Source organism: Pseudoalteromonas xiamenensis, from assembly GCF_017638925.1.
Classification (GTDB): domain Bacteria; phylum Pseudomonadota; class Gammaproteobacteria; order Enterobacterales; family Alteromonadaceae; genus Pseudoalteromonas; species Pseudoalteromonas xiamenensis.
This window is the reverse complement of record NZ_CP072133.1, coordinates 461,370-519,040: the sequence shown is the minus strand read 5'-3', so window position 1 is coordinate 519,040 and position 57,671 is coordinate 461,370. Positions and strand designations below refer to the sequence as shown.

Here is a 57,671-nt window from a genome sequence, read left to right as displayed (position 1 = left end):
AACTTCATCACCTGCGATGATACAGCCGTTTTGCGCACCCTTATCGCGAAGAATACGAGTTAGCTTACGTGTATCAATGTCAGCGATACCCAATATGTTGCGTTCTTTTAAGTAGTCACTTAACGATTGCTCGTTACGGAAATTACTCGCTAGCAATGGCAAATCGCGGATCACTAGGCCTTTCGCCCAGATTTGACCTGCTTCTTCGTCTTCGCTGTTAGTACCCGTATTACCGATGTGCGGGTAAGTTAGAGTAACAATTTGTTCCGCGTAAGACGGGTCTGTCAATATCTCTTGATAACCTGTCATCGACGTATTGAATACTACCTCACCGACAGAAATACCGTCAGCACCAATGGCAGTACCGCGAAACACTGTGCCGTCTTCAAGGACTAACAGAGCGGATTTAGTCAAGTTAACCTCCTAGATGTAAAAAAACGGGAGCTGCGTATACGCATTACTTCCCGTTTATTAAGCGCTTGGTAACACGCAGTTTTATAAATTTTTGGCAAATTCCATATAGTCTACAGTAAATTGGTAGATTCGTCTAACGATCTATCAAAAAAATTCAAAAATAAGGATCTAAACTAAAAAAGTTAACGAAACTGTTAAAAACTTAAGCTAACTCCTTTAAACCTAGGACATCTTGCATATCATAAAGTCCAGCTGGCTTGTTCCTTAACCATTGCGCAGCCCTTACAGCACCAGCCGCGAACGTTAATCTAGATGAGGCTTTATGAGTAATTTCGAGCCTTTCGCCCATAGTTGCGAAATAAGCCGTATGTTCACCAACAATATCGCCAGCTCTAAGCACAGAATAACCAATTTCTTGTTGTGATTTTGCTTCATGAATCGCGGTTCTATCAAAACGCGCAACGGCATCGTGATCCCATCCTTTTGCCTGTGCGATGGCTTCACCAATCATTAATGCAGTACCAGAGGGTGCATCAATTTTATTGCGGTGATGTGCTTCAAATACCTCAATGTCCATTTCTTCGGCGAGTTTCGTCGCGGCAACTTGCACTAAGTTAAGCAGCAAATTTACCCCCACGCTATAATTGCGCGAAAAAACGATTGGGATGTGCTTAGCCGCTTCGGTAAGTGCTTGTTTGTCATCATCATTGAGACCTGTTGTGCCAATGACCATGGGCAAATTCAACTTGACTGCTTGTTGAAGGTGCGTGCGCATCCCTTCGGGTAACGTGAAGTCAATCAGGACATCAGCTGAACAGTCCTGCAGTGCAGACTCGCAGGCGAAGGACAAGTCAACAGGAGCAGATTTGTTAATGTGATGGATTGGCGTCGATGCAAGTGGTGATGCGATGCGCACGAAAGCAGCAGAGAGCTTACAATCTTTTGCTTGCGCACAGGCATCAATTAATGCCTGACCCATTCGGCCATTTGCGCCGAATATACCTATACGATCCATTTGATCTTCCTCGAGTTTAGCTATTTTAGGTGATAGGGTAGAGTTTATCGGATCTGTGTGTAATAGTCAGGTTGATAACTCTAATAAACTTGTTGTTCAGAATTCGCGTGCGCTTGGCGCGGCAGTCTGATTGGTTTTAATAAGAACAATAATATCAAATCACCATGGACTTTAGCCATCCATACATATAAACTTCCGCCTTCGCCGATTTTACTTTATTGCGGGCGTGAAGTTTTAGGTGTCTCTTACGTAGAATATTTTGTGAGAGGCCAAAATGCAGCTAATAAGTTCTTGCTTGGCTGTGGTGATTTAAGTGAGGAGTGCTATGCAGCCAACCTACAATAAAAAACAGGCGATTTTATCGCTTATCCCTCTTTTAACGTTTGTGAGTCTATTCTTAGGTGTTGGCCTATATATGCACCTACAAGGTGTTGCTTACGCGTTTTATCAATTGCCAGCGCCAGTGGCGATATTACCAGCGATTGTATTAGCGTTTTGGTTTAACAAAACCAGCATCAATGAGAGCGTAGAAACATTTATTAAAGGCGCAGGCCATAGCAACATCATTACGATGTGCTTAATTTATTTGCTCGCGGGTGCATTCTCAGCGGTCGCAGGTGCGACAGGCGGTGTGGATGCCGTAGTTAATGCAGGCCTATCGTTAATTCCCCCTTCATTGTTGTTGCCTGGTTTATTTTTAATTGCGGCAGTGGTTTCTACCGCGATGGGGACTTCTATGGGCACAATCGGAGCGATAGGCCCAATAGCGTACGCGATTACATTGAAGACAGGTATTGACCCTGCACTCATGGCAGGCACGGTGGTGTCTGGTGCGATGTTTGGCGACAATTTGTCAATTATCTCTGATACAACAATTGCAGCTACGCGTACGCAAGGTTGCGAAATGAAAGACAAATTCAGAGAAAATCTGAAAATTGCGTTACCTGCAGCTGCGTTAACCGTGTTGCTACTACTCTTTTTGACGCCGGAACCTGAAATCGTTGAAACGAAACCGTTTGATTGGTTACTCGTTCTGCCATATGCGTTCATTTTAGTGCTTGCGGTGATGGGATTTAACGTGTTCGTTGTACTATTCAGTGGCATCATTTTCGCCGCGCTTGTTGGTTTTACGGGCAGTTACGAAGTCAGCGGTTTTGTAAAGGATGTTTATAAAGGCTTCAGTGACATGCAAGAGATTTTTTTACTGTCGATGTTTATTGGTGGATTGTCTGAATTTATTCGTCGAAATGGTGGACTCGATTTTTTAGCGAAGTTAGTACAAAAAATTACTGCAGTTGTTGCTAAATGGCATCGAAAGGTGGCAGATCAACTTGGAATTGCGTTTTTGGTACTAACGAGCAACCTATGTATCGCTAATAACACAGTATCTATTATTGTTGCGGGGCCGGTTGCGAAGAAGTTAGCAGACGATGGGGACATTTCTGCAAAACGTTCTGCGAGTTTACTTGATATCTTTGCATGTGTAATGCAAGGTTCTTTACCGTATGGCGCACAAGCTCTGTTACTTGGGGCAACGTTTAAGATTAGCCCGTGGGAAGTTTCCGCTTCCTCTTTCTACTGCTTTATCCTCGCGTTCACCGCGATAGCTGTGATTTGTTTGCAAAGAAACAAAGCATAAAGAATTTAGAGCGCTGAAAAGCGCTCTAACTAATTCTATCTGTTATACTTTGCATGATTTAATCAACAAAGTATAAGCGCTCATGAAAACTCATTCCGTAATCTCTCTCTCGCTTCTCGTTGCGAGCCAAGCGGGTTTTGCAGCCGATTGGAGTACCACTCAGCTTCACTTGAATCATGGTGAATTTAAAAATCCGTTTAGCCAGCAAAAAGCAAACGCAACCATTTATTCATTACAGCATGCTTCAGGCTATAAGTACGGCGATAACTTTTTCTTTATTGACTTTACCAAAGATGATAGAGACGACGGGTATCAGGATGGTGATTACTACGGTGAATGGTACAGTTCATTTAGCTTAGGTAAAATTACTGGCAAGGAGTTTAGTTTTGGCGCTATTCGCGATGTGAGTTTGGTCGCCGGCGTGAACGTTGCAGGGGACGCGAAAGTAATGAAGTACCTTCCAGGTATTAAACTCCATTGGGATGTACCAGGATTTAATTTCCTGACGACAAGTTTTACAAGTTACATCGATGACAGCTCGGGTGTTGCAAAACAGGGCGCACCGATGGAAACGGATAGCTGGATGTTTGATATGGCTTGGGGTTACCCATTTACTATCGGGGAGCAACGTTTCCACTTTACGGGCCATATGGAGTTTATTGATGGTAGACGCAATGAACTCGGTGGTGAAGTTAAAAGCTGGATTTTGGCACAGCCAATTCTGGTTTGGGATTTAGGCTATGCACTCGGGAATCAACCGAACAACCTAATGCTTGGTGTCGAATGGCAATATTGGCGTCATAAACTCGGCACCAATACATCGGAATCTGTTCCGCAACTTCACCTTGAATGGACGTTCTAACATTCTTGCTAAGTTTGATATCAAACTTAATCCAAAAAAAAAGCTCACGTTACGTGAGCTTTTTGTTTTCATCAACTTAATTGGATTGGGGGAGCGTTTCGTCTACCGGTAATGCTTCTTTATCTTTACCGCGCAGTTTTCTCATTAAGCGTTTGCAATCTTCAAGTGCAACGTATTGGCAAGGGATCAATACCAGTGTGATCACCGTTGCAAACAATACACCGAAGGCTAAAGACACGGCCATTGGGATAACGATTTGCGCCTGTAAGCTCGTCTCCCAGATGATTGGCATAAGGCCAATAAAGGTTGTCAACGAAGTAAGCAAAATCGCTCTAAAGCGTTTACAACCAGCATCTACAGCAGCGTCTTTGATAGCAATGCCTCGTTCACGGGCTTGGTTTACAAAGTCGACCATCACGAGCGAGTCATTGACGACCACACCTGCGACGGCGATGATTCCGAAGAAGGAGAGGCTACTCATGGTCATCCCCATCAGCACGTGACCATAAACAGCACCAACAACACCAAATGGAATAACAGACATGATAAGCAGTGGTTGCGTGTATGAGCGCAGTGGGATTGCAAGTAACGCGAAAATTATAAGTAGAGACAACACTAAATCGCGAATTTGTTCTGCAACGCTGTCCATTTCTTCTTGAATACGACCCGCGACAGAACTTTGTACACTTGGGTAGTTTTTAAGGAGTGAAGGAAGATACTCGTCACGTATGTTTTTCGCAATTTCGAATGGCTCAGCTTGGTTGGTATCCACAGAGGCCCAAACATTAATGGTACGTTTTGAGTTTTCACGACGAATACTATTTACGCCATCAACTAGGTTAACTTCCGCTACTTCAGAAAGCAGTACTTCAGCACCTGTTGGTGTAACAATACGCACATCTTTAATATCACTGATGTTGTCACGGTACTCACGTGGGTAACGGATCATTACCTTGATTTCTTCACCGTCACGTAAAATGCGCTGAGCTTCAAGGCCGTAGTAACTGAAATTAACTTGAGACGCAACATCGGCAAGCGTTAAGCCTAAGCTGTAAGCCAATGGTTTAAGGTTAAGCTGTACTTCGTCTGTAGAACTTTGCATTGAGTCGTTTACATCACCGACGCCTTGCACTGTGCGTAACTTTTCTTTTAATTTACCAGCAACTTCAACAAGTTCATCGCGATTTTTACCTTCTAAACGGAAGCTAATATCGCCGTCATCACGGCCACCATTCATGATGCTGTCTTGAATATTCAAGGTCTTCATGCCAGGCAGTGGTGGCATTGCTTCACGCCACATGTCGCTGAGTGCGAATGTATCGATAGGACGCTCGTCTGGTTTCACCAAAATCGCCATGAGATTTGCGCGAGTACGACCGCGTAGGCTCACAGAAATGTTTTCAACCATTTTTTTGCCATATTGCGCTTCTATTTTTTTATCTACTTCTAGCACCATCTGCTCGATTTTTTGAATGGATTCAAGCGTGGCGTTTTCAGAAGATGATAAGTTCATTTCTAACGTGATACGAGGAAAGTCATGTGGGATTTTAGGGTTCGCGACAAACTTAATAAAACCACCAGCAAACAAGCCTCCGCTCACGATAAGCACAGACAAAAAGCCTAAGATAACGGTGTAACGATAGTGAACGCATTTCACAACGAACGGACGATATATCTCTTCTACAAAGTAACGCAGGCCGCCATCAAACTTCTCTCGCATGCGATGCAGTGGATTTTTAGGGTTGCTTGGTTTGTTGCTCATTGCAGCTAAGTGAGCTGGTAATATGAATTTAGATTCAATCAATGAGAACAACAGACACAGAATAATGACACCGCCAATCGCTTTTGAGAAAGCCGCACCTGGGCCTGTAGCAAAAGTTTGTGGCAAGAATGCAGCAACTGTCGTTAATACGCCAAAGGTTGCAGGAACTGCTACGCGTTTAACCCCACGCACCACATTGTTGAGTGAATGACCATGTTCCTCGATTTCGGAGTGCACGGATTCACCGACCACTATGGCGTCATCTACGACGATACCGAGTACTAGGATGAAGGCGAACAGTGAAGCGAGGTTTACAGTGACATCTAGGCCATTCATTGGCATCAGTAAAAATGCGCCTAAGAATGACACAGGCAAACCCATCATTACCCAAAACGCGAGACGAATGCGTAAGAACAGCGCTAGCATCGCCATAACGAGTAAACCACCCCAAATCATGTTCTCGATCATCATATTTAAACGACCGTTTAGATAGTAAGTAAGGTCAACGATGGGGACGAGTGTTACCGTTGCTGGTAGTTCTGACTCTTTCTTCTCAAGATATTGTTTAAGTACCGCGGCGACCTTTGTAATATCTTGATCTTTAGACGCATTTACTTCATAGACAAGCGAGTTTTTACCATTAAACTTGCTGTATTGTAGTCCTTCCTCAAAATCGTCATGAATGATAGCGACATCACCAAGACGAATTTGTGCACCATCAGGCAAGTTTAAAAGTGGCAAATTTCTAAATTCGTCGCCTCGGTACGCCTGATTTTCAACACGCATTGAAATGTAGCCATTCTCAGAACGGATTTGACCGGCAGACATATTTGCAGAAAAACCTCGTACGGCATTTGAAATATCGCGGAACGTTAAACCATATTCACGTAGTTTATCTGGGCTAACTTCGATACCAATCTCGTATTTTAGGCCGCTGAAAAATTGCACTAAGTTAATACCCGGCAGAGACAGCATTTCGTCATGAATTTTGTTACCAAGGTCCTTCAGGTCGTGACGACTAAGGTCTCCACTTAAAGACAAAATCATGACCTCTTGTGAATACTTGTCACGACGCACGATAGGACGCTCCATGCCTGCAGGGAAGCTAGAAATCGAGTCGATTTGCATTTTTACTTCATCAAGCACTTCTTGTGGGTCGTATTTTTCCTCGACTTCAATCCAAGATTCAGAAACACCTCGGTTGGAGAAGGTAATTAGCCGTTTAATCCCTTCTAATCCTTCGAGAGACTCTTCAACTTTAATCGTGATACCTTCTTCAACTTCTTGCGGAGCGGCTCCTGGGTACACGGCTTGAATACTCAACCAGTTATTTTCATATTGAGGGAACATTTGCTTGCGAATGGTCATTGCGGATAACAAACCACCCACAATAATGAAGATCATCAGCAGGTTTGCGGCCACAGGATTTCTGGCAAACCACGCAATAAGGCCTTTTTCTTGAACTTCAGCCATGGATTATTCCTCTTTCAATGCTAATTGCGTGTTTGGTTCAATTAGGCTGTCGGTACGCAGCTGCATGCCTTCGCTTGGATACTCAAGCGCGGAAGTGATGAGTTTCGCGCCGTTGTCGATACCTGCGTCAATAATCGCCATACCGTTGTACTCTCGAATAACGTGCACGGGTTTAAAGCTCAGTGTTAGGTCTTCATTTAAAATACTTACTTGACCATTACGAACTAAGTGTTGTGGAACAGCAACGGCATTTTCTACTTCTTTGCCTTTGATTTGAGCTGTTAAGTACGTACCAAAACGAAGAGGTTGGGCAACATTCGCATAAGGTTGCTCGACTTGCGCCACGAGGTAACTCATGCGGCTACGTTCGTCGATGACGCCTTCACTTCTAACAATTGTGCCAGTCCATGATTGTGTTTGATCCGCGACTTTTGCACTTAATTTGACCTCTGCATCCACCCCTAGGTTTTCTAAATGACGTAGATCTTTATCTGCAACAGGTAAACGGATTTCGGCAATGGACGTAGAGTTTAAGTTACCAAGAGAATTACCAATGTTGAGTACCGAACCTAAACTGATGTCTCGTGACTCAACAATGGCATCGTATGGCGCTTTGATATACGTTCGCTCAAGGTTACGCTTCGCACGTTTAACACTCGCTTGAGATGCTTTGTATCTCGCTAACTTTTCTGCGAGCTGCGGTTTGCGTAAATATAATTCGGATGGAATTGTTTCACTTGCATCATTTTTAATTCGAGTCCATTCCGCTTGAGCAACTTGTGCTTGTGCGCGTTCTATTTCTAGCGCCGAACTTGCTTGAGCAAGGCTTGCCTCAGCTTCAATCAGTGCCGCTTCATAATCGTTGGGGTCAATACGCGCGAGGACTTGACCTTCTTTTACGAAACCACCTTTCACGAATTGGTCCGACAAATCGACGATTTGACCAGACACCTGTGCGACAAGCTGAGTATGGTATTTCGGTTTTACAACTCCATATGAACCAACATCCAAAGTCATCGGCACATAGTTAAGTGTAGAGGCTTCAACAAGAGGGTGGATCACCTGTTCAACTTTTTCTGGTGGTGGAGCTTTCATTGCAGCGAAACCAGCAGCCATAGCAACACCTGCGACGGTTACTACAATGGGTAGTAGGATTTGTTTACGACTTGCCACGGTATTCTTCCTTCAAAAATTAAAATACGATTCGCAAAACGGATTTTGCAGTCTATGAATGAAGGATACGCCAAATGTTATTTCGAGGTGTTTACAGTAGAGGTTAGTTTGTAACAAAGCATTGCTAGATGCGTAATTTATTTACACCATGTCTAAATTTCGGGGAAAAAAGCGCGAGATAGGGCATTTATCTCGCGCGAACGAATTATAATTTCGCCTTTGGAGGGAAGTTTGCAAGAATTTCCGCTACGGTTTGATTTACGGTTTCAGTACGTGCTTCAGGTGTCTGCTTTTTCTTGAGACGACCCTCTTTTACACCTCTCCATACAAGCTGCTGTGTGCCATTGTTTACAATATCAATAACAACAGTACCGACTTCATACTCGTGAGTGGTTGTTTGTGATTGAACACCCCAACCCCAATAATTCCAATGCGCTGCGTAAGTCGTGTTGATAGTGTCTTGTGTGACTTTCTTATCTACATTGACGTGATAGTTCACTAAAACGTCTGCGTTTGTAGGGTCGGTGAGTGAAAATCCCTGTTTCGACATTTCACTGGAAATAGCATCACGTAAACGCTTGTCCATTAGACCATTGACTTGATACGCGGCGCTTGAGTCTGGCAATTTTGCCGTTGGTGCAAATGCGTAGGTTTTGAATAAAGCAAATTGCGCCGTCTTATCGTAATCCCAATCTGTAGTCTGGGCACAACCCGCTACCATTGCGACTAACAAAAATGCGAAAACGTGTCTCATAGTCATACTCCTTTTCAAGGGCACGCACAACCATGCCCATTTCTTATATTGGTATTACGACCCTTAATTTACAGTGAATGTTCCACTTCTATCCAGTCTTTTTCGTCAACCCAGTTTTGACTTCCACCATTGATTGCACGAATAGGCACGATGTAGTTACAGCTTATCTGTGGTTTAACAGATGCAAATATTGGTACAAAGCCAAAGCTTAATGCTGTTTCAATAATGGCCTTTTGGTTTTGCGGATCGATGTCCGCAGCTTCATCGATGTAAATAGGAATACGGTATCGGGCTTGCTCTTGATCCGATAGCAAGTGTCGGATAAACAGCATGCCACACAACAGTTTAATTGTAATACGAGTACCATTTGAGCCTGCAGAATCGATTTTCTCAAAGAATTCGGTTTCGCCCGCTCGATTTGTCACTTCAAAACGAATATCAAATAAGTCCGTCAGTGTTAAACCTGCTTTTTCACTTGCAAACTTAATGAGTAGGTCTTTTGCATCATTAATCTCACGCTCGCTATGTGGCTGGCTGGAGAGTAGGTCAAAGCTTTCACCTTGTTCGTACAAATCTGAAGTACTGATAATCGTATCAATTGCATCGATCAACAGTTTTCTTGGGATCACATTAATTTTAAAGGCTTTTAAGTTAGATATACGGTGTAAACTAATACCTTTGTTGAATGCGTTCATTTCGCGGCGTAGACGTTCTAAGTCGTCTCGAAGACCTTTGATGGTCGACGCGACTTCAGTTAAAGCTACTCGAGCATGTTTGCCAACAGCATCACGTTCATTGTCAATGTTGTGGTATGCCGCAATAAGTCGTTGGTACTTAATTTGCGGGTCTGGCTCATTATCGAATTTGGTGATCCCCGCATTATAAATATGCAAATAGGTGTTTTTGACATTAATGTCTAAACTCCTAAATTCGTGACACCAACGATTAAATTGGTGAAGTACGTCGGCCAGATTGTCGAAATCCAAGTTAATTTCTACAGGGTAACTTGTCGATTTGCCGCTGTATAAATCCAACGTGTGATCGATACGTTCTGTTTTTACCTGACGTAATCGTTCTGCTTGACGCAAGACTAAATCGATTTTGCTTTGGATTATTGCTCGTCTATCCGAAATTGATCCGGCGTTACGTTGCACGTCTTGCAAATAGCTGTCTACTTGCTCGCGCTCAGCTTCCAGTTGTGCTTGAAGAACGCTTTGTGCTTCATAAGACTGAAGCATAGTTTCATATTGGTCGAAGCGCTTCATCGCACTTTCTAGCCCCATGAGTCTCTTCGTACAAAGTATCTCGTTCACGCTGCTTCTCGGCGACGTTAGCGGCAACATCACGTTGTTTTTCAAGTTCAAGTAACGAATTTTGTAATGCATCCAAACGCGCTTTCAGTTGCTCTTTGTTTTCACCGCTTTGCATTTGTACAGGTGCAAGCTTTTTAATTTTGATCTTTGCGCCTGGTAGATGCAGTTCCTGTCCGATAATCGATTTGGAGAGCAGCGATAGAAACTCGCCAAATGCGTCTTCGTCAAAAATGTCGACCTCACCTTGAGAGGTCGTCGCAAAGGACAACAAATCTGGGTTGAACAAGCGAGATAGCTCTTCGACTTCTTTTAGCGACAAGTCTTCACGCATGCGCGTAAATAGGTTGTACTCGAGGTTTTTCAATTGCAGCTTAAGACTCTTGATCTGCTTTTGTGTTTCAGAAATTCGAAAGTCTAATGTATGAAGGCTTTGCCCTTGAGCGCTGTTGATGGAGAACGACAGGCTCTCATATTCTTTCTTTAAAAGAGCAAGATTAGTTTTCAATGTCGCGTGATGCGTTAACTCGAATTCACTCTTTAACGCATTGAAATCCAAAAACCATTGTTCAATTTGCGTTTGCTTTCGTGCGATTTCTCGAGACTGTTGTAAATAAAGCTGTTGTTTGGATTCAAAATCATGGCGCTCTTCTTCAATCTCGGCCAATTTCGATTTAAGTTCGTTACAGTGTTGTTCTACGTACTCGTCAAATTCGACTAAGGCTTTGTCGAGTTTTGGGGCATATGCCGCAAGTTTACCTTTGAGGTCAGCTTCCGTGTCAATCATCGTTTCAAGAGAAGCGATGGCTTCACTCATCGTTTCAAGCGCATTTAATTCTCGACGAGCTTGATTTACTTTATCAAATGCGCGGCGCCAAACGTCGTAGAAATCGACTTTAGAGTTGGACATATGACGTTCAAATACACGCAACATAAAGCGTTTAACGTCTTGAGCACCTAGCTTGTGTAGATTTAGGATACGTCTGAAAATCTCTTTGTAGACTCCTGCGTCTTGAACGTTATTTAGCGGGATCATCTTGAGATTCAATTCACCATCAAATTGTGTCGCAGCGCCAGTGAGTAGGGCATTGAGGCTCTTGCGCTTTTAGCTCTACTGGCTTAAAACCTTTACTTTCTAGGTGGTTAAACAGTTTGGTGTATTTAACTATGGTTTTATCTTCTGTGTAGTCCGCCAAATCAAGTTTGCCGTTATAGCAGAAAAATTGGTGCGCATAGCCTGCAACTTTCCCAAGACCTGCAACGCCGATAACAACGTCGCCATGTGGTAATTGCGCTTCAAGAAGTATGTAGGATTGATCGGTTGAAAAATAGAACTTACGAGTTTCTTCTAAATCATGACCATCCCATTCAGTTAGTCGAAGGTCATTAATGAGCGGAAACTGCAAAGCATTAATCACGGAACTTTTGCCGGTATTATTGGGAGCACAAATTGAGCTGCTTTTGTCGAGAGGGATCACGCATTTCGCATAACCTGCAGTGTTAAGCAGAGCGAGTTTATTGAGTCCATACATCATGCTCATAGTGATTCTTCTTCCTCTACATCTTCATATTGATTGTCATTTACTTCCATCAGCGCATCGATGTAACGGTAAACTGGCGCCAAATGTTGATATCCGTTTTCTACTTCTCGTGCTAAACCAAAACGCACCATTCGTCCGTATACGTCTTTTCTCAATTCTGAGCCAGAAAATAACTCGAGCTGGTCAAACAAATGCTTATTGAGTTGTACGATGGTTTGCATCAATTCCAAATCGATGGTTTCGTCAAACAATGCTCTTAGGGGATCTTTACCTTGGTTTGCAAAATGCTCGATTAACACAAATAAGGTGAGCGCGAAGCTGCGAGATGTTTTACCCATGTTAGGCGTGCTTTCGTCAGCTGCAAAGTAAAAGAATCCACGGCTATCACGTTTAATTTCTTGGCCTAAGCCAAAAAAGAGTGCTTCATAGGAATCAAATTGTTGATCCAATTGCTGCCAAAGAGTCGTGTCTTGCTCACTAATGTGGTAGCCACCCGCCAATTTCTTGTAGATGGCTTGTAATTCAGTAAGCTCAGATAGGTTGATTGTTGTCATAACTATTAATCTTCTTTTGCGTTCGCACTGAATGGATAGAGTGCAAATTGATGTTCGCCAATCGCGATTGTATGTTTTTGGTCTTCTTGAGATAGCGCAAACTCAGAATCACTGATAATTTTTTGATAGAGGAATAACATTTCGTCAGCTTCCAAATCAGGGTAGCAGCGACTCAAAAAACCAAGAAGTTGTGTTTTCTTGCCGCTAAAACTACGTAACGCTTTTCTCACATCCGAGTAATCTGGGATATTTGGACTCACATATGCAGGCACGTCCAATTCATCCGGCAGTTGATAGGCTTCATCCTCGAACTCCGAAAGCCCAGCCATATAAGAAACAATGTGACGTTGTTGACCAAGCGAAAAACGCTGAACATCACTTACAAAATTGGGTTGTGTCGCGGTCAATACAAAGTCCACACCGCGCTTTCGAACCAGTGAAAGAACTTTAGAGGCTTGACGAGTGATTAAGGTATTTCGGCGTAACTCTTCGCGAAGCGGAAGTAACATGTCAGCACTTTGACGTAAACTTTCACGCCCGATTAAATGCATATCGAGGATACGTGTGCGCAGTTGTTCAAGCATTCGTTTATCTTCGGGGCCTCGTCCAACTTGATCAAGCGTGATGATTTGCTCACTGATTTGATGTTCTATGAGACTAAAACAACGTTGAAATTCACCGTGAATATCGACCATTTCGAGCATTGGTTCGATGTACTCATCAAACGCTTCAAGCACAGCTTGGTAACGCTTTTTTAAAGATACATTGGATTGGTCTGCTTTTGCTTGTTCAACAATGTTCATGATTGCATTTTCATTGTGTTGATACAGCTTGACTATTTTCCGAACGCGTTCGTCCATAATGCGACTAAAGCGACGAAGTTCGCCATGGTCGCCAACTTGACCTGCATCGGCGAGTCGGAATCCCAAACGCTCCAAATCTTTTACTAAAACGGTAATTTCTTCTGCAAGCCCTAAACTTTCTTCTTGCAACAAATAACCCATGAAATCCGCAATAGCGCGATTGAGCTCAAGTTGTGAAGACTTGGCAAGCGGAATAACAATCTCTTGATTTAGCAGTCGATTTGCTTCTTTAAATAATCGTTCACTTTGCCAGTTTGGGTTCTTTTGTTTTAATACGTTTTGTACATCTTTTAGACTAAAGTCTGTGTACTTAAAGCGTTTAAAAAGTAGCTCTAGCGTCGACCAATGTTCGTTTATAGTATTTAATATCTTTTTTAGCTGGGATCATGGTTTTCCAGTAGGCAATTTAATTCTTTTGCGAGAGTGTAAAAAAACTGACAAATAAGTCATAGGTACATGACATCGCTTGTCACTAAATGCTAGACTGCGCGGCGAATTACGTTACCCCTCAAATTTTTTACTTTATTATACAGGTTGTTTACGAACTATGGTCACGCCCATAATCTTAACCCTAGTCGCAATCGCATTTTTGCTGATCGTTATAGAGGATATCATCCACGTAAACAAGGCCAAAACAACCCTTTTTTTTGGTACTTTGTGTTGGATTATCGCTTTTATTTTCCCTTTTCATGGCGAAAGCCCAGAAATTGTACAAGAACAGTTAGATCACAACATTCTTGAGATAGCCACTTTATGGTTGTTTTTGATGGCCGCGATGACTTTTGTTGCCTATCTAAACTCCAAAGGGTTTATCCAAAATATTGTTCATCGAGTGATGCCAGCACAAATTAGTGAACGTCGTTTGATGTTTGTGGTGGGGGCGGCTGCATTCTTGTTTTCATCTATTTCAGACAACATTACAGCGACCTTGATTTCACTTGCGGTAATCATGTCGCTGAAACTCGACCCCAAAAAGCTCATCAAGTATGCCACATTGATTGTATTTGCGGTGAATTCAGGAGGGGTATCGTTGATTACAGGTGACGTAACAACCCTAATGATTTTCTTAGCAGATAAGGTGACTATTCCGGATCTACTGTTATTGGTACTACCGTCGTTATTTGCTGTTTTAGTCTTAGCAACCATGCTTTCTATTGGCATGAAAGAACCAGTAGTGTTTGAAAAATCAGATTTACGCCGAATTGAAAAAACGGACATTACCATCGCGGTTATTTTCTTTTCGACTATCTTGGCGACGCTTGTATTGAGTGTTTTGTACCACGTACCGCCATTACTTACTTTCTTGTTTGGTTTGTCTCTTATGTTCTTAGTGGCGCAATTCTTAATGCGCAAGAAAGACGTAAACAAGAAAATCATTGATTACATTCGTGAAATTGAATACGACACGTTGCTGTTTTTCGTTGGTGTATTGTTACTCGTTGGTGCGCTCAAAGAAGTCGGTGTTTTACACATGTTTACGCATTTATACGAGCTTATGCCTCCTGAATATGCGAATTACCTAATGGGTTTACTCTCTGCAACCATTGACAACGTTCCGTTGACCGCGGCGTTGCTTAAAGCAGACATCGCAATGACCGAGCAAAACTGGTTAGCCTTCACCTACGCGACAGGGGTAGGTGGGTCAATGCTTATCATTGGTTCTGCAGCGGGTATTATTGCAATGAGTAAAGTGAAAGACTTAACCTTTATGAGCTATTTGCGTATGTCTGGCTATCTGTTGATTGCCTACACGATTGGCTATACAGGTGCGTTTTTTGCAGGTCAATTTATTTAAAAATAACTTGACACCTAGACGGCTAAACGATAATTTTCACTCGCTCCACAGCGGTGGAGCACGTTTAGCACGTTAGGTGTTAAACACAGAAGAGGTGCAATGCCTAGGTAGTTAGTGGGAGAGGACGATACTCTACGAACACTAATGAGGGAGAGCATTGCCGAGAGTAAAGGCTAATTCGTCGTGGTCTTTTCTCGGTCTTTGGGGCTGAATCCTCAGGACTGTCACCAACTCACTGGTGGAGAGCTTCTGGCAATGGTTAATTTCTTCCTTCGACGAGTCACCTTCTTGCCAAGTTCTCCTTGTATTTTATGACTAAAGCCTCAAAATATATGGCGTAGTCTAAAGGAGAGACCATGAATTCTAATATTGTAGTTGCCAAATTTGGCGGTACAAGTGTTGCCGATTTTGATGCAATGTTACGCTGCGCGCAAATTATCCATGATGATAACAACGTACGTGTTGTTGCCGTGAGCGCAAGCGCTGGCGTTACAAATCATTTAGTGAACCTAACTCAGGCAGGTCATAGTGAATCTGACCGTCAGCAGTGGGTTGATGCGGTCATCGCAATTCAAGACAACATTCTAGCAAAACTGAGTTTAGATGCGGATCTAGCACAAGGGTTTGAGCAAACTCTCAATGAATTTAAACAACTTGCTGCTATGCATGCGTTGAGCAAACAACAGTGCGATGAGATGCTAAGTTTTGGTGAGCGTCTATCTTCATTTTTATTTACTCAGGTACTTCGCCAACTTGGTGTAAAAGCGGAGCGTTTTGACGTTCGAAAGGTACTTAAAACCAACTCAAGTTTCGGTAAAGCTGTGCCTGACATACTTGCGACACGTGAAGCCGCAACCGAGTTGCTATTGCCTATCCTGGAGGAGCACGTTGTTGTAACTCAAGGCTTTATTGGTTCAGATAGTTTTGGACAAACAACCACGCTTGGACGTGGCGGTTCAGATTACAGCGCGGCTCTACTTGCTGAAGCGATTAGTGCGGTGAGTGTTCACATTTGGACTGACGTTGTGGGCATCTTTTCTACCGATCCTCGTTTGTGTGCCAAAGCAACGCCAATCGCTCGTTTAAGCTTTGACGAAGCGGCGGAAATGGCAACGTTTGGTGCGAAAGTGCTGCATCCTGCGACCATTCTGCCAGCAAGCCGAGCTGGTATTTCCGTGTTTGTTGGCTCGAGTCGAGAGCCACATGCTGGTGGAACGTGGATTGAAAAAGAAAAACGTAACGAGCCTGGTATCCGTGCTGTAACACAACGTAAAAATCAGCTGTTACTGACGCTGAAGATGCTCAGAAATGTTGCTGGCGAGCGGTTTTTTAGCACGCGTTTTTGGCATCTTAAGTAGTTACAATATTTCAGTTGATTTGGTCACTACATCTGAAATTAGTGTGGCGTTAACTCTTGATAATGCCCCAAATGCAAGCCGTCCTGAACTTGAGCAAGCTTGTTTGGATGAACTTTCTCAGTTTTGCCATGTAACGGTTGAAAACAACCTAACACTTGTGGCGCTGATTGGTTCTGAAATTCAACTTCGACACGATGATAGTAACCTCATGCGTGTATTGTCTGACTTCAACATTCGTTTAATCTGCCATGGCGCAAGCAAACATAACTTATGTTTCTTAGTCGAGCAAAATCAATCCGATTCTGTTGTTCAAGCTATCCACGAACATTTGCTCGAAGTGGCTTAATAGCACAAAGATAAGAAGCGAGTTGTGCATCAATTTTTGCAGCTCGCTTCGAGTCAAATAACGTTGAACTCACACCATTCGTGAATTAAATCATAAATAAATTCAACCTTTTATGGCGAGACTCAGCTAGCGTAGTTAATAGGGTTTTGCGCATTAGGGTTTTAATTTCAATGAAGCATTTGTTTTGTTTAGCTAAACGATGCATAACTTAACCAGTTTTAGACATTCATTTCCTTAAAATACTCGGCCTAAAAAGTCGCTTTTTAGTGCTAACTCAGTATAATCGAACGCCCAAAACAATAACAAAACTGAATGTAGTATGGCCTCTTTGCGCGATGGATTTCAAAGTCGACTCGGTTTCGTATTAGCAGCAGCTGGTGCAGCCGTAGGGCTTGGTAACATTTGGGGATTCCCCACTCAAGCTGCTAACCATGGTGGTGGTGCGTTTTTACTCGTGTACTTTATCGTCGTGTTTTTGTTGGCATTGCCTGCGTTGTACACCGAGCTGTATATCGGACACCAAGCCCAATCTAACCCAGTTAAAGCACTAAGCCTCGCATGGAGTGAAAAACAACCCAAAGTCGGCGCACTAGCAGGGTATATAGGCCTGTTTGGCGCAATCGTTATGCTCAGCTTTTACAGTATTGTGGCTGGCTGGATGTTGTCCCATGCGCTTGAACCTGTCACTACGTTTCTTGGATTGAGTGATGTAAGTCGGTTTTTAACTGAAGACAGCATGGCACGAAATTTTGTGTTTACGCCCTTGATGGTGTTGTTGACGGCAAGCATTATATTTAAAGGGGTTAAGTCAGGTATTGAAAAGTGGTCGCGTCGATTAATGCCGATGTTACTTGTCTTACTGATCGCGCTCATTGCATATATCGCGACGTTACCCGGAGCAAAAGAAGGTTTTGAAACTTACCTTAAGCCCGATTTTAGCAAAGTAACGGACCCAGATCTTATCATCGCGGCGATGGGGCAGGCTTTCTTCTCGCTGTCGCTGGGCGTTGGTTGCATGATGATTTATGGCTCTTATTTAAAGCCAAATGAAAATTTACCTAAGCTAACATTAAGTGTTGCTATGCTTGATACTGCGGTGGCATTTTTAGCCGGTTTGCTTATTATTCCCGCTATTTTTGTAGCCCAGCAGCACGGTGTTCAGGTATTTCAAGATGGCAAATTAATCGGAGAAGGGCGTTTAATTTTCGCTGTGCTTCCCGAGTTGTTTAATACCATGGGTGAAGTTGGTGTTTTCGTCGCTCTGTGCTTTTTTGTTTTAATGTCCATTGCATCAGTCACTTCAACGATTTCCTCCACGGAAATTCCGGTTTCGTTTTTGGTTGAAAACCATGGCGTAACGCGTAGAGCCGCGACTTGGGCTGTTTCAGCAACTGTGTTACTCGCTTCAATCATCATTATTTTAAATTTTGATTGGTTGTTTGGACTTGTGATCACCGTGTTTACACAGTACCAGTTACCACTTATGGGGCTATTCTACTTTATTACAGTAGGCTGGGTGTGGAGACGAGGCAATCAGCTAGCACTCGAATGCCATGGAAACATCTACTACTTTGCTTTGTATGTGAAGTACGTGTGCCCAGTGTTGATGACGGCGGTATTTGTAAACGTCGCATTGAGATAAATCGTTTTTAACGAGTTGAATAGGAAGCGCGTCCATTGTCGGAAATTGCATTCCTCACAAGTTTAGCTCTGAACACTCGCTTACACTCGAAACAAAAAAGGCCCATTAGGGCCTTTTAATTATTTCTGATTGTAATTACTTGATTTCTACATCTGTAACCGCTTGGTAGCCATTACTTAGTAATTCTTCATTTACGCAATCCAATACATACTTTTTCAGTGCGCCAGCTTCTACGTTGTCGTCTTTCGCCCAATCTGTACACATTTGCGTAAGTTCAGCAACCATTTCAGCAGGGGCTTGCTCCTTTGCATCATCCGCTGCGAATACATTGCCTGTGAACACTAACGCGAAAACACCAGCAATGCGAAATAATTTAGTCATGTCTTTGTATCCTAGTGATTAATTAGACGCGCTATTTTTAGCTCAAAAATAATGATTAAGATAACGAATTAATTTTTTCGTCAGGAGAGAATTCTATTATCATACCCAACATAAACATTTCTGATTTGAACCGTCATGAGACTCTGAGAAAAATACAGCACAAAATCTGGAACAACTACTTGAAAGAACTTTGTTTAAGGGGCGTTGGTTACTGGCGCCATTCTTTCTAGGTTTGATGTTTGCCGTAGTTTTATTACTTATAAAATTTTTTAAACAACTGTACACAATGACACTTTCCGCTTTTTCAGACAGTGGAAATCATTTACTCGTAGGAATACTCACGTTAGTTGATACTGCGTTACTAGCTGGCCTATTGTTAATTATCATTTTCAGTGGTTACGAGAACTTCGTTTCAAAGCTGGACATTGATGATCATAAAGACCGTCCTGCATGGATGGGCAAAGTCGGTTTTTCTGGATTAAAAATTAAGTTAATCAGTGCGATAGTGGCGATTTCGGCGGTAGAGCTACTGAAAGTATTTATTAGCTCGCAAGAGTTGACTAATACTCAGTTAGGTTGGAAAGTAGGAATACATCTTACTTTTGTAATTTCCGGAGTGTTGTTTTCTATTACGGATTACATAAATAGCAAAACGAAAAGTCACTAAACAGATTCTTCTAATTTCAAACTACTTTAGGAAAGGCTTCTAACAGTAGATTTAGCCTCTACAACTGAAAAATAACGCCTTTAATCATTAAATTAAAGATAGGTGACGTGGACGTTGTATCTTATTCCTACTATTGATTTAATTGCATGCGAGGGCTTAACCTCGCACACAATCAAGTATGATTCTGGACGCTAGGATTAGTGAAATGATAGTAACTCTTTTGCACTGGCCTTGGTTGTTTCACTTATTACATCCCCACCAAGCAATCGTGCGATTTCATTAACACGACCATGCTCATCCAAAATTTGCATAGAGGTATGCGTAGTCGTACCATCGCTTTGTTTAGAAACATAAAATTGATTGTGTCCGCAACTTGCGACTTGAGGTAGATGCGTCACGCAGATAACTTGGGTGGACGTACCTAGCTGTCGTAGTAACTTTCCTACTGCAGCAGCTGTTGGGCCAGAAATACCAACGTCTACTTCATCAAAAATCAACGTGGGTGTCGTCACTTTCTGCGCGATAATAACCTGAATAGCTAAACTAATCCGAGATAGTTCACCGCCCGATGCGACTTTGGCGAGCGCTTGCATAGGTTGCCCCGGATTCGTACAAACCAAAAATTCGATTTCGTCCATTCCATTCGCGCTTGGCTTGTTGTTGACCTTTCGGCCTAGTGCAATTGCAAATTTGCCGTTTGCCATTGATAGTCCAGCCATGCTTTGGGTGATTAAACTATTTAAGGCTTCTGAGGCTGTTTTGCGGCTTGCGCTTAATGCATCGGCTTCATCAAAGTAAATCTCTTTCGCTTTTTGCAATTCAATTTCGAGTACTTGAAGGCGTTCTGAGTTTGCAGTTAAACCATTTAGTTGATTTGCTAACGTGCTATGAAGATCATAAAGTGCTTCTGGGCGAACCTGATGCTTTCGAGCTAAATCCATTGCTTTGGCTAATCGAGAGTCGAGGCTCTTCTAACCGTTCTGGGTCTTGATCTAGATTATTACTATAACGTCTAATTTCTCGACTTGCTTCTTCAACTTGAACGGACGCATCTTGTAACATAGAAGCGATGGCTTCTAACGACGGGTCATAGGATGAAAGTTCATAGAACTGACTCGTTGCATGCTGTAAAAGGCCAAGTACAGTAAGGTCGTCAGATTCGTACAGGGCCTGTAATTCACGCTGGCAACTTTCTTGGATTGTTTGGCTGTGGCTTAATTTACTATGCTCATTTTCAATTTCTTCAAATTCATTTTCACCAAGTGCAAACTCATCAAGTTCCGCCACTTGGTATTCTAGCAACTGTTTTTGAGCCGAAAGTTGGGCTTGTTCTTCTTGTAAAATGGCGATTTCTTTGGTGATAGACTGAACTTGTTGATATTGATGCTTGACCGCTTTCATCAGTTGTTCGTGTCCAGCGTAAGCATCGAGTAACTCTAATTGATGATCATTCTTTAGCAATAATTGATGTGCATGTTGTCCGTGAATTGCAACCAGTAATTGGCCAAGCTCTTTAAGTTGTGCGGCTGTAACGGATGCGCCATTGATGTAGTTTTTGCTACGGCCATTTTTACTGATCACACGACGTAAGATACATTCCTCGTCGTCACTTTCCAGAAGATGTTCTTTTAAATAGTTTTGTGCACGCGGAAGTAACGACACATCGAAACAAGCTGCTATTTCCGCTTTGTCACATCCAGGTCGAATAGAATGGGCGTCTGCTCGTTCGCCAAGACACAAAGAAAGTGCATCAATGGCAATGGATTTACCTGCACCGGTTTCGCCTGTAATTGATGTCATGCCTTTGTTCCAGTCGATCACAAGGTCACTGACGATTGCATAGTTACTAATTTCAAGACTCATCAACATACTGTTTATCCATCCAGTTACATACTGATAATTTATACAGTAAAAATGAAATTAGCAAATGAATTTTGAATGAAGGATAAACTCAGATAAAGAAAAAGGTCCGATTGGACCTTTTAGTAATTTGAAAGTTCTTGCGCTTTGGTTTTTGGTGCGATGAACTCGGGTTCGTCGTCTTGCTTGTCTGGTACTTGCGTGTCTTCTAAATCTGACTCTTCTTCAGTGAGCTCCTCTGGTTGATCTGGTGTTTGTAACAGCACAATCAGGGCGGGCAAGATTTCATGGTAAAAGGCTTTGTTATAGGCAATACCTGAACTAGGTAGCTCAGCAACAAAATATTGCATTTGTGTCGCTAATGCATCCATGTTTTTTGTCACAAAGCACTTTTGCATCTCACGTACGACGGTGTTAACAAAAAGGTCTGCTACACGTTCAAGCTGATGCAAATTTTCTTCAGTGTGATGTTGAACGACGAAGAAGTTGTTCGTAATAGATTGCAATTTAGGCACATATTTAGGGCGAACGATTTTAGCTTCAACAAATTCAGCGAGCTTTGACTTAAAATGCGCGTTAATTTCTTTCACGCGTTCGTTATATGCTCTTTTTTCGGCCTCGCGGGCTTTGCGACGATTGTTTTCTATTACAACGTAAACGGCCAATAGCACAATGAGCAAAATGAGCGTCACAAGCACAAGCATGGTCATACGGCAGAAGTACCTATAAATACTACAAAAATTACAAGCTATTTTGCGCTAAAAGCGAATGGCTCGCAACAGATTAAAAGAGACGACTGCCCCAATTCAACTTTTGTCGTAACACATTGTAATAAGAATATGATTTTGGGTGAATAAGTCGTAACTTTCTGTCTGCTTTTCGTACTACAACCTCGTCACCAGGTAGGAGTGCAAGGACGACGTGGCTGTCGCAACTAACTTGCAAACTTGCCGAGTTTTCTAAACTTAATTTCAGTCGAATGGATTTATCCGCGTCAACGACCAGAGGACGGCTTGATAACGTGTGTGGAAACATTGGTACCATGGCCATCGCATTCAACTCTGGGGTCAAAATTGGCCCTCCACCAGAAAGCGAATAAGCGGTAGAGCCGGTCGGTGTGCAGACAATGAGGCCGTCAGAACGTTGGGAAAAGACAAAGTCATCGTCAATGAATGCTTCAAATTCAATCATGTGAGCGACTTTATCTGCATGTAGCACGGCTTCATTCACGGCTGCGTTTGCACTTTTAAGTTCTGCGTGTCGGTAGACTTCTACTTCTAATAAAAAACGTGATTCTTCAATGTATTCGCCTCTTAATACTTGCTCGAGGCTTGCTTCAAAGCCATCAGGATTCAAATCGGTTAAAAAACCAAGGTTACCCCGGTTTACACCGATGACCGCCACATCAAAACGTGAAAGAACGCGAGCCGCACCGAGCATATTGCCATCGCCACCAACAACGATGGCTAGGTCAGCTTGTTCGCCAAGCTCAACGAGTCCCCGCAGACAATTGTTGTCGATGTAATCTATTTGCTGTCCGACACGTTCTTCGACTAAAACCTCAAACCCTAATGCTTGCAAAAAGGTATAAAGGCGGTGTAATGTCATCGCCGCACCATCATGGTTTGGTTTACCGATAAGTCCTATCGTTTTGAAAGGGGATGTCATGATGTTCCATAATCCTAATGTGATTGTTGTAAGCGTAACCGAAATTGGTGTCTCTTGAAAATTAAAAACGTGCCCAAATAACTAGAATATGAATATTAGTCCACGTGATCAGCTTGTCTTTTCGGCAGTCATGAGCCTCTACTGTGATGGCCATGGCGTACCCGTAGCTTCATCAAAATTGGTGAAACAGACAGGCATGGCTGTTTGCTCAGCAACCGTTCGAAATGCAATGGCGCGTCTTGAAAAGGCGGGGCTGTTGTATTCCCCTCATACGTCCGCTGGACGAGTCCCTACAGAAGATGGTTTTAAGTTCTGGTTTGAGCAGTTTTTTGATTTAGGTGAACTAGGTCAATATTGGCAACCTGAGCAGTCTCAGCTCGTTGAATTCGCGCATACTTTGTCGCAAAAATATAAAGTATGCTGTTGCGTGGGATTACCCCAAGTGAGCAGTCAAACGGTCTTTCGCGTTGAGATCTTAGATTTTGATGCAGACACGTGGTTGGTCCTACTAATTGACCGTTCGGGTCAATCAAATAACATTTGTATTAATAAACCCGAGCAAAACTCCGATCAACTACGCTATCAGTTTGCAACGTGGTTAAACACGGTATTTAGCCAGCAAAGCCTCATGGAAGGTTTGCATCGAATGCGAGCAATGGCGAACACTGCTCCAGCTCAATGTAAGGTCTTACTGGCGCAGTGGACTCGTGTACTTGCTCAGCAATTAGGAAGCGATAACAGTATCGTCGTGGGTGAACGTCATCTCTACAACCAATTAGAGCTGACCAAGGAATTACAAATTGGGGTGAATCTATTGCATTGGATTGAAGACAGATTAGCCTTTAAGAATGGTGTCTCTGTGCTTCTTCCGCATGATTTACCTTATAGCGAATTTAAAGACTGTATTGTGCTTAGCGTCCCGTATTTTGCGAATTTAGAATACCAAAGCCGCTTTTGTATTATTGCGCCGAGAATAACGGCAATTGAATCTTTAATTACGGAATTTAGTGCAATTGGTGAAATAGGGGTTGAAACCCGAAAATCCATCCCCATAATTACGGCAATTGTTAGAATTGGAGAAGTTTCCCATGTCTGAACAGACAAATACAGAACAGCAAAAAGATGTTGTAGAAGAAGTTTTAGAATCAACTGAAGGTCAAGAGCCACAAACAGAACAGGTTGAGCTAAGCCCAGAAGAAGAAATTGCTGGTTTGTATGCTGAGTTAGAAGCAGCGAAGCAAACAATTAAAGATCAACAAGACAGCGTTCTTCGTGCTGCGGCAGACGTTGAAAACATGCGTCGTCGTGCTGCACAGGATGTTGAAAAAGCACAAAAGTTTGCACTCGAGAAGTTTGCAAATGAACTGTTACCGGTGCTTGATAATTTAGAGCGCGCTATTGAATTTTCAGATAAAGAAAATGACACATTAAAGCCTGTGCTTGAAGGTATCGAAATGACGCTGAAAAGTTTCACTGACGCGGTTGCTAAATTTGGCGTTGAACTTGTTAACCCTCAAGGCGAAGTGTTTAATCCGGAACTACATCAGGCGATGGCAATGCAGCCTAGCAATGATGTAACGCCAAACACTGTGCTTGCGGTAATGCAAAAAGGTTACACGTTGAACGGTCGTTTACTGCGCCCTGCGATGGTTATGGTATCGAAAGCGGCTGAGTAATTAACGTAACGCTCGGATAGATACAACAAAAAAGCACCTAAAGGGTGCTTTTTTGTTTCCATTGACAGGCCAATGTGAGTACTAATGCGCTCAACATCATAAGCGAAAAAGCACGCGCATCTTGCGGTTGAATAAACGCGAGAAGTGGGCCGACAAGCGCTCCGCTACCAAATCGCAGTGTGCCAATTACTGCGGTTGCAGTTCCTGATTTGTGTTCAAACGCAATTAAAATCAATGCATCAGCGTTACTTGCAATGACACCCAGTGCCATCATCACAGGTGCAATCGTAAGCGCTGTAGGATATAGCCCTAAATCGAAAAAACTGACCAAGTTCAAACAAATGGCGCTACACAAACCAAAAGCAAGGCTGATATAAAGCATTTTACGTGAACCAAATCGCGTCACCACGCGTGTATTGATAAAATTACCCAGTGTTAAGGCAATAACGTTAAACGCAAATAGCACACCGAACCATTTCTCAGAAACCTCAAAATGTTCAAGATAAATAAATGGAACCGAGGTTAGAAAACAAAAGAAACCAAACGACACAAGCATTGAGGTAAGAATATCAAAGCGTGCATTCTTTTCGCTAAGTACCTCTTTGTAATTATCAATAAAGAGCGCCAAACCACGTTTAGTTGAAGGTTTTCTTGGAATATCAATAAGTTTAAATTGTACTAAGACTAATGTGATGACAGCGTAGAGCGACAAGCACCAAAATATCGCGCTCCAGTGCCATTGCACCATTAAGGCAGCCCCAACGGTCGGAGCAACTAATGGCGCTATCATCATAATCATTGAAACATAAGACATTCCCTTTGCAGTATGTTCTTGATACAAATGACGTACGATGCCAGGGATCACCACCGTAGCCGCAGCTCCTGCAAATGCTTGTACACCTCGTAGTGCCCAAAAAACAGCAATATCATCAACAATAGCAAGGAGCGCTGAACTGATCGCAAAACCAGCAAGACCAAAACGAGCAAGTGTACGACGCGAATGTTGATCTGCGAGTGGTCCAAAGATAAGCATACCTAGGGCGTATCCTGCTAAGTAAATACTAAGGGAAATTTGCACATTTTCCATGCTCGTATTGAGTTCGTTGGCAATGGTAAGCATGGCAGGTAGGTACATGTCGATGGCGAGTGGTGTTATCGCTACCACCGCGGCCAGCAGTGGAAGCAAACGTTTTTGAGCCATTAAAAAATCGTCTTGAAATAGGACAGAGGGTTAGTTTAACAGGAATCGATGACAAATATCGTCGATAAACGACAACATCAGCAATAAATAGGTTGAAAGGAATGACACGGTATAATCACCTATTTGTAATTTGAGTCGTTCGTCATTTCAAGGCATTATAATCACAATAGCTCGCTTTCGAGGGAGCGATTGTGAAAGTTGTCTTAACTTAGGCCGACAAGTTTTTTCTTTGGAGAACAAGGGAACGTATATGAAAAATTGGGTATTGGGATTGTGTATCGGTGTTCTGATGTGTGGGTGTAAAACATCGCCGACGGGGCGTACGCAAATAGCGTTGTATTCTTCCACTCAAATGGCGGAACTTGGTAATGCAAGCTTTGAAGAACTGAAAAAGTCGACGCCGATAGAGAATGAACCGACGGTAAACACCTACGTCCAATGTGTAGCAAATAAAATCATAAACGAACTACCAAACGAATTGCGAAACCAGCAATGGGAAGTGGTGGTGTTCAAAGATCCTACCGCCAACGCTTTCGCTCTCCCAGGTGGTAAAATTGGTGTACATACCGGTTTGCTCGAAGTCGCAAAATCACAGCACCAGCTTGCAGCCGTTATAGGTCATGAAGTGGCTCATGTTATCGCTGAGCACGCAAACGAACGTATGTCTCAAGGTGCATTGGTTCAGACAGGTTTACAACTTGGTAGTGCCGCTCTGCAAATGGGCGAGGTGCAATACCGAGGTGAAATTATGCAAGCATTAGGACTTGGTGCGCAGCTTGGTATTGTTTTACCATTCAGTCGGAGCCATGAAAGTGAAGCCGATATTGTTGGTCTTGAATATATGGCAAAAGCAGGATTTGATCCAAATGGCGCGGTGTTACTTTGGGAGAACATGAACAAAAACGCGGGTGAACGCCAACCAGAGTTTTTGTCTACGCACCCTGCGCCTGAAAATCGGATGAGTAAGCTCAAACAAGCTTTACCAAAGGTTGCGCCATTACTAGAGCAAGCAAAAGCGGAAGGTAAACGCGCCAATTGCAAAGTGGTGTGATTTAGTTTGATTGCGTCCTAAGTAACCAAATGGTTTGCCTTGCTCGCCAAATTGACGGCAAGGCAATGCTCACTAAGTTTCAATATTGAAACGATTTCGAAAATGCCATATGGCTACGGCAGCCATTTCCACCTATAGTGGAAATAGCGATGCACAGACCATAATCAGTTTAACCAATATTTACAGTCTTGAGTCATCAAGGTTGACAAATTGAATACTGGGCTGAGCTTGGCACCATTCCCACGCCATTTTGGCTACGTTGTGGGTGCCTAGCGTGGTGTGTGCTTGCTGCCACTGTTTTAAACCTATTTCCATTATTTTATTGTCGATTTGGTCTAAGAAAGTGCCATGGGATGCTGAATAAAGCGACCGAAGCTGTTGTTGATTCTGTTCGTCAGTAACGGCAAATGCCTTAGGTTGACGTTTTACCGAACCGATAGTTTCGGCTACCAACGTGGCATCCGTAGTCATATTTGAACAGATCACCCACTGACTCCGCTTTGCTTCGCGTTCATTCTCAGGCAAATGAGCAAACGAGGGTGGACTATCTGTCCAAGGCTGTTCCAGATCCGTTGGTAGGTTATGTGCTTCGTGTTTTTCTATAGGCTCGAGTGTTTTGTTTATTCTGCGCATTTCCGCATTCATTATTTCGAGGTCTCTGACGCTTTCTGATTCTTGCGCATCATAAAGAGACCCTAGTTGCCCATTTAGTTCATCTATTTGGGCTGCAATCGAATCAAGCCTTTGCTGATCTTCTTCGCTCAGCTCATCGTTATTTTCAAGCTTAGCTTGTTCAAGATTAAGTTCCTCAAGCTGGCGTTCAACAAGTTCAATCTGTTCACTTGAATCTGGCCCAAGTTCCTCTTCGCAGATCTCTAGTTGCGTTTTACTTAGTCCCGTAATTTTTTGTATGCCAGTGAAGTAGCACGATTGAATGCTCGCAGGGTCTGCGGTAAGACATTTAGGCAGTAACGCTTTATATCCGTTCGCGATGATTTCCTCCGACTTGTTACTGCATTTAGCAAGTTGAGCAAATGTACCATCTGCACGTAACATCGCCATTTCTGTGTTAACGTTGAATTCAAGTTGTTCCGGCGTCATTCGAATGGGGCTTGATGCATTGGCTCCAAAGATACTAAGTAGTGTTAGGGAAAAAGTGGCGGCTTGAGAGTAGCTTTTCATGTTCATTTCATTCCTTTTGAACTTGCGCTGTTATGAGTTCCTGTTCTCATTTAGTTCAATTTGTCTCTCGATGAGAGGTCAATTGACTAAAGAACTGCCTATTTTTGCTCGAAAAAGCGATGTTGTTCAATATAAAAATAAACCATAGCGTTATGAACAAGGCCGAATATTCCGCCCAAGCTGGTTAATGTAAACGTTGATTAATATTTCTAACCTTCTGCAAAGCATCGTCAAATTCAAAACGTGTAATTAAGGTCTTCACAAGTTCAATTTCATCTGGGTCAATTGCGGTGATTGTGGATAATCCTTCAGCAAGGTCAAGTGCTTCTGTATTGTAATCAGCCAATGCGGTTTCGAGGTCGTCAAGAAGGGCTTTATTATTTTGTGTGGGTTGCAATGCGGGTTTTATAACGTCCACACGTTTCATTTCACTAAGCACTTCAAGCTGTGATCGTACATATGAAATAAGCGTATCGATGTCTTCAAGGCGTATTGTTTGGTCTTTAACTTCTCTTTCGAGTTTCTTACATTGCTCAGCAAGATAATGAATGGACAGGTTTGCACTTGCCCCTTTTATTGCGTGCAGCAATTGGCTTGATAAGTCGGTATCGCCAATCGAAAGAGCTTGTTGTAAATTAATCAGCTCTTCGCTTTGCTGGCGCAGAAACTTTTCAAGGATTTGAAAATAAATGTGGGGATTGCCTGCGGCTCTGTCGATACCTTCTTTTATGTTTATACCGACGAGTTCACCGATTTGTTTTTCTTCCTGTTCTTCTTCAGTAGGGGAAGCCGTTTCAGATTTTGTTACAGTGGTTTCATTTAGCTCCGATTTTCCGAGGCAATTCAAAATAGATTGCTCTAACTGCTGCAAGTCAATCGGCTTAGCAATATGTCCATTCATACCGGCAGCAAGGCACTTATCGACGTCTTCTTGCATGGCATTTGCGGTCATCGCTAAAATAGGTAAGCTTTCATGGGTCCGAACTTTACGGATTTCTTGGGTTGCGGTTAGTCCGTCTACTTCAGGCATTTGCATGTCCATCAAAACCACATCAAACGTTTGGGTGGTTACTTTTTCAATTGCCTCTCGGCCATTATTGGCTACATCAACTTTTGCACCATAGTGTTTAAGGATTTCAACCGCAATCTCTTGGTTAATAGGTTGATCTTCGGCAACGAGTATAGTTAGACCTTCAAAAAGTTTTGATTTATCAATTAAGCTTTGCGGCTCAGGTGACTTAGCTATGCCAAAACCAGTGCAGCTTACAACTGCATCATATAAGTAAGACGGTGTTGCGGGCTTAAGCACAATACAGTCAATGGCCGCCTTGTCGTTATCTTCAATATGCAGATCTCTTCCATAGGCTGTGATGAGCACGTATTTCGTGTCACGATTTTTCTGGCGTTGGTTCTTAATAAACTCGATACCGTCAACATCACGCATTTTCCAATCAATAAATGCAATATCGATATTTGATTCGTTAAGTATCCTAGATGCTTCTTGCACGTCTGTCGTACTCGAAACATATAATCCCATGGATTCGAGTAACTCATGGGTAATAGCGAGTGCTTGTACGTTATCGTCAAGAACCAATGCGTTTATGTGTTGTGTAAATCTTGCAGGTAGGACTGGCTCTGCTGTTTTATCCACAGCGTGAAGCTCGACAATGAAATAGAACTCAGAGCCTTTGCTAAGTTCACTTTCTACGTATATTTCGCCATTCATCAGCCGCACGAGTTGTTGTGAGATAGTTAAACCGAGGCCCGTACCACCGTATTTACGAGAAATCGAGGTGTCCGCTTGAGAAAAAGATTGGAACAGTGCTTTTTGCTGATCTTGACTCATGCCTATCCCTGTGTCTTTGACGCTGAAACGAACATAAGTAATTTCATTGTCTTTTTTCTCTAAATTTACGCTTAAGGTTACTGAGCCTGTATCGGTAAACTTCACGGCATTGCCAGCCAAATTAATCAGGATCTGACCTAGCCTTAGAGGATCTCCGATGTAATAGTCGGGCAACATGGGATCGAGTTCTATATGGAAATCAATGTTTTTCTCATCTGCTCTAATTTCGGTAATGCTAGATACATTTTCAATCACTCTTTTGAGCTCGAATTGGGTTCGTTCTAGGGTGAGTTTTCCTGCCTCAATTTTAGAGAAATCGAGAATGTCATTAATCAGCGATAGCAATTGCTTTGCCGCATTATTAATTTTGCTGACGTAGCCATATTGTTTATCGGACATTTGAGTTTTCAGTGCAAGGTGAGCCATTCCTAAAATGGCATTCATGGGTGTGCGGATCTCATGGCTCATATTGGCCAAAAACTCACTTTTCACTTTTGTCAGTCTATCTGCCTCTATTTTTGCATCGATGAGTTCTTGTTGCAGTTGATTACGCTCAGTCACATCTAAGAACATGCCGACGATGCCTTGAATAGCGCCATTGCCATCAAAAAACGGACCTTCAAATACAATGATGTCTCGCGGTGTGCCGGATCCATCCTGTAGATTAAGTTCATAGCGCATCTCATGACCGCTTTGCAAAATTTCAGTTTGTTTTTCAGCAAGCATACTGGCGACGTGTGGTGGGTAAACTTGATCGAGTGTTGACCCGACAATATCCATTTCAAATTGGTCGAAAAAGTCTAAAAACGCTTTATTTACACCTATAAATTGTCCTGATTTCTCGCGATAAAATGTTGGATTTGGTATCGCATTAATCATTGAATGGGTTAGTTCAAGTTGATGCGCTAAGGCTTTTTCGGTGTTTTGACGAAGCGTAGAGTTTTCATCACGCTCAATGGCGACGCTTAAATCTTTCACCACTTCTTTAATCAAGTTGATTTCAGATTGTTCAAGAATTCGCAGACTTGGAAAATAAAGCAGACAAAGCACGTTGTCGGTATTTTTTAACGCAAAGCCGTACAGCAGTTTAATTTTCAATGTTTCACTGCCGAATTTGATGTTCAGCGATTGGTTACTTGGACTGTATGTTTGATAGTTATCTTGCGTCACTGATGTTTTAAATAGAGGGTTATCAGCATCTACAAAAGGGACTTTACCTTGTCGTGCAATGACATCGAGGCTATTGTCACTGATATTCAGAATCGCGATTCCAGGCAGTCCTATATGCTTTACTAAGTAACTTAAACATAGGTCTGTATAGGTTTCTAAACTTTCAGTCGAACGAAGTTTTTCATTAAGTGCAGAGAGTAATTTTGAGTGCTGAATTTGTTGAGTGGAGTTAAAAAACATTCGTTTGACTGCTAATGCAATGGTTTTGAGGCTCTTTTGCATGAAAATCTGGAATTTCAATAAGCGTATCTTCTTTAGATTGTTTACTGATATGAACGAGAAAGCGCTGCAATGGTTTCAAATAGAATAAATACAGAAGCAGCGCGAACAACGCAAAAGCTCCTGCAAGCGCCGTGAGCGAGTAAGTTAAAGGCTGGTATTTAGCTTGTTCAGCGGACACCGCGTGTTGATTTAGCCAAGGCCAAAACACATTGCTGAGGGAAAGATACTCTCTAATAAGCAGGTCACGATTTTCGCTCTGATCTAACGCGGTTTGAGATTCGAACTTTAATACTTCGTCCAATTGAGTCTGAACTTCAGTGGGTGCCTCTAAAAAATAAAGATTGTGGTTTATGTTTTGTAACGTATGAATTCGTCTCATTTGCGCAGATTTCCACGCACTCTTATCTGAAAGTGGGGTTTCTATAAGTAAACCCAGTTGTTTATTAAGATTTTTGAGTTCGACTTCGATATTTTGCAGTTTAAGGTCTATGCTAGGAGAGGTGTTTAAGGCAGAAAACAACCAAAGAGTAGGGATTATGATGCTGACAAATAAGATAGCGGACAAGGATTTAAACGACATAACCACGGCTTATTGACCTGACTCTATAATAACCATAGTCGTTTGTGCCTTTTACTCAAGAATTTATCTGAGTCTTCACGATAAATTAGGATTGGATAAGGAGTCGAATTCGTAATGCGAGAAATCTTAATTGTTGATGATGTGCCGGAAAATCTTCAGGTCTTGCAACTTATCTTAAAACAACCTAATCATCGAGTACGTGCAGCAACGAATGCGACACTGGCACTCAAACTTGCAAAAGAACATTCACCTCATCTTATTATTACCGATATCAATATGCCTGAAGTTTCAGGGATAGAGCTATGTAAACAGCTTAAAGCAGATAAAGGTCTATGTGATATCCCCGTTATTTTTGTAAGCGCAATGACCGATACGGATAATCTGGTTGAAGCTTTTGATGTGGGCGGTGTTGACTACATTACGAAGCCTTTTAAACCCGCTGAGATTATGGCCCGTGTCAGAACGCAGTTTTCACTCTTAGATATGAAAAGTCTGCAGCTTTCTCAGGCGCTGTCCGAACGGATCCGGCAAATGGTGATGGGTATCGCGCATGAAATAAATACGCCTTTGGGAACGAGTATCACGGCAATCTCTCATTTGAATGATATGGTTGCAACGACAAAAGGGCAGTATCAAGCGCAGCGACTCAGTGCAAATGATATTGAAACGCTTTTTTCGGGCGCAGACGACTGTATAGAATTAACTGAAAGAAATTTAAAACGCGTTAAATATTGTGTTGAGGCCCTGAAATCAATATCGGTAGCGGATACACAAAGTGTAAAAGAAGCGGTTAATCTTCAGGACGTTTTAGACGGAGTCCAAGTCAAAATCAAACAGATCAAAAGCAATGTACCTTATGAATTAACTATGTCGTTACCCGATGAAATGGTTCTGATAGATAAAGAAAAACTGGAACTTGCTCTTTATCATTTGTTTATCAACTCCCTCACACACAGTGGTGTACCAGAGATTTCAATTAATATTGTTGCCTATTGTGCACAAAACCAATTACACATTGAGTTTAGTGACAATGGCAAAGGCCTACAGGGATTGAGTGTTGAGCAGTTACTGACGCCATTTGTTACAACGAAACGAGGTAACTCTGGTCACATGGGACTGGGTGCACCCATTACCTCCAGTATTATTACATCTGGATTAAAAGGTAGTCTTTCCGTGACTTCATCAAATCGAGGACTCCAATGGGCGTTTTCAATCCCATGCTCTGCAACTACTTGATCTAGGTCAATGAGGCAGCGTCACCTTTTTCGCTCATCGGACATATGTCCTTATGATTGAGGGGGCTTTTCTCTATCCTCGCCCAATTATTTAAATCACCGGCGTGTTTAGCCTAACGCTTTGTCTAAGCTTTGCTAAACTAAGCTCACGCAATCATATTCATTGGGTAGATAAAGAGATGCAAGAATTACCTACAGTTGACTATCAAGCACCAAATGCTGCTGAACAGTTCGTTGAATCACTTCGTAACACAGGTTTTGGTGTTTTGAAGAACCACCCAATCCCACAGTCACTGGTAGAATCTATCTACAAAAATTGGCAAGCCTTTTTCGATTCGGAAGAAAAGCACAACTTTTTATTTAGCAAAGAAACTCAAGATGGCTACTTTCCACCATCTGTATCAGAGGTTGCTAAAGGCTTTACAATTAAGGACATCAAAGAGTATTTCCACGTTTACCCTAAGGGTCGAGTACCAGCACAATTAGAAGAAGAAATACGCGAGTATTATCGTTTAGCAAATGAATTCGCATCAACATTGTTAAATTGGGTTCAAGAAAATGCGCCAGAAGAAGTACGTGCGAAGTTCTCAATTGATCTAAAAGATATGATTGCAAACTCAGAGCAAACTCTGCTTCGAATTCTACATTACCCACCAATGACTGGTGATGAAGAGCCTGGTGCAATTCGTGCAGCGGCGCACGGTGATATTAACCTACTCACTGTATTACCAGCAGCGAATGAGCCAGGTTTACAGGTACAACGTCAAGATGGTAGCTGGTTAGACGTTCCATGTGATTTTGGAAACCTGATCATCAATATCGGCGACATGCTTCAAGAAGCATCGGGTGGTTACTTCCCATCAACGATTCACCGAGTGATCAACCCAACGGGTAAGGCATCTGAAAAGTCTCGTATTTCACTACCTCTTTTCTTGCACCCTCGTCCGGATGTTGTGTTGTCTGAGCGTTACTCCGCAGATAGCTACCTGCAAGAGCGTCTACGCGAATTAGGCGTGAAGTAATCCGCTGAGCTGCATTACAAAATAAAAAACCAAGTCTATATGACTTGGTTTTTTATTGCCTGGTTGTTTTTCCAAGCAAGTAAATTATCCACGGTCACTCGTGCAATTTCGCTCAGCGCTTCTTGCGTAAAAAAACCTTGGTGTCCGGTCACAAGCACATTTGGAAAACTAACAAGTCGAGAAAACACATCGTCTTGCAATATTTCGCCAGAGTGGTTTTGGAAAAAGAGTTCCGATTCTTGCTCGTACACGTCTAGTCCCAAGTAGCCGAGTTTACGGCTCTTAAGTGCTCCAATGCAGGCTTTACTGTCAACCAGAGCGCCACGGCTTGTATTAATCAGCATTACGCCGTCTTTCATTTTAGCAAAAGCCGCTTCGTCGATCAGATGGTGGGTTTGTTCAGTCAAAGGGCAGTGGAGTGAAATAACGTCGCTTTGAGACAGCAACATATCTAGGTTGACTTGAGTGTAATTACCTTCGCCAACATTTGGGTCGCAAACCAACACATTCGCGCCAAACCCGTTTAATATATTTACTAACGCTTGACCTATTTTCCCACATCCAATGACGCCAATGGTTTTCTTAAATAAGTTGAATCCTAGTAAGCCATTTAAATCAAAATTGTCTTCGCGAACACGATTGTAGGCTTTATGGGTTTTCCGACTTAATGTGAGCATTAACGCAACGCAATGTTCGGCAACGGCTTCGGGGCTGTATGCAGGAACGCGTACAACCGTAATGCCGTGTGCCTTTGCGGTAGGCAAATCTACGTTGTTGAACCCAGCACAACGAAGTGCAATGCACCGAATATTCATTTCAGCAAGCGTAGTGATAACGTTCGCGTCTAGGCAATCATTTACGAAGGCGCAAATAGAGTCAAAGCCTGACGCCATAGCTACCGTTTGGTGATTTAGTTTTTCTTCAAAATAGGTGATTTCAAGCTCAGGGTTTTGCAAAGCAAATTGGTTGAAAAACGGTTTTTCATAGTTTTGCGAACTGAACAGAGCGATTTTCATTTTCTAATAAACCTTCAATGGCGCAGTGGAGAGATTCCGGTTTGGTCCTTGGCGCATAGCGAGAGACCAATTGACCCTCAGAGTTTACTAAAAACTTGGTAAAGTTCCACTTAATGGCACGGTTTTGTGCAATGCCACGAGTGTGAGCTTTCAAATAGTTAAAGAGCGGGTGTGCATCAGGTCCATTAACCAGTACCTTTTGGCATAGAGGAAAACTGACTTTGGCTTGAGAGCGATAATACTCTCTTAACATCTCACCTTCTAAAGGTTCGTTTTTACCGAATTGGTTGCACGGGAATGCAATGATCTCAAACCCTTTGCTTCGATACTTTTGATATAGTTTTTCAAGCGTGGCAAGTTGAGATGAGAAACTACATTTACTGGCAATATTAACAAAAAGTACGGTTCTTCCGGTTAATAATTTGAGTGGAAAGGTTTCACCATCAATAAGTTGAACGCTATAGCGATAAATATTGTCCATGTTGCCTTACCTCCATGCCAATGTTAACTGACTAAATATTTTCATAATTTTCAATTGCGATACCCATAAACCTTGGGTATAAAAACTCCATCTTTCGAGTGTACCAATCAAATAGGACAGTTTTATGTCAATTAAAGTAAGTTTTATCAGTCTTGGCGTTATGGGTTTTCCGATGGCGGGGCATTTACAAAAAGCAGGCTACGAAGTGACTGTTTATAACCGCACGACACAAAAGGCACAAGATTGGGTGACTCAATTTGGAGGACAGTATGCGACTACCCCAAAAGCCGCAGTAACTGGCAGTGAAATAGTCTTTATGTGTGTTGGAAACGATGATGATTTACGCTCGGTGGTTTATGGCGAGGACGGTGTCTTAGCAGGCATGAGTGCTGGCAGTGTATTAATCGACCATACCACAACATCGGCGAAAGTCGCGCGCGAAGTAGGTGAACGCTGTACTGCTTTAGATATAGCGTTTTTGGACGCGCCTGTGTCAGGGGGACAAGCTGGGGCCGAGAATGGTGTACTGACGATAATGGTTGGTGGTGAGGAAAAGACATTTGCCAAAGTTCAACCAGTAATGAACGCATTCGCTCGTTTTAGCCAATTGTTGAACTCGATTGGTTCAGGCCAACTGTGTAAAATGGTAAATCAGATTTGTATCGCGGGTGTAGTACAAGGACTTGCTGAGGGGTTACATTTTGCTAAGAAAGCGGGTCTTGATGGAGAGAAAGTCATTGAAACTATCTCAAAAGGAGCTGCAGGCTCTTGGCAAATGGAGAATCGTTATAAAACGATGTTAGCGGGTGAATATGAGTTTGGTTTCGCAGTAGATTGGATGCGAAAAGATCTCGGTATTGCACTTGATGAGGCGCGTTCAAATGGTGCAACGTTGTCTCTCACCGCTTTGGTTGATCAATATTATTCGGACGTACAGTCTATTGGTGGCGGACGCTTTGATACATCGAGCCTATTGGCAAGACTCGATGCAATTCATGAGAAAAAATAGGTAGTTATTTTTCCATTCATTAAAGGCTTTGTGCGTAGTGGTATAAAGCCTTTAAAATTTTTAAATTTCGTTCATTCCCATCATGTTGATGTACTAAATTCTCAAGCGTGAGCATGAAATCTTCTGCATTGATACTCGGATTGTCAGTGCCATTGAGTAATTTGTCTTGGCAATATTTTCGCCATTTCTCTAATTCTTCTGGTGAGAGTGTCTCTGGCCAGTTTCTTGCCCGATATCGGAAAAGGAGGGTTGCGTATTTAGCGTCATCAAAATGCAATGCTAAGTTGCCTAATTGGTCTGGCGTACAATCACGGATCACCGCAAATTTGGACTTGTCAGCATGACTCGCAAAACCTTGATAAAGTTGGTAGTCAACATTTGACGCTGCTTCAAAGCTTTCGCCATCTGCAAATACGGCGGCAACTTTTTCTCGAAGCTCAGGGTGATTCTTAAGAACAGCAAGGTTTGCTAAACACTGCTCACGATTGATATCGAGACGGGCTGCATTCTCTGGCAGCAGCGTTTTAGCTGGTGCAAGCACTGGACATTTGTTCAAATGCACGAGTTTCAGACCGATGGGATGTTCGTCATCTTTAAGTTCAGAACGCTTGGTGTATAGTCGTTGCCTAATTTCTTCAACACTCAGCTCAATCAATGGCGTTGGATCAAAAGCAAGGTTGAACGCAACAACCGCATTTTTATTGACAGGGTGAAAACTCATTGGCGCAATCCAAGTTGTACAACCCTGTAACGCACTTATTTTGGACGATGTGTGCACAAGAGGTGTCATGTTAAACACGTCAACTAAATTCGATAGCGCTTTTTTGTTGCGGTTCATTAGGAAAAAGTCGAACAATTTTGGTTGCTTTTGGCGAAGCAATTTAGCCAGCTCAATTGTTGCAATGACATCACTAAGCGCATCGTGAGCTTGTCCATGCTCGATGTTGTTGGCTTTGGTTAAATGTTCGAGTTTAAAACTAGGAGAACCATCTTCTTTTTCTGGCCACTCAATGCCCTCTGGTCTTAACGCATAACAAGCCCGAACAACATCGATTAAATCCCAGCGACTATTGCCATTTTGCCACTCTCGCTCATAAGGATCGTAGAAATTACGATACAAGGTATAGCGTGTTAATTCATCATCAAAACGAATGTTGTTATAGCCGACAACACAGGTGTTGGGCTTGCTAAATTCTTCATGAATACGTGCGATAAACTCAGCTTCAACAAGCCCTTTGCTATTAGCCAGTTGAGGTGTAATCCCTGTTATTAGGCATGCTTCAGGGTGAGGTAGATAATCCGGTGCTTGCTTGCAGTAAATAATTAATGGCTCGCCAATAATATTGAATTGGCTATCAGTGCGAACACCTGCAAACTGACTTGGTCTATCTTTTTGGGGGTGGCACCAAAAGACTCAAAATCGTACCAATAAAAAGTAGCTTGGTTTTCGTAATTCATTCAAATAACTTAAAATTTAATAGTGCTCAACGCAGTCATAGAAAGATTATCGCACAGAGCCTACAGCAAGTAAAAAAGCGAACTTGACGAAATGATATTGATGGCAAAAGCTTAACAGAAATGTTGAGATGATCATTTGAAAGCGATATTAAGCGTAATGTTTCTGGTGCTATCGTTTCCGCTCCTAGCGAAACCGATAGTAACGCTTTACGTATACCATATGAAAGCTCCATACATTGTCGACCTGAGCGAACAAACGGGACTTTATTTTGATGTGGCAGATGTGTTTAACCGTTACCAGCATCAAGTTACCTTCCAAACTCACTTTTTACCTCGCAAACGACTTGATAAAAGCGTGGAAGACGCGTCACTTGATGGTTTAGTGATGGGGGTGAATCCAATTTGGTTTGGTGACCTAAAACATGAAAAATATCTTTGGACGTCGCCGATTTTTGAGGATACTGACGATTTTGTGTCGTTCCATAAAATACCTTTCGAATACGAAGGTGAAACATCACTTCATCAAAAAACGATAGGCGGCATATTAGGTTATAAGTATTTCGGCGTAGATGAATTGGCTGCTAAAGATTTACTCACGCGTGTCAATACGAATGAAGAAATACACCTTTTAGACATGTTGTTAAAGCAACGCCTAGATGTCGCTATAGTTAGCCGAAGTACACGGCAATATTTAGAAGCCAAGAATCATTGGCTTGGATTGTTTCATGTTTCAGAAATACCGCATGACCGATATACACGTCATATCATGGCGCTAAGATCTCGGAATGACGAATTTGAAATCGTCGCCAAGCTTCTAGAAAACGAGCAGGTTAGGCGAGAACTAAACCTGCTGTCCTATAAATATCAATCACCATGATGGCGAAGAAGGGGGAAAGGTGTTGCAATAACAGCCTACCATTCACCTGTATTTTTCATCGATACCCATGGCTCTAGAGGTTCTAATGCGCCGTCTTTTTGTAGCAGTTCAATAGATATATTGTCAGGTGAACGAACAAAGGCCATATGGCCGTCGCGAGGAGGTCGGTTTATTGTTACGCCATTGTCCAACAGAAACTGACAGGTTTTGTAGATGTCGTCGACTTCGAAGGCGAGATGCCCAAAATTACGTCCACCAGTATAGGCTTCAGTATCCCAGTTATAAGTCAATTCAATGGTAGGCGCACCAGTTGCTTGAGCTTCTGCTTCTTGTTCAGGCGCAGCAAGATAAACTAGCGTAAAACGTCCAGCTTCATAGTCTTTTTGCTTAACTACTTTTAAACCTAGCAAATCACGGTAGAAGCGTAACGACGCGTCCAAATCTTTTACCCGAACCATCGTGTGTAAATATTTCATTTCTATTTTCCTTGCGCATTGATGTGTCAAAACAATGGGGGCAAAAGAAAAGAAAACAAGTTTGCTCGTGGCTAATCGAGGAAGGACGATTTACGCACTGCAAGTTAAATGGTTGCGAACTTCCGATTCTGAGCTTTACTTAAGTAGACGAAAATTGGGACGTTTTTACCTATGGTCGAAAATGAGCGAGTAATTGATAGCGTTACAAATATTGTGGCTTGTTTAAACACCAGCGATTCTATTCAGCGGTTTTTGTTGGATATCCACTGTATTTTACAAAAGATAACCTACGCCGATAATTTTTATGTCGTTTTGTTTAAAGAAAATGGGCGACTATCTTTTCCTTATTTTCATGACGTTATGGATGATATCCGAGCAGAAGAATTGGATGACGTTCCCGTTGAGGAAATCGGCAAGTCACTTACGGCCTATGCGCTAAATTGCCGGCGCGTATGTAACTACTCGGAGGACGAAATAAAATCCTTAATTGAGCGTGGCGTTTTGAAAGTACTAGGCACCGTCCCTAAACAGTGGCTGTGTTTCCCGCTGATCAATCGTCAAAGTTTTATGGGGGCATTCATCATTCAATCCTATCGTCGAGAAGATGAATACTCAGGCATGATAATCGATGTACTCTATGCGATCAGTCATGTCATTTCGTCTGCGCTTGATGCGTTTAACAATCAGCAAGCGCTTGTGCAGGCAAATGCGTCATTGAAGGCATACAAAAAGGAACTTGAGTCTAGAGTTCAGGAGCGTACTCAGGAGCTTGAAAAAAGCCTAACTGAACTGCGTACTGAAATGACAAAAAGTGAATCATTGCAAGCTAAGCTTGAATTCGAAGCGCTTCACGATAGCCTAACAGGGCTTACTAATCGTAAGTATCTTTTTCGAGAGCTGGAACGCTTGTCCTCTAAATCGACACGTACCGATGTCAAAGTATTTGTTATTTATATAGATTTGGATGATTTTAAACCGATTAACGACAACTATGGTCATCACAGTGGAGATGAAGTGCTTGTCGAAGTTGCAAATCGACTCACGGCGAGTGTTCGTGAATACGATACTGTTTCTCGTCTTGGAGGAGATGAATTTGTCATATTGATTGACGATGGATTGACAGAGTTAGATTTAGAAATACTAGCGTCAAGAATATTAAATGCGATAAAAGAACCCATTCTACTTAGCAATGGTGATTCAGTAGCGTGCGGGGCAAGCATAGGCATTTCTTCAAACGCTGAGAGTGTATTCAATGCAGAAACGCTTTTGGTTAAAGCGGATGTAAATTTGTACGAGGCGAAGTCAATAGGCAAAAATCAATTTGTTATTGCCTGAACGCGTAACACTGGGCGACAATTTGTTACTTAGTTGCGGTTTTATTCGTCAAATTAACGAGATAGGTAATCCTATTTGCCATTTGTAAAATATCGACTACTTTTCATTTGCTCCGCTTTGCATTAGGATCAAGACATCTTAAGCCAATAAGTCGATTTATGTTACTAAGGCTGTTACTTACTTCAATTTGTCTACTTTGTTTTTCAGTGCAAGCTGTGGAAATTCAAAATCTTTATCAAAGTAGCGTCCAAGTCAAAGATAAATCACGCCAAGCTCGTATTGAAGCAGGGCAAGATGCATTAACACGCGTAATTAAAAAGCTCACAGGGGTGGATAACACCCAAAGCCACAAGCTCGTTCGTCAAGCACTCAGAGACTATAGTGAATATTTGACAAAGTACGAATATGTTGAAAACAGTGAAGGCGAATTGAAAGCCAGTTTTCTGTTCGACGAAACGAAAATGAACCAATTGGTTCGTGATGCAAATTGGCCATTTTGGGGGAATCGACGCCCTCAAATCGTGTTATGGATGGTAATTGAAGATAATCAAACGAGAGAATTTGTTACACGCGAAAGCTATCCACAATTAGAACGCCTCATTTACGATAAAGCGACAGAGTGGGGTTTACCTATTTTGGTGCCTCTATTAGATCTTCAAGATCGGCTGCAAGTGGGTGTCCCCGAAGTCTGGGCTAATTTCTCCGAGCCAGTTGAAAACGCCTCAAAACGTTACGGTGCTGAACGCGTTATTACCGCTCGGATTTTCCAGCAACCAGCCAGCAGTAGTTGGATGCTGGAATGGCGTTACACTGATGCACTTTACTTTGAACCACAACAGTTAGTCGGCGATAAGCAAGTAATTATCAGCCAAATGGTTGAAAATTTAGCGCATTCATTGCTTGAAGAATTTTCTATTAGTAATTCCAGTATCGCAGAGCTTAAAACAGACACCATCACAATTAGAAACTTAAGAAACTTTAAGGATATAGAGCTTGCGAAACGAAGATTACAGTCAATCAGTTCAATCAAAGATGTAGACATTTTTTCTCGTTCAGAAGGGACGGTTGAATTTGTCGTTCAACATGTAAGCAACGTGGTGGATCTCAAAAAAGCGTTGTCACTAGAACAGGCTTTGTCAATTTACGTTGATCCTAACGCCTTTTATCATGTTGAAAACGACAAAAATCTTACGTATGAATGGGTGGGTAAGTAATGGAACCAATGCAAATGGCACTGCCTGTTACTTTGCCTGATGATGAAACGTTTTCATCGTATTTTGGCGGTGAACAATCATTAGAAGTAACACATTTAAAATCCGCTTTTGCGAAAAGAGAAGCACAGTTTCAATTTACCTACCTTTGTGGACTCGCAGATTCAGGAAAATCGCATCTGCTCTACGCGACTTGTGTTTATGCTCAGGAGCTTGGCTTATCCACGATGTTGCTGTCACTCCGGGAAGTTCTGCATTACGGCCCTGAGATGTTGGACGGACTTGATGGGTTGGATGTCGTGTGTATTGATGACATGCAGCTGGTGGCGGGTAATGAAAGTTGGGAAAAAGCACTATTCAATTTTTATAATCGTTTCAACGAGCCAGGAAAGCTTCTCGTTGTGGCTGCCGACTTGCTCCCCAATATGCTTAACTTGTTCTTACCCGATTTAGAATCACGTTTAACGTGGGGAACGACGTTCCAAATCCGCTCGATGAGTGATGACGATAAGGCCGAAGCGCTAGTTAAGCGTGCTAAAATGCGAGGACTAGAATTAAGTGACGATTGCTCACGTTTTCTGTTGACTCGCTTGAGTCGAGACATGCGCGCATTACTGGATGTTTTGGACAAACTTGACCATGCGTCCATGGCGGCTCAACGAAAATTGACGATTCCTTTCATTAAATCCACTTTAGGCTTGTAATCAATTTAAATAATCTGCAAATACAAGCCTATGGCTATGGCACAACCCCTTCAAATTCAGTTATCATTAGTGTTTATTTATCGGCAAACTCTTTTTTAAAAGATCAGGTTTAGAATGAACTTAGAGAGCATTTTAGCGCAAGCTTTGGCTGCGATTGAAGCAGCGAGCGAAATTGCGCATCTAGAAGACGCTAGGGTTAAATACCTAGGTAAAAAAGGTGAAATCACAGAACAGTTAAAAACGCTTGGTAGCCTTGCGCCAGAAGAGCGTAAAGAAGCAGGTCAAGTGATTAACCAAGCGAAGGAACAAGTACAAAACGCAATCAATACGAAACGCGAAGCATTGACTGCTGCTGCTCTTGAAGCAAAATTGGCAGCGGAAACAATCGACGTGACGTTACCTGGTCGAGTAATGCCAGCGGGTGGCATTCACCCTGTTACTCGTACAATTGAGCGTATTGAATCATTTTTTACTGAGCTTGGCTTTGCCGTTAAATCTGGTCCAGAAGTAGAAGACGATTTCCATAACTTTGATGCACTGAATATTCCTGAACATCACCCAGCTCGTGCTGATCACGATACATTCTATTTCAATCCTAAACTTGTTTTACGTACGCAAACAAGTGGCGTTCAAATCCGTACAATGGAAACTGAGCAACCACCACTGCGTATTATTTCTCCTGGTCGCGTTTATCGTAATGATTACGACCAAACTCACACGCCAATGTTCCATCAAGTAGAAGGCTTGATGGTAGACAAAAATGTGAGCTTCACTGAACTTAAAGGAATTCTTCACGATTTCCTGCGTAACTTCTTTGAAGAAGACATGGAAATTCGTTTCCGTCCATCTTATTTCCCATTCACTGAGCCATCTGCCGAAGTGGACGTAATGGGCAAAAATGGTAAATGGTTAGAAGTACTGGGTTGTGGCATGGTTCATCCAAACGTACTGCGCTCAGTAGGCATCGATCCTGAAGTATACACCGGCTTTGCATTTGGTATGGGTGTAGAACGTTTGACGATGCTTCGCTATGGCGTAACTGATCTTCGTGCGTTTTTCGAAAACGATTTGAAATTCCTAAACCAATTCAGATAAGAGTGACGTAAACAATGAAATTTAGTGAAAAGTGGTTACGCGAGTGGGTTAACCCAGCAATTGATACCAATGCTTTATCTGAACAACTATCAATGGCAGGTCTAGAAGTTGACGGTTTAGACCCTGTTGCGGGTGAATTCTCTGGCGTCGTGATTGGTGAAGTGGTTGAATGTGGCCAACACCCAGACGCTGACAAGTTACGTGTAACAAAAGTAAATGTTGGTGGCGACGAGCTTCTAGACATCGTTTGTGGTGCGGCAAACTGTCGTCAAGGCCTTAAAGTGGTCGTTGCGACTGTTGGTGCTGTATTACCAGGTGATTTCAAAATCAAAAAAGCGAAGTTGCGTGGACAACCATCAAACGGGATGCTTTGCGCATTTGCTGAACTTGGCATGGCGGATAATTCTGACGGCATTATTGAGTTGCCTGCCGATGCGCCAATCGGTCAAGATATTCGCGAGTATTTCGGTTTAAACGACGTGACTATCGACGTAGACCTAACACCTAACCGCAGTGATTGCTTGGGTATTAAAGGTCTTGCGCGCGAAGTGGGCGTATTGAATGGTATCGACGTTAAAACATTAGATATTCCAGCGGTTACACCAACGATTGAAGATTCAATCTCAATTGAACTGGTTAATCCAGCGTCTTGCCCTCGTTACTTAGGTCGTGTGGTAAAAGGTATTAACCTAGATGCTGTTACTCCATTTTGGATGGTTGAAAAACTTCGTCGCTCAGGTATTCGTAGCATCGATCCAGTCGTTGACGTGACGAACTATGTATTACTTGAACTAGGTCACCCAATGCATGCGTTTGATTTAAACGCAATCGAAGGTGGTATTAAAGTTCGAAATGCAAATGAAGGCGAAGAACTCATTTTACTTGACGGCAATACCGCAAAACTGAAATCTTCGACACTAGTAATTGCGGACCACAATAAAGCACTTGCTATTGCGGGTATTTTTGGTGGCGAAGCGTCAGGCGTAAAAGAGGGCACCGTAGACGTGCTTCTAGAAAGCGCGTTTTTCAATCCATTGGCGATTGCTGGTCAAGCACGCGGTTATGGTCTTCATACGGATGCGTCGCACCGTTATGAGCGTGGTGTCGATTATCAACTACAACGTGATGCAATGGAACGTGCTACAGCACTTCTAATTGAAATTGCCGGCGGTCAACCAGGCCCTGTGGTTGAAGCTGTTTCTGACGCGGATCTGCCAAAACCAGTCGCAGTGACATTGCGTCGTGAGCGTTTAGACCGTGTGATAGGCTATCACATTGAAGATGCAAAAGTGACCGATATCCTAACTCGCTTAGGCTTAGATGTGACATTTGAACATGGCACGTGGAGCGCACTAGCTCCTAGCTACCGTTTTGATATCAGCATTGAAGAAGACCTAATTGAAGAAGTGGCCCGAGTCTTTGGTTACAACAACATTCCAAATGTTGCGCCAACGGCCTCACTGAACATGACGAAACACCAGGAAGCGCATTTAAGTGTGAAAACACTTCGTCATGCACTGGTTGGTCGTGGCTACCAAGAAGCAATTACATATAGTTTCGTTGACCCGAAAGTGCAATCATTGTTGCACCCAGAGTCTGACGCTTTAGTGTTGCCGCATCCAATTTCGGTAGAGATGTCTGCGATGCGTGTCAGTCTAATGCCTGGTCTAGTAAATGCTGTTGTTTATAACCAAAACCGCCAGCAAGGCCGTATCCGCCTATTCGAGCAAGGATTAAAATTCCTTAAAAACGAAAACGCGGAAAATGGTGTCGAGCAAGTTGCAGTTATCGGTGGTATTGCATTCGGTAATACGCATAATGAACATTGGTCGGTTCCATCGCGCAATGTTGACTTCTTTGATGTCAAAGGTGACGTTGAGGCGCTACTTGCGCTCACAAACAAAGCGAATCAGTTTACGTTTAAAGCTGAGGCATGTGATGGACTACATCCAGGTCAATCTGCAGCAATCTATCTAGATGACAAAAAAGTAGGCTACTTAGGTGCGATTCATCCACAGTTGTTAAAAGGCTTGGATCTTAACCAAACAGCTTATGTTTTTGAAATTGAAGTAGATGCATTATCGCTTCGTCACATCCCAGAAGCAGAAAAACTGTCAAAATTCCCATCAAATCGTCGAGATATTGCTATTTTAGTTGCAGATGACGTAAAAATAGGCGATATTTTAAAGTGCATTGAGAAAGTTGGCGGAAATCAATTAGTTGACCTAAACTTGTTCGATGTGTACAAGGGTAAAGGTATTGAGCCTGACTTTAAGAGTTTAGCCATTGCCCTTACACTACAAGCAGTTGATAGAACACTCGAAGAGAAAGACATCAATCTGGTTGTTGACAACGTGGTGGCCGAATTGGCTAAACAATTTAACGCATCGTTGAGGGACTAGATATGGCGCTTACTAAAGCCGACATAGCTGAACACCTATTTGAAAAGTTGGGGATTAATAAGAAGGATGCCAAAGACTTAGTTGAAGCGTTTTTTGAAGAAATCCGCTCAGCGCTAGAGAAGGGCGAGCAAGTCAAGCTCTCTGGCTTTGGTAATTTTGATCTCCGTGACAAAAAAGAGCGACCAGGGCGCAACCCAAAAACGGGTGAAGACATACCAATCTCTGCTCGTCGCGTAGTCACGTTCAGACCAGGACAAAAGCTGAAGACTCGAGTAGAAGTCGGTACCAGCAAACAGTAATAAAAAAGGCAGCTTAGCTGCCTTTTTTATTGTTTTTAAATACCGCGAGGGGAGATAAATCGACCTTCGCGTACACTATCAAACGTTTTTTGAGCAAGCTCATCAAGCGGCGTTAAATCTTTGCCTTGACTTGTTAATTCGTGTTTGATTGGTAACATCTCGATATCTTCTACGCCAGAGAGCTGCGCAATTTTCGCGAAGGTATAGGCATGTTTATACTTGTGCTGTTTGAAAAATAAACTCACTAAGGTGGTGTACACTTCTGGCGAAGGAACTTCGCCTGCCTTATTTAATTCAAGTACGTTGTAAAGCAAGTCAATGGTTTTATCTTCATCGATTTTTGCATAAAACGTCGCTAAGAAGAGCTGCATTTCCTTGTCTTTTTTTACACGTGGCGAGTCTTCCATTTTAAGCAATTTAGTCAAGGCGTGTTCATCATTCTGACGAGACCAATGGAAATACAATATACCCGGGTGTTCGGTTTCTTTGGTTTCTTGATATATACGATACATTTCCTTTTGTGCTGTTAAATGCCCTTCGACTCGAGAGGTGGTTTTTTCTTTTAATTTGATGTGTTCTATTTGAGCCGCGAGTGAGACACATTTGTCGTACTTTTCTAATTTTTTGAGCAAATCGTATTTGTTGTCTTCTGTGGGGGTTTTGAACTCGTCGTATCGAGAAAAGATCAAATCTGCTCGTTCTTCCTTACAGTGACTATCAGTATTAAGATCCCGACACATTGCGGGCGTTGATTCACAAATACTGTTTAATGTAAGGGGTTCTTCACAGCCAGTTAGCAGCAAACAGCCGAAAATTGCGGCTTTTTTTATCGACATTTCAATACCTCAAATAAAACTCACACTTTATTCTAACGTAAGCTTTTCAGATGTAACAGTGGAGAATCGTGCCAGTTTCCATTAAAATACCGCTGCCTTACCGAAAGCGAGTAGGGCTATCCGTTCAAAGTAAATTGTTTATTAGGCAAATAACATGACCTTATCTCACGAGCAACAATACCAAAATAGTTGGCAAGAACGCCAAGACTACGCTGAAAGCATGCTACCAATCATTGGTCGTTTATATCGTAACAATGGCATTGAAGTCGCCATTTACGGTCGTCCGCTTGTTAGTGCAAGTGCAATTGACGTAATTAAGGCACACAAAACAGTCGCGCGTTTTGAAGAGAGTAAATTACGTTTACGTGAAAGCTTCCCGTTTTTAGAAGCAATCACCAAAATGGATCTTGCACCTGCGCGTATCGATATTGGCAAATTAGCTTATGCTTATATCTATAAAAATGCAGGCGAAGGGCGTTCAGTCGAAGACTATTTGAATGCAGAACTTGCTGAATTATTGAATAAAGACGAATCACGTAAACCGCGTGATGTTGTGCTTTATGGTTTTGGTCGTATCGGTCGTCTGCTAGCTCGTTTGTTAATTGAACGTGGCGGAGCACATGCAGATCTTCGCTTACGCGCGATTGTTGTTCGTGGCGGCCGTGATGGTGACCTCGAGAAGCGTGCTAGTCTGTTACGTCGTGATTCAATCCATGGTCCATTCAATGGCTCTATTACGGTAGATAACGAGCTTAATGCTATTAAAGCAAACGGTGCGTATATCCAGGTGATCTATGCAAATTCACCTGACGAAATCGATTACACACAATACGGTATCGAAAACGCGCTTATCGTTGATAACACTGGTATTTGGAAAGACGAAGCTGGCCTTGGACTTCATCTGAAATCAAAAGGCGCGTCTAAAGTACTTTTAACGGCACCAGCTAAAGGTGACATCAAAAACATCGTATACGGCGTTAATAACGCGGCAATTTTGTCTGAAGATAAAATTGTTTCAGCAGCAAGCTGTACAACGAATGCGATTACACCAGTGTTGAAAGCGATTAACGACAAGTTTGGTATCAAAAACGGCCACGTTGAGACGGTTCACTCATACACAAATGACCAAAACTTAATTGATAACTACCACAAAGCTGACCGCCGCGGTCGTGCAGCGGCGTTAAACATGGTTATTACAGAAACGGGTGCTGCAAAAGCAGTAGCGAAAGCGCTTCCTGAGCTTGCAGGCAAATTAACGGGCAATGCTATCCGTGTTCCTACACCAAATGTTTCAATGGCAATTATCAATTTGAATTTGAATACTGCAACGTCACGTGAGGAGCTAAATGAGTACCTACGTGATACAGCGTTACATTCGAATCTACGAGATCAAATCGATTACACTGCATCAACCGAAATAGTGTCTAGTGACCTTGTTGGTAGCCGTTATGCGGGCGTTGTTGACTCTCAAGCGACTATTGTAGATGCAGACCGTGTGGTTCTTTACGTATGGTACGATAATGAGTTTGGTTACAGCTGTCAGGTTGTGCGCGTAATGCACGACATGGCCGAGGTATCATTCCCGAGCCTACCTCGCTAAGTAATTTGTCTCAAAAAGCCAGCAACCGCTGGCTTTTTTGCTTTTTAGAGGTTTTTGATTTTTACCAGCTGTGGTACGCTTTCCGCGTTTAGATACATACAGCTAACAACGTATAACAATTTACTCCAGTCGCGGAAATGGAGTGCAGGGTTTTTAAATGAAAATTACGAGTAATTTCGACAGCGGAAATATCAAAGTACTTGCATTAAGCGAGCCTAAAGATATCCAACTAGAGATTAATGCAGATAACGGCTCTGAGTTTTTTCAGTGGTTCCATTTTCGATTAGAATCGACGCCTTTTGTGGAACACAGTCTACATATCAATGGGTTAGAAAAGTCAGCTTACCCTGAAGGATGGGACGATTATCATGCGGTTGCGTCCTATGACCGCCAAACTTGGTTCAGAATACCCAGTACATTTAGTGATGGGACATTAAAAATTGATGTTGAACCGGAACACAAACAAATGTACTTCGCTTATTTCGCGCCGTATAGCTACGAAAGACATCTTGATTTGTTGGCATTCGCACAAAGTCATGATGGGGTCGATATCGAAGTATTAGGTGAAACGTTAGATGGACGTGACATGACAGTGGTGCGTGTCGGTGAACCGGATGCTGAGAAAAAGACGATTTGGGTAGTTGGTCGTCAACATCCAGGTGAGACAATGGCCGAATGGTTTATCGAAGGTCTGCTACACAAGTTGTTAGATGATGAAGATCCGCACGTCGCGGCCTTACTTCAAAAAGCCGTATTTTACATCGTGCCGAACATGAATCCAGATGGTAGTGTTCGAGGTCATTTACGTACAAACGCAATTGGTGTGAATTTGAACCGTGAGTGGCAAACGCCGTCGCTTGAACAAAGCCCAGAAGTTTTCCATGTATTAAACAAAATGCATGAAACGGGACTTGATATGTTCCTTGATATTCATGGTGATGAAGCTCTGCCGTACAACTTTGTAGCTGGCAGTGAAGGCATTCCAAGCTACGATGCTCGTCTAGAGTCTTTGGAAAATCGGTTTAAATCAGCTCTATTGACCATTACGCCTGAATTCCAAGACGAATTTGGTTATCCAAAAGATGAACCGGGTCAAGCAAATATGACAGTTGCATCATGTGCAGTTGGAGAGGCCTTTAATGCGCTATCCTACACGGTCGAAATGCCGTTTAAAGATAACGCAAATCTGCCAGACCAATATTATGGTTGGTCTGACCGTCGATCGTATCAATTTGGTCAGGATATGCTGGCTGCTATCGTGGCGGTAGTAGACCATTTAAGATAATAATTAAAAACAATAAGCAACACGAGAGTGTTGCTTTTTTGCGTTAATAATAAGAGGAAAAATCGTGGACGCATTCGGTCGTTTTTTGGATCACTTAGATGGTCTTTTGGGGGGAGCAGCTTGGTTTCCATACGTATTATTGGGTGTAGGTTTATTTTTCACTATCTACCTTAAATTCCCGCAGATCCGATACTTTAGACATGCCATCCGTGTGGTATCGGGGAAATACGACAAAAAAGGTCACGAAGGTGACACTACGCATTTCCAAGCTTTATCAACCGCTCTATCGGGTACTGTTGGGACAGGAAACATCGGTGGTGTTGCACTCGCTATTTCAATCGGTGGGCCGGCGGCACTGTTCTGGATGTGGATGACCGCATTTTTTGGTATGACGACGAAGTTCGTTGAGGTAACGCTTTCGCATAAATACCGAGTAAAAACAGATGACGGTTCTATGGCGGGCGGTCCTATGTATTACATGGACAGACGCTTAAACATGAAATGGTTGGCTATCTTATTTGCGATTGCGACAGTTATTTCTTCGTTCGGTACAGGTAGCTTGCCGCAAATCAATAACATTGCTCAAGGTATGGAAGCCACTTTTGGCATTGCACCAATGGCGACAGGTGCAGTACTTTCTGTGCTTCTCGCGCTTGTGATTCTCGGTGGTATTAAGCGCATAGCGGCGATAACATCTCGCGTTGTTCCGCTGATGGCCGCAATTTATATTATTGGTGCGCTTGGCGTAATTCTGTATAACTTCGACAACATCGTGCCTTCATTTTTGTCAGTGTTTACCGACGCATTTACAGGCTCTGCTGCTGCGGGTGGTTTCCTTGGCGCTTCTTTCGCTTACGCATTTAACCGTGGTGTTAACCGTGGATTGTTTTCTAACGAAGCGGGCCAAGGTTCAGCACCTATTGCGCACGCGTCAGCCAAGGCAGATGAGCCAGTATCCGAGGGCATGGTGTCTATTTTAGAGCCTTTCATTGATACCATTATTATCTGTACTCTAACAGGATTGGTTATTCTATCGTCTGGTGTATGGACTGAAAAATTCGAAACGCACTTTGAACGTTCGTCCATGGTTATTGTTAAGGGCAATTATAACGAGCAAAATGAGCAAGACCGTCAATCACTTTATAACTATCTAAATGGTAAACCGAGTGATGTTACACCTTATTCGGGAGACATCAATGTCATCCAAGGTAAGGCTGTAAATAAAGATTTTACAATCATTCACTCTCGTTCAGTGGGTGAGGACATTCGGTTCGGCATTACAGAGCGCCACGTTTATACGGGTGTGGTGTCGATTAAGGATGGTTTACCCACTGATCCAAGCATCAGCATTAAAGGGAAATCACTTGTCCATTCAGCGGAATTGACAACCAAAGCGTTCCAACGTGGTTTCTTTGGTGATAGTGGGCAGTACATCGTTTCGATAGGCCTGCTTTTATTTGCATTCTCTACGGCGATTGCATGGTCGTACTACGGTGACCGCGCCATGATTTATCTTCTCGGTAGTCGTTCTGTAATGCCATACCGTGTATTTTATGTTGCAGGCTTTTTCTGGGCATCATTTGCAGATACAACGCTTGTTTGGAAACTTGCAGCAGTTGCTATTGTGGTCATGACATTACCTAACTTATTCGGCATCGTACTGCTACGCAAGGAGATGAAAGAAGCCATCGATGACTACTGGGTCAAATTCAAAAAAGACAATGAGTCTTAAAACAAGTACAATATAGGCGCCCGAGAGGCGCCTCTTCTTTTTTGGCTGCCCAATACTTTGGAGTGATGTATGGCAATAGTACAATGCCCTAGCTGTAGCAATTCAATTTCGAGCAAACACCCAACGTGTCCACATTGTAAAACAGCGATCCATGATTTAGATGAAGAACAATTGCATCGTTTAGCGGTTAAGAGTCGAGTAAAAAAACAGCAAAAGATCCTAAATCAATCATTCATTGCATTGATCTTATTTCTCGGTGGATTCTTATATCTGTATAATCAACACCCAGTGAAAGGCAGCATTGAATACAATGCTTGCATTGGTGTTATCGCCGTGAGCTGTCTTTGGTATCTTGTTAATCGAGCGATTTTGGTTTACCTAAAAAAGAAAAATTGAAATGAACGTTGATAGTCTAGTTAAAAGTATAACCCCAGAAATATTTGAACGGTTGCAGTATGGTGCTGCGACGGGTAAGTGGCCAGACGGCACAGCTCTTTCTGAAGCGCAAAAAGAACAGACCGTACAGTTAGTCATGCTATATCAAGCTAAGATCGCGAAAAGTAATGAACAATTTACCATTAATGAAAATGGTGAAATGGTTCAAAAATCAAAGCGCGAATTACAAAAAGAATTCAGTCAAGACAGCGAAATCGCTAGGTTTAGTGAAAATGATCTTTAAACATTTATTTACACCAAAATGGAAACATCCAAAGCTTCAGGTACGTGTTGAAGCATTAAGTAAGCTCGACGTTGAAAAAGACTCAGCAATTTTGACGACAATGGCAAAAGAAGACTCCGCGCCTGAAATTCGTCGTCAAGCACTTGCTAAATTAAATAGTTTAGGCCTTTGGTGGCACGCGTTCAAACAAGACCAAGCACTAAAAGACGTAGCAGAGCAACAAATTGCTACCGCGGTCGTAAACGACAATTTAGAAACACAGCTTCGTGAAGAATACATCGAAAAGCACGCACCGAATAAGTTATTGGAAAAGCTCGCTTTGACAGACAACGATAGCTCGTTGCGTCTAAAGTTGCTGAAACGCCTTAGTGATAGCTCGCTTATCGAAAAAGCGTTCAAAGAAAGTGAAGAAACGCTTCAAAATGACTTGCTTCAATTAATTGAACAACACCAGCTTTTAAAAAGTGCTTTAAAGCACGCTAAAGGTTCGGTTCAGACGAAAATTGAGTCACGTTTATCTGAGCTAAAATTGGCAGAGGAAATGCCTGAAAAAGTTCAACAAGAAACTAAATTGGTATTAGCGAAACTCAATCATCTTCGTGAAAAGAACGACTGGGTGTCGGTGAACGGGGAATTCGATTCACTCGTTGCGCAGTGGTCAGGAATCGAGATGCAATGGTTAACGGAAGTTCAACAAGAAGAACTTTCTACAAAATATGCATCAATAACCGAAAAAACAGAGCGTCATTTAGAGCGTCTACGTGAAGTATTTGATGTTGAACAAGCCAAAATAAAGGCTCAACAGGCAAAATCAGAGTTTCAGTTAAACGTAAATGCTCGCTTTGAAGACTTAAAGCAACGTACGAATGCCGTTTTGCAAGATCTTGATGATAAAGCAGTGGATACCTTGGTAAATGAAATGCTTTCACTTCAAGGTGATATTGAATCTAGTGATTACCGTTCAGAATCTCGTATTGAAGAGACAGCGAAAGCGCTCATCGTGTTTAGAGAAAAACTGGCTAATTTACCCGCAATAGCGCAAAACGCGAAACAGGCTAAGTTGGCATTAGACGCGTTAGCTAAAGTGGAACCTCCGCTTAACGTTGAACAGTTGGATTCCCAACTCGCTGAATTTGATGCGTTATGCCGTACAGCAAAAGATGCGATTAAATTGGTGCCAAGGGAATTTCAAACAGGCTTGCAAAAAACGTTTAAATCGATTGTGCAGGCGTTTAATCAAGCTCATGAAGTATTATCTAACGAGCAAAAAGATAAGCAGCAAACAGCGCGCAAGAAAGCTTTTGATACTAAAAGATTAATTGAAAACGGCCGTTTTAATGTAGCTTTTGGCGTGTTTAAAGGTTTCCTTTCTGAATATGAAGGTTTAACTACTTATTACCAAACACCACTTAATACGCTAAAAGAAGAGCCTCACGGAAAAATTACAAGATCTGCAAGATTGGCAAAAATACGCGACAGAGCCAAAACGTGATTCTATTTTGAATGAGTTGGCGCAGTTAGCCGAACAAACAACAGTTGAACCGGCACAACGTGCAAAGCAAGTAAAAGCATTACGTTTACGTTGGAATGAATGCGGTCCAATTCTTAATGACGAAACCAAAGCATTAGCTGAACGTTTTGAGCAACAGATAGAAAGAGCATTTGAACCATGCAGAAGTTATTTTGCAGAGCAAGAAGCGCAGCGTAAGCAAAATGAAGAAAGTCGCTTAAGCATTATAAACGCACTGGATGTTTTAGCGCAAAGCGCCGCGGTTGACTCAGATTTGAAAGCATTGGAAAGTGGCCTTCAGGCATTAAAACAGCAGTGGAAAGAAGCTGGTAAAGTTGACCAAGATACTTATCTAAAGCTTTCACAGCAGTTTAAGTCAGGCCAAGATGCGATTTGGTTAATAATAAAATCGCATTATGAAGCGAACACGGCGAAAAAAGAGGCGCTGTTGGCGAGTGCAAACGCAGAACTTGAAAATGATGATGTGTCAGCTGCCTGCGAGCATCTGAAGGACCTACAGCAACAGTGGCAATTAATAGGTTTCGCTGGAGCTAAGAATGAACATCGTTTGTGGCAAGCGTTCAGAGCTGTCAATGATGCGGTTTTCGCTAAACGTCAGGAAGAAATCAAAGAAAGACGCGCAGAACAGAGTCTATTGTTGGATTCACTTCGCGACGAATTAGAGCAATTGAATAAAGCCGCTGAAGAAGTAAAAGGCCTCAAGGAAATTAATGATATTTTGAACCAATTAAATTCATTAAGCGTTCCTAAGACACTGAGAAATGAACAAAATGAACTTCGCCAAATACTTGCAGCTAAGCTGGAGATAATTCAAGCAGGTAAACGACAAGCAGATCTAGAAGCGCTTTTTGAAGGCTTAGAAATGGGCCAATTACCAGAGCAGTGGAAGAAAAACATAGTGTCCTCACTCAGTTCGGATGAGATGCTCATTCGCCTTGAAATCTTAAGTGATGTCGAATCACCTGAAATGCTGAAAGATGAGCGAGTAAAAGTACAAATCGCGATGCTTGAAGAAAAACTCTCTGGTAGTGATATCAATAACCAAGATATTTTGAAAGGCTTTATCAACAGCTGTCCACTGCCTATTGAGAGTGAAAAGTTAGTAAGATTAAAGCGTTGTATGGGCATGTGATTATCAAGTCCATGTAAATAAAAAAAGCCGAACAGTAGAAAATACTGTTCGGCTTTTTATTTAGTAATATGGGTTATATGGCGTAGTATGCCAGATGCCAATCAACAAACGCTTTTATACCATCGGCAAAAGGTGTGTTTGGCAAAGGGTGTCCGTGCTGTTTAAGTTTTTGCACATCAGCCCACGTGTCGAGTACATCGCCCGCTTGCATTGGCAACAAGTTCTTGTCTGCTTTTAAACCCAATGCACGTTCTATTTCCTCAATAAAATCGAGTAACTGTTTTGGGTTGTTAGAACCGATGTTAAAGATTTCGTAGGGTACTTTTTGGTCTGGTATTTTAGGGAGCATGCTAACTATTGCATTGACAACATCATCAATGTAAGTAAAGTCACGGCGCATTTGCCCCATATTGTACACGTCGATGGACTGGTGATTGCGCATCTTTTCTACGAATTTGAACAGCGCCATGTCTGGGCGACCCCACGGTCCGTATACCGTGAAAAAGCGCAGTCCGGTCATTGGTATACCATACAATTTTGCATAGCTGTAGGCCATAGCCTCATTTGCTTTTTTTGTGGCTGCATAAAGCGATACCGGTGAGTCTGTCTTTGCCGTTTCGCTTAATGGCATGGTATCCGAAAGGCCATAAACCGAGCTGGAAGAAGCAAAAAGAAGGTGCTTAATTGTGTTGTGGCGACAGCATTCAAGTATATGCATCATACCAACAAGGTTACTGTCACAGTATGTCATTGGTGCATCAATTGAGTAACGTACACCAGCTTGTGCCGCTAGATGAACTACAACGTCAAACTTAAATTCTTCGAATAGCGCTTGAAGTTCCGATAGATGATTAAGCTCTATTTTTTTGAATGTAAAGTTGGGATAGTCCTTTAACAGTGATAGCCGTGAATCTTTTAACTCTGGGCTGTAATAGGCGTTGAGGTTATCTAAGCCAACAACCGTGCAGCCTTTATCAAGTAATGCTTTTGCTAGATGAAAGCCGATAAAACCGGCAGCCCCAGTAACCAGTATCGGTTTATCATTTAAAATATTGGCCATCATTAAAATACCACTTCTGAATTTGGAACAAACTGATAGGTTTTCATCGTGTCAGGTGTGTCGCAAGTTGATTCGATCTGATCGTGTGATAGTAAATACCACGTCCTTCTGTGCGCCTGACCTAGTTCTATCGCATTGTTTTTATTGAAACAAAACCAAGGTTCTTCATCAGATACAAGAATAAACCGATTCGGTTTTGCAAATACCCATTGCCACGCACGCTGAAACTGCGTTTTTTCATTGGCTAGATAACTGAAATGAGTAATTGGTTTAGTTGCGAACATTAAAAACTGTTCTTTGAATCGAACTAAACCGAGTTCACCGTCATTAGGCATAATAGTCTGGGCTTTTTCCATAATAACGTCAGGCGTTCGGTAACTATCCGCGGTAGGCCATACAACAAATCCGACTGCAAGCCAAACAACCAGTGTAATACCTGCGAGCGCCTGAAACGCATCAGATTTTCTAAGCTTAACCAAAAGCAAAACAAGAAGTGCAGCCATTATGGCGATAAAAGGAACTAATTCGTTTAATAAGGACAAGTAGTCCCCATGTTTCTTTTCAAGTAGCTGCGGTTTAAAGACGATTACAAATGCGATAGCAAAGAGCAAAAAGGTAACTAGACCTGCAAACCCAAATAGAACACGTCTAATCCAGTGACGAATGTTTTCTCTTTCAATCTTGTGCCATACAACGGCCGCGACGATAGAAAACATCGGTAACGCTGGGAAAATATACACGCCTCGCTTGCCAGTACTAATTGAAAAAAACAAAAGTACAAATAGAACCCATGTAACTAGGACTCTGAATATAGGTTGTGACTTGAATAGGGCAACACATTCCTTCCAAGCGAAGACGATAACCGCAAGCGCAGGAAACCACATCATAGGGATGACTTTTACGATAAAATAGTGCCAAGGCTCTTGGTGATGCCACGCGTTCGCATAACGTTCAGCTGTTTGTTTAAAAAGTATATTGTTTTTATACGCGATGAGTTCTGGAGTTTGTAGCACATTAACTTGGTACAACATCGGTCCCAACCAACAAGCCAATGTCACAAAAAAGAGAACAACGCCTAACCAATTCTGCCACTTCCAGCTTTTTCGAGTCGGGGTGTTTTTGAACCACAAC

44 protein-coding genes, 5 pseudogenes and 1 riboswitch (2 of these 50 cut by a window edge) are annotated in these 57,671 nt (G+C 42.4%); of the genes and pseudogenes, 26 read left to right on the top strand and 23 right to left on the bottom strand.

From position 1 onward, the window contains the following. On the bottom strand, positions 1-414 hold the beginning of the coding sequence (gene carA / locus J5O05_RS02590; protein WP_208843478.1) for a glutamine-hydrolyzing carbamoyl-phosphate synthase small subunit. Its footprint begins 723 nt before the window's first position; only the first 414 of its 1,137 coding nucleotides appear in the window; its start codon is at positions 412-414; its stop codon lies beyond the left edge, outside the window. A 202-nt stretch (positions 415-616) separates the two neighbouring features. After that, on the bottom strand, positions 617-1,429 hold the full coding sequence (dapB, locus tag J5O05_RS02585) for a 4-hydroxy-tetrahydrodipicolinate reductase (protein WP_208843477.1): 813 nt from the start codon (positions 1,427-1,429) through the stop codon (positions 617-619). A gap of 325 nt (positions 1,430-1,754) precedes the next feature. On the opposite strand from dapB, the gene J5O05_RS02580 reads away from it, so the two are divergent. After that, on the top strand, positions 1,755-3,068 hold the full coding sequence (locus J5O05_RS02580) for a Na+/H+ antiporter NhaC family protein (protein WP_208843476.1): 1,314 nt from the start codon (positions 1,755-1,757) through the stop codon (positions 3,066-3,068). 82 nt (positions 3,069-3,150) lie between these two features. After that, positions 3,151-3,930, top strand: coding sequence for a nucleoside-binding protein (locus tag J5O05_RS02575; protein ID WP_208843475.1), 780 nt, complete (start codon positions 3,151-3,153; stop codon positions 3,928-3,930). Positions 3,931-4,006: 76 nt separating this feature from the next. Here J5O05_RS02575 and J5O05_RS02570 read toward each other — a convergent pair whose 3' ends face one another. The 6 genes and pseudogenes from J5O05_RS02570 to J5O05_RS02545 all read right to left on the bottom strand — a co-directional run bounded on the left by J5O05_RS02570 (position 4,007) and on the right by J5O05_RS02545 (position 13,748). Then, positions 4,007-7,165, bottom strand: a complete 3,159-nt coding sequence (locus J5O05_RS02570; protein ID WP_208843474.1) for an efflux RND transporter permease subunit — start codon at positions 7,163-7,165, stop codon at positions 4,007-4,009. Positions 7,166-7,168: 3 nt separating this feature from the next. Then, positions 7,169-8,338: an efflux RND transporter periplasmic adaptor subunit gene (locus J5O05_RS02565; protein ID WP_208843473.1), complete on the bottom strand. Its 1,170-nt coding sequence runs from the start codon at positions 8,336-8,338 to the stop codon at positions 7,169-7,171. A gap of 205 nt (positions 8,339-8,543) precedes the next feature. Then, a complete protein-coding gene (locus J5O05_RS02560; protein WP_208843472.1) occupies positions 8,544-9,092 on the bottom strand; it encodes a DUF4136 domain-containing protein in 549 nt (182 codons plus the stop codon). Between the two features lie 68 nt (positions 9,093-9,160). After that, positions 9,161-11,943, bottom strand: a pseudogene (locus J5O05_RS02555) (ATPase). After that, positions 11,940-12,497, bottom strand: a complete 558-nt coding sequence (locus tag J5O05_RS02550) for a condensin complex protein MksE (protein ID WP_208843471.1) — start codon at positions 12,495-12,497, stop codon at positions 11,940-11,942. The pseudogene J5O05_RS02555 and the gene J5O05_RS02550 overlap by 4 nt, the downstream one beginning before the upstream one ends. Before the next feature lie 5 nt (positions 12,498-12,502). Further along, positions 12,503-13,748, bottom strand: a pseudogene (locus J5O05_RS02545) (hypothetical protein). A 159-nt stretch (positions 13,749-13,907) separates the two neighbouring features. Here J5O05_RS02545 and nhaD point away from each other — a divergent pair. The 3 genes and pseudogenes from nhaD (at position 13,908) to J5O05_RS02530 (ending at position 18,501) form a co-directional block, all read left to right on the top strand. Continuing rightward, on the top strand, positions 13,908-15,155 hold the full coding sequence (nhaD, locus tag J5O05_RS02540; RefSeq protein ID WP_208843470.1) for a sodium:proton antiporter NhaD: 1,248 nt from the start codon (positions 13,908-13,910) through the stop codon (positions 15,153-15,155). A gap of 81 nt (positions 15,156-15,236) precedes the next feature. Beyond that, positions 15,237-15,412, top strand: a riboswitch (Lysine riboswitch). Between the two features lie 99 nt (positions 15,413-15,511). Continuing rightward, positions 15,512-16,859, top strand: a pseudogene (lysC, locus tag J5O05_RS02535) (lysine-sensitive aspartokinase 3). Positions 16,860-17,178: 319 nt separating this feature from the next. Then, positions 17,179-18,501, top strand: coding sequence for a sodium-dependent transporter (locus J5O05_RS02530; protein ID WP_208843469.1), 1,323 nt, complete (start codon positions 17,179-17,181; stop codon positions 18,499-18,501). Between the two features lie 135 nt (positions 18,502-18,636). On the opposite strand, the gene J5O05_RS02525 is transcribed toward J5O05_RS02530, so the two are convergent. Beyond that, the gene (locus tag J5O05_RS02525; RefSeq protein WP_208843468.1) at positions 18,637-18,882 is read right to left on the bottom strand and encodes a hypothetical protein; all 246 of its coding nucleotides are present in this window, start codon (positions 18,880-18,882) and stop codon (positions 18,637-18,639) included. A 166-nt stretch (positions 18,883-19,048) separates the two neighbouring features. Between J5O05_RS02525 and J5O05_RS02520 the strand changes: the two genes are divergently transcribed. Further along, positions 19,049-19,549, top strand: coding sequence for a TIGR00645 family protein (locus J5O05_RS02520; protein WP_208844450.1), 501 nt, complete (start codon positions 19,049-19,051; stop codon positions 19,547-19,549). Positions 19,550-19,746: 197 nt separating this feature from the next. On the opposite strand, the pseudogene recN reads toward J5O05_RS02520, so the two are convergent. From recN to nadK, 3 genes and pseudogenes are all read right to left on the bottom strand, one after another. After that, a pseudogene (gene recN / locus J5O05_RS02515) lies at positions 19,747-21,418 on the bottom strand (DNA repair protein RecN). A gap of 113 nt (positions 21,419-21,531) precedes the next feature. Continuing rightward, positions 21,532-22,119, bottom strand: coding sequence for a hypothetical protein (locus J5O05_RS02510; protein WP_208843467.1), 588 nt, complete (start codon positions 22,117-22,119; stop codon positions 21,532-21,534). A 73-nt stretch (positions 22,120-22,192) separates the two neighbouring features. Further along, positions 22,193-23,077, bottom strand: a complete 885-nt coding sequence (nadK, locus tag J5O05_RS02505; RefSeq protein WP_208843466.1) for an NAD(+) kinase — start codon at positions 23,075-23,077, stop codon at positions 22,193-22,195. Between the two features lie 88 nt (positions 23,078-23,165). Here nadK and J5O05_RS02500 point away from each other — a divergent pair, with 88 nt between their 5' ends. Both J5O05_RS02500 and grpE read left to right on the top strand, forming a co-directional pair. Further along, a complete protein-coding gene (locus J5O05_RS02500; protein ID WP_208843465.1) occupies positions 23,166-24,173 on the top strand; it encodes an HrcA family transcriptional regulator in 1,008 nt (335 codons plus the stop codon). Then, entirely contained in the window at positions 24,166-24,753 is a 588-nt protein-coding gene (gene grpE, locus J5O05_RS02495; RefSeq protein ID WP_208843464.1) for a nucleotide exchange factor GrpE, read from the top strand. The genes J5O05_RS02500 and grpE overlap by 8 nt, the downstream gene beginning before the upstream one ends. A gap of 37 nt (positions 24,754-24,790) precedes the next feature. Here grpE and J5O05_RS02490 read toward each other — a convergent pair whose 3' ends face one another. Next, entirely contained in the window at positions 24,791-25,954 is a 1,164-nt protein-coding gene (locus tag J5O05_RS02490) for a Bcr/CflA family multidrug efflux MFS transporter (protein WP_208843463.1), read from the bottom strand. A 250-nt stretch (positions 25,955-26,204) separates the two neighbouring features. On the opposite strand from J5O05_RS02490, the gene J5O05_RS02485 reads away from it, so the two are divergent. Continuing rightward, positions 26,205-27,005: a M48 family metallopeptidase gene (locus tag J5O05_RS02485; RefSeq protein WP_208843462.1), complete on the top strand. Its 801-nt coding sequence runs from the start codon at positions 26,205-26,207 to the stop codon at positions 27,003-27,005. 180 nt (positions 27,006-27,185) lie between these two features. Here the strand turns inward: J5O05_RS02485 and J5O05_RS02480 are convergent, their stop codons facing one another. The 3 genes from J5O05_RS02480 to J5O05_RS02470 form a co-directional block, all read right to left on the bottom strand. Beyond that, positions 27,186-28,187 (bottom strand): hypothetical protein, encoded by a 1,002-nt coding sequence (locus J5O05_RS02480; protein ID WP_208843461.1) that lies wholly within the window; start codon positions 28,185-28,187, stop codon positions 27,186-27,188. 184 nt (positions 28,188-28,371) lie between these two features. Further along, a complete protein-coding gene (locus J5O05_RS02475; protein WP_208843460.1) occupies positions 28,372-31,443 on the bottom strand; it encodes a PAS domain-containing hybrid sensor histidine kinase/response regulator in 3,072 nt (1,023 codons plus the stop codon). Beyond that, positions 31,433-32,065 carry a hypothetical protein gene (locus tag J5O05_RS02470; protein WP_208843459.1) on the bottom strand — a complete coding sequence of 211 codons (633 nt, stop codon included), beginning with the start codon at positions 32,063-32,065 and terminating at the stop codon, positions 31,433-31,435. Before J5O05_RS02470 ends, J5O05_RS02475 begins: the two co-directional genes overlap by 11 nt. A 114-nt stretch (positions 32,066-32,179) precedes the next feature. On the opposite strand from J5O05_RS02470, the gene J5O05_RS02465 reads away from it, so the two are divergent. Together J5O05_RS02465 and J5O05_RS02460 are read left to right on the top strand one after the other, a co-directional pair. After that, on the top strand, positions 32,180-33,301 hold the full coding sequence (locus J5O05_RS02465; protein WP_208843458.1) for a response regulator: 1,122 nt from the start codon (positions 32,180-32,182) through the stop codon (positions 33,299-33,301). A 178-nt stretch (positions 33,302-33,479) separates the two neighbouring features. Continuing rightward, entirely contained in the window at positions 33,480-34,322 is an 843-nt protein-coding gene (locus J5O05_RS02460; RefSeq protein ID WP_208843457.1) for an isopenicillin N synthase family dioxygenase, read from the top strand. A gap of 35 nt (positions 34,323-34,357) precedes the next feature. On the opposite strand, the gene J5O05_RS02455 is transcribed toward J5O05_RS02460, so the two are convergent. Both J5O05_RS02455 and J5O05_RS02450 read right to left on the bottom strand, forming a co-directional pair. Beyond that, entirely contained in the window at positions 34,358-35,338 is a 981-nt protein-coding gene (locus J5O05_RS02455; RefSeq protein ID WP_208843456.1) for a 2-hydroxyacid dehydrogenase, read from the bottom strand. Beyond that, complete coding sequence (locus J5O05_RS02450; protein WP_208843455.1) at positions 35,304-35,819, bottom strand: glutathione peroxidase; 516 nt, start codon at positions 35,817-35,819, stop codon at positions 35,304-35,306. The genes J5O05_RS02455 and J5O05_RS02450 overlap by 35 nt, the downstream gene beginning before the upstream one ends. A gap of 124 nt (positions 35,820-35,943) precedes the next feature. Between J5O05_RS02450 and J5O05_RS02445 the strand changes: the two genes are divergently transcribed. Further along, on the top strand, positions 35,944-36,828 hold the full coding sequence (locus J5O05_RS02445) for an NAD(P)-dependent oxidoreductase (RefSeq protein WP_208843454.1): 885 nt from the start codon (positions 35,944-35,946) through the stop codon (positions 36,826-36,828). A gap of 19 nt (positions 36,829-36,847) precedes the next feature. On the opposite strand, the pseudogene sbcB reads toward J5O05_RS02445, so the two are convergent. Continuing rightward, a pseudogene (gene sbcB, locus J5O05_RS02440) lies at positions 36,848-38,286 on the bottom strand (exodeoxyribonuclease I). A 220-nt stretch (positions 38,287-38,506) separates the two neighbouring features. Here sbcB and J5O05_RS02435 point away from each other — a divergent pair. Next, positions 38,507-39,163, top strand: a complete 657-nt coding sequence (locus J5O05_RS02435) for an ABC transporter substrate-binding protein (protein ID WP_208843453.1) — start codon at positions 38,507-38,509, stop codon at positions 39,161-39,163. A gap of 35 nt (positions 39,164-39,198) precedes the next feature. On the opposite strand, the gene gloA is transcribed toward J5O05_RS02435, so the two are convergent. Continuing rightward, positions 39,199-39,639 carry a lactoylglutathione lyase gene (gene gloA / locus J5O05_RS02430; protein WP_208843452.1) on the bottom strand — a complete coding sequence of 147 codons (441 nt, stop codon included), beginning with the start codon at positions 39,637-39,639 and terminating at the stop codon, positions 39,199-39,201. A 171-nt stretch (positions 39,640-39,810) separates the two neighbouring features. Between gloA and J5O05_RS02425 the strand changes: the two genes are divergently transcribed. The 6 genes from J5O05_RS02425 to ihfA all read left to right on the top strand — a co-directional run bounded on the left by J5O05_RS02425 (position 39,811) and on the right by ihfA (position 46,685). Next, positions 39,811-40,974, top strand: a complete 1,164-nt coding sequence (locus tag J5O05_RS02425; protein WP_208843451.1) for a GGDEF domain-containing protein — start codon at positions 39,811-39,813, stop codon at positions 40,972-40,974. Between the two features lie 215 nt (positions 40,975-41,189). Then, complete coding sequence (locus J5O05_RS02420) at positions 41,190-42,188, top strand: DUF2066 domain-containing protein (protein ID WP_244369743.1); 999 nt, start codon at positions 41,190-41,192, stop codon at positions 42,186-42,188. After that, complete coding sequence (hda, locus tag J5O05_RS02415) at positions 42,188-42,889, top strand: DnaA regulatory inactivator Hda (protein WP_208843449.1); 702 nt, start codon at positions 42,188-42,190, stop codon at positions 42,887-42,889. The genes J5O05_RS02420 and hda overlap by 1 nt, the downstream gene beginning before the upstream one ends. A gap of 114 nt (positions 42,890-43,003) precedes the next feature. Then, positions 43,004-43,984 (top strand): phenylalanine--tRNA ligase subunit alpha, encoded by a 981-nt coding sequence (pheS, locus tag J5O05_RS02410; RefSeq protein ID WP_208843448.1) that lies wholly within the window; start codon positions 43,004-43,006, stop codon positions 43,982-43,984. Between the two features lie 14 nt (positions 43,985-43,998). After that, positions 43,999-46,386 carry a phenylalanine--tRNA ligase subunit beta gene (gene pheT, locus J5O05_RS02405; protein ID WP_208843447.1) on the top strand — a complete coding sequence of 796 codons (2,388 nt, stop codon included), beginning with the start codon at positions 43,999-44,001 and terminating at the stop codon, positions 46,384-46,386. Between the two features lie 2 nt (positions 46,387-46,388). Further along, entirely contained in the window at positions 46,389-46,685 is a 297-nt protein-coding gene (gene ihfA / locus J5O05_RS02400) for an integration host factor subunit alpha (RefSeq protein WP_005494451.1), read from the top strand. Between the two features lie 35 nt (positions 46,686-46,720). Here the strand turns inward: ihfA and J5O05_RS02395 are convergent, their stop codons facing one another. Beyond that, positions 46,721-47,521 (bottom strand): DUF2989 domain-containing protein, encoded by an 801-nt coding sequence (locus J5O05_RS02395; RefSeq protein WP_208843446.1) that lies wholly within the window; start codon positions 47,519-47,521, stop codon positions 46,721-46,723. A 154-nt stretch (positions 47,522-47,675) separates the two neighbouring features. On the opposite strand from J5O05_RS02395, the gene J5O05_RS02390 reads away from it, so the two are divergent. From J5O05_RS02390 to J5O05_RS02360, 7 genes are all read left to right on the top strand, one after another. Next, positions 47,676-49,121 (top strand): glyceraldehyde-3-phosphate dehydrogenase, encoded by a 1,446-nt coding sequence (locus J5O05_RS02390; protein WP_208843445.1) that lies wholly within the window; start codon positions 47,676-47,678, stop codon positions 49,119-49,121. A gap of 157 nt (positions 49,122-49,278) precedes the next feature. Next, positions 49,279-50,406, top strand: coding sequence for a M14 family metallopeptidase (locus J5O05_RS02385; protein WP_208843444.1), 1,128 nt, complete (start codon positions 49,279-49,281; stop codon positions 50,404-50,406). A gap of 64 nt (positions 50,407-50,470) precedes the next feature. Beyond that, a complete protein-coding gene (locus J5O05_RS02380) occupies positions 50,471-52,138 on the top strand; it encodes an alanine/glycine:cation symporter family protein (RefSeq protein ID WP_208843443.1) in 1,668 nt (555 codons plus the stop codon). A gap of 69 nt (positions 52,139-52,207) precedes the next feature. After that, positions 52,208-52,534 carry a hypothetical protein gene (locus J5O05_RS02375; RefSeq protein WP_208843442.1) on the top strand — a complete coding sequence of 109 codons (327 nt, stop codon included), beginning with the start codon at positions 52,208-52,210 and terminating at the stop codon, positions 52,532-52,534. A gap of 1 nt (position 52,535) precedes the next feature. Then, positions 52,536-52,817, top strand: a complete 282-nt coding sequence (locus J5O05_RS02370; RefSeq protein ID WP_208843441.1) for a YeaC family protein — start codon at positions 52,536-52,538, stop codon at positions 52,815-52,817. Next, positions 52,807-54,309 carry a hypothetical protein gene (locus J5O05_RS02365; RefSeq protein WP_208843440.1) on the top strand — a complete coding sequence of 501 codons (1,503 nt, stop codon included), beginning with the start codon at positions 52,807-52,809 and terminating at the stop codon, positions 54,307-54,309. Before J5O05_RS02370 ends, J5O05_RS02365 begins: the two co-directional genes overlap by 11 nt. A 7-nt stretch (positions 54,310-54,316) precedes the next feature. Then, positions 54,317-55,480, top strand: a complete 1,164-nt coding sequence (locus tag J5O05_RS02360) for a DUF349 domain-containing protein (RefSeq protein ID WP_208843439.1) — start codon at positions 54,317-54,319, stop codon at positions 55,478-55,480. Between the two features lie 73 nt (positions 55,481-55,553). Here J5O05_RS02360 and J5O05_RS02355 read toward each other — a convergent pair whose 3' ends face one another. Then, positions 55,554-56,543 carry an NAD-dependent epimerase/dehydratase family protein gene (locus J5O05_RS02355; RefSeq protein ID WP_244369741.1) on the bottom strand — a complete coding sequence of 330 codons (990 nt, stop codon included), beginning with the start codon at positions 56,541-56,543 and terminating at the stop codon, positions 55,554-55,556. Continuing rightward, on the bottom strand, positions 56,543-57,671 hold the 3' portion of the coding sequence (locus J5O05_RS02350) for an ArnT family glycosyltransferase (RefSeq protein ID WP_208843438.1). The gene runs 578 nt beyond the window's last position; 1,129 of the gene's 1,707 nt are visible here — the last part of the coding sequence; its start codon lies off the right edge, out of view; it ends in the stop codon at positions 56,543-56,545. The genes J5O05_RS02355 and J5O05_RS02350 overlap by 1 nt, the downstream gene beginning before the upstream one ends.

What these genes read in the sequence shown, in the direction of transcription:
- dapB (WP_208843477.1), bottom strand. Translation starts at nt 1,429, where the DNA reads ATGGATCGTATAGGTATATTCGGCGCAAATGGCCGAATGGGTCAGGCA.
- J5O05_RS02580 (WP_208843476.1), top strand. Translation starts at nt 1,755, where the DNA reads ATGCAGCCAACCTACAATAAAAAACAGGCGATTTTATCGCTTATCCCT.
- J5O05_RS02575 (WP_208843475.1), top strand. Translation starts at nt 3,151, where the DNA reads ATGAAAACTCATTCCGTAATCTCTCTCTCGCTTCTCGTTGCGAGCCAA.
- J5O05_RS02570 (WP_208843474.1), bottom strand. Translation starts at nt 7,165, where the DNA reads ATGGCTGAAGTTCAAGAAAAAGGCCTTATTGCGTGGTTTGCCAGAAAT.
- J5O05_RS02560 (WP_208843472.1), bottom strand. Translation starts at nt 9,092, where the DNA reads ATGAGACACGTTTTCGCATTTTTGTTAGTCGCAATGGTAGCGGGTTGT.
- J5O05_RS02550 (WP_208843471.1), bottom strand. Translation starts at nt 12,497, where the DNA reads ATGACAACAATCAACCTATCTGAGCTTACTGAATTACAAGCCATCTAC.
- nhaD (WP_208843470.1), top strand. Translation starts at nt 13,908, where the DNA reads ATGGTCACGCCCATAATCTTAACCCTAGTCGCAATCGCATTTTTGCTG.
- J5O05_RS02530 (WP_208843469.1), top strand. Translation starts at nt 17,179, where the DNA reads ATGGCCTCTTTGCGCGATGGATTTCAAAGTCGACTCGGTTTCGTATTA.
- J5O05_RS02525 (WP_208843468.1), bottom strand. Translation starts at nt 18,882, where the DNA reads ATGACTAAATTATTTCGCATTGCTGGTGTTTTCGCGTTAGTGTTCACA.
- J5O05_RS02510 (WP_208843467.1), bottom strand. Translation starts at nt 22,119, where the DNA reads ATGACCATGCTTGTGCTTGTGACGCTCATTTTGCTCATTGTGCTATTG.
- nadK (WP_208843466.1), bottom strand. Translation starts at nt 23,077, where the DNA reads ATGACATCCCCTTTCAAAACGATAGGACTTATCGGTAAACCAAACCAT.
- J5O05_RS02500 (WP_208843465.1), top strand. Translation starts at nt 23,166, where the DNA reads ATGAATATTAGTCCACGTGATCAGCTTGTCTTTTCGGCAGTCATGAGC.
- grpE (WP_208843464.1), top strand. Translation starts at nt 24,166, where the DNA reads ATGTCTGAACAGACAAATACAGAACAGCAAAAAGATGTTGTAGAAGAA.
- J5O05_RS02490 (WP_208843463.1), bottom strand. Translation starts at nt 25,954, where the DNA reads ATGGCTCAAAAACGTTTGCTTCCACTGCTGGCCGCGGTGGTAGCGATA.
- J5O05_RS02485 (WP_208843462.1), top strand. Translation starts at nt 26,205, where the DNA reads ATGAAAAATTGGGTATTGGGATTGTGTATCGGTGTTCTGATGTGTGGG.
- J5O05_RS02480 (WP_208843461.1), bottom strand. Translation starts at nt 28,187, where the DNA reads ATGAAAAGCTACTCTCAAGCCGCCACTTTTTCCCTAACACTACTTAGT.
- J5O05_RS02475 (WP_208843460.1), bottom strand. Translation starts at nt 31,443, where the DNA reads ATGTTTTTTAACTCCACTCAACAAATTCAGCACTCAAAATTACTCTCT.
- J5O05_RS02470 (WP_208843459.1), bottom strand. Translation starts at nt 32,065, where the DNA reads ATGTCGTTTAAATCCTTGTCCGCTATCTTATTTGTCAGCATCATAATC.
- J5O05_RS02465 (WP_208843458.1), top strand. Translation starts at nt 32,180, where the DNA reads ATGCGAGAAATCTTAATTGTTGATGATGTGCCGGAAAATCTTCAGGTC.
- J5O05_RS02460 (WP_208843457.1), top strand. Translation starts at nt 33,480, where the DNA reads ATGCAAGAATTACCTACAGTTGACTATCAAGCACCAAATGCTGCTGAA.
- J5O05_RS02455 (WP_208843456.1), bottom strand. Translation starts at nt 35,338, where the DNA reads ATGAAAATCGCTCTGTTCAGTTCGCAAAACTATGAAAAACCGTTTTTC.
- J5O05_RS02450 (WP_208843455.1), bottom strand. Translation starts at nt 35,819, where the DNA reads ATGGACAATATTTATCGCTATAGCGTTCAACTTATTGATGGTGAAACC.
- J5O05_RS02445 (WP_208843454.1), top strand. Translation starts at nt 35,944, where the DNA reads ATGTCAATTAAAGTAAGTTTTATCAGTCTTGGCGTTATGGGTTTTCCG.
- J5O05_RS02435 (WP_208843453.1), top strand. Translation starts at nt 38,507, where the DNA reads ATGAAAGCTCCATACATTGTCGACCTGAGCGAACAAACGGGACTTTAT.
- gloA (WP_208843452.1), bottom strand. Translation starts at nt 39,639, where the DNA reads ATGAAATATTTACACACGATGGTTCGGGTAAAAGATTTGGACGCGTCG.
- J5O05_RS02425 (WP_208843451.1), top strand. Translation starts at nt 39,811, where the DNA reads ATGGTCGAAAATGAGCGAGTAATTGATAGCGTTACAAATATTGTGGCT.
- hda (WP_208843449.1), top strand. Translation starts at nt 42,188, where the DNA reads ATGGAACCAATGCAAATGGCACTGCCTGTTACTTTGCCTGATGATGAA.
- pheS (WP_208843448.1), top strand. Translation starts at nt 43,004, where the DNA reads ATGAACTTAGAGAGCATTTTAGCGCAAGCTTTGGCTGCGATTGAAGCA.
- pheT (WP_208843447.1), top strand. Translation starts at nt 43,999, where the DNA reads ATGAAATTTAGTGAAAAGTGGTTACGCGAGTGGGTTAACCCAGCAATT.
- ihfA (WP_005494451.1), top strand. Translation starts at nt 46,389, where the DNA reads ATGGCGCTTACTAAAGCCGACATAGCTGAACACCTATTTGAAAAGTTG.
- J5O05_RS02395 (WP_208843446.1), bottom strand. Translation starts at nt 47,521, where the DNA reads ATGTCGATAAAAAAAGCCGCAATTTTCGGCTGTTTGCTGCTAACTGGC.
- J5O05_RS02390 (WP_208843445.1), top strand. Translation starts at nt 47,676, where the DNA reads ATGACCTTATCTCACGAGCAACAATACCAAAATAGTTGGCAAGAACGC.
- J5O05_RS02385 (WP_208843444.1), top strand. Translation starts at nt 49,279, where the DNA reads ATGAAAATTACGAGTAATTTCGACAGCGGAAATATCAAAGTACTTGCA.
- J5O05_RS02375 (WP_208843442.1), top strand. Translation starts at nt 52,208, where the DNA reads ATGGCAATAGTACAATGCCCTAGCTGTAGCAATTCAATTTCGAGCAAA.
- J5O05_RS02370 (WP_208843441.1), top strand. Translation starts at nt 52,536, where the DNA reads ATGAACGTTGATAGTCTAGTTAAAAGTATAACCCCAGAAATATTTGAA.
- J5O05_RS02365 (WP_208843440.1), top strand. Translation starts at nt 52,807, where the DNA reads ATGATCTTTAAACATTTATTTACACCAAAATGGAAACATCCAAAGCTT.
- J5O05_RS02355 (WP_244369741.1), bottom strand. Translation starts at nt 56,543, where the DNA reads ATGATGGCCAATATTTTAAATGATAAACCGATACTGGTTACTGGGGCT.